At 67.5% G+C, this 48,789-nt stretch carries 49 protein-coding genes (1 of these 49 running past the window's edge); 17 read left to right on the top strand and 32 right to left on the bottom strand.

Going from position 1 to position 48,789, the window contains the following annotated elements; genetic code table 11:
• From ACFWPH_RS20115 to ACFWPH_RS20105, 3 genes are all read right to left on the bottom strand, one after another.
• The coding region (locus ACFWPH_RS20115) for a Dyp-type peroxidase (protein ID WP_378753106.1) at nt 1-688 on the bottom strand (688 nt) is incomplete at its 3' end.
• Between the two features lie 22 nt (nt 689-710).
• Nucleotides 711-1,256 carry a copper chaperone PCu(A)C gene (locus ACFWPH_RS20110; RefSeq protein WP_378753531.1) on the bottom strand — a complete coding sequence of 182 codons (546 nt, stop codon included), beginning with the start codon at nt 1,254-1,256 and terminating at the stop codon, nt 711-713.
• A gap of 449 nt (nt 1,257-1,705) precedes the next feature.
• On the bottom strand, nt 1,706-2,218 hold the full coding sequence (locus ACFWPH_RS20105; protein ID WP_378753104.1) for a hypothetical protein: 513 nt from the start codon (nt 2,216-2,218) through the stop codon (nt 1,706-1,708).
• 224 nt (nt 2,219-2,442) lie between these two features.
• Between ACFWPH_RS20105 and ACFWPH_RS20100 the strand changes: the two genes are divergently transcribed.
• Nucleotides 2,443-3,396 (top strand): LLM class flavin-dependent oxidoreductase, encoded by a 954-nt coding sequence (locus ACFWPH_RS20100; RefSeq protein WP_378753102.1) that lies wholly within the window; start codon nt 2,443-2,445, stop codon nt 3,394-3,396.
• A 7-nt stretch (nt 3,397-3,403) separates the two neighbouring features.
• On the opposite strand, the gene ACFWPH_RS20095 is transcribed toward ACFWPH_RS20100, so the two are convergent.
• The 5 genes from ACFWPH_RS20095 to aztA all read right to left on the bottom strand — a co-directional run bounded on the left by ACFWPH_RS20095 (nt 3,404) and on the right by aztA (nt 7,986).
• Nucleotides 3,404-4,180 carry a crotonase/enoyl-CoA hydratase family protein gene (locus ACFWPH_RS20095; RefSeq protein ID WP_378753100.1) on the bottom strand — a complete coding sequence of 259 codons (777 nt, stop codon included), beginning with the start codon at nt 4,178-4,180 and terminating at the stop codon, nt 3,404-3,406.
• A 61-nt stretch (nt 4,181-4,241) separates the two neighbouring features.
• The gene (locus ACFWPH_RS20090) at nt 4,242-5,525 is read right to left on the bottom strand and encodes an acyl-CoA dehydrogenase family protein (RefSeq protein WP_378753098.1); all 1,284 of its coding nucleotides are present in this window, start codon (nt 5,523-5,525) and stop codon (nt 4,242-4,244) included.
• An 8-nt stretch (nt 5,526-5,533) separates the two neighbouring features.
• On the bottom strand, nt 5,534-6,535 hold the full coding sequence (locus ACFWPH_RS20085) for a phosphotransferase family protein (RefSeq protein WP_378753096.1): 1,002 nt from the start codon (nt 6,533-6,535) through the stop codon (nt 5,534-5,536).
• Between the two features lie 52 nt (nt 6,536-6,587).
• Nucleotides 6,588-6,884: a DUF6285 domain-containing protein gene (locus tag ACFWPH_RS20080; RefSeq protein WP_378753094.1), complete on the bottom strand. Its 297-nt coding sequence runs from the start codon at nt 6,882-6,884 to the stop codon at nt 6,588-6,590.
• A gap of 430 nt (nt 6,885-7,314) precedes the next feature.
• A complete protein-coding gene (aztA, locus tag ACFWPH_RS20075) occupies nt 7,315-7,986 on the bottom strand; it encodes a zinc ABC transporter ATP-binding protein AztA (protein ID WP_378753092.1) in 672 nt (223 codons plus the stop codon).
• Nucleotides 7,987-8,045: 59 nt separating this feature from the next.
• Here aztA and aztB point away from each other — a divergent pair, with 59 nt between their 5' ends.
• The 6 genes from aztB to ACFWPH_RS20045 all read left to right on the top strand — a co-directional run bounded on the left by aztB (nt 8,046) and on the right by ACFWPH_RS20045 (nt 15,782).
• On the top strand, nt 8,046-10,385 hold the full coding sequence (gene aztB, locus ACFWPH_RS20070) for a zinc ABC transporter permease AztB (protein WP_378753090.1): 2,340 nt from the start codon (nt 8,046-8,048) through the stop codon (nt 10,383-10,385).
• Nucleotides 10,382-11,299 carry a zinc ABC transporter substrate-binding protein AztC gene (gene aztC / locus ACFWPH_RS20065; protein WP_378753088.1) on the top strand — a complete coding sequence of 306 codons (918 nt, stop codon included), beginning with the start codon at nt 10,382-10,384 and terminating at the stop codon, nt 11,297-11,299. Before aztB ends, aztC begins: the two co-directional genes overlap by 4 nt.
• Nucleotides 11,300-11,360: 61 nt before the next feature.
• The gene (gene aztD / locus ACFWPH_RS20060) at nt 11,361-12,515 is read left to right on the top strand and encodes a zinc metallochaperone AztD (protein WP_378753086.1); all 1,155 of its coding nucleotides are present in this window, start codon (nt 11,361-11,363) and stop codon (nt 12,513-12,515) included.
• Nucleotides 12,516-12,796: 281 nt separating this feature from the next.
• Entirely contained in the window at nt 12,797-14,263 is a 1,467-nt protein-coding gene (locus ACFWPH_RS20055; RefSeq protein WP_378753084.1) for a TerD family protein, read from the top strand.
• 86 nt (nt 14,264-14,349) lie between these two features.
• Entirely contained in the window at nt 14,350-14,877 is a 528-nt protein-coding gene (locus tag ACFWPH_RS20050) for a DUF1990 family protein (RefSeq protein ID WP_378753082.1), read from the top strand.
• Nucleotides 14,878-14,975: 98 nt separating this feature from the next.
• Nucleotides 14,976-15,782, top strand: a complete 807-nt coding sequence (locus tag ACFWPH_RS20045; protein WP_378753080.1) for a FadR/GntR family transcriptional regulator — start codon at nt 14,976-14,978, stop codon at nt 15,780-15,782.
• Nucleotide 15,783: 1 nt separating this feature from the next.
• Here ACFWPH_RS20045 and ACFWPH_RS20040 read toward each other — a convergent pair whose 3' ends face one another.
• The 15 genes from ACFWPH_RS20040 to ACFWPH_RS19970 all read right to left on the bottom strand — a co-directional run bounded on the left by ACFWPH_RS20040 (nt 15,784) and on the right by ACFWPH_RS19970 (nt 31,799).
• Nucleotides 15,784-16,677 (bottom strand): acyl-CoA thioesterase, encoded by an 894-nt coding sequence (locus ACFWPH_RS20040; RefSeq protein ID WP_378753078.1) that lies wholly within the window; start codon nt 16,675-16,677, stop codon nt 15,784-15,786.
• A complete protein-coding gene (locus ACFWPH_RS20035; protein WP_378753076.1) occupies nt 16,674-17,078 on the bottom strand; it encodes a DUF427 domain-containing protein in 405 nt (134 codons plus the stop codon). Before ACFWPH_RS20035 ends, ACFWPH_RS20040 begins: the two co-directional genes overlap by 4 nt.
• Before the next feature lie 54 nt (nt 17,079-17,132).
• Entirely contained in the window at nt 17,133-17,747 is a 615-nt protein-coding gene (locus ACFWPH_RS20030; protein WP_378753074.1) for a carboxymuconolactone decarboxylase family protein, read from the bottom strand.
• A gap of 41 nt (nt 17,748-17,788) precedes the next feature.
• Entirely contained in the window at nt 17,789-18,616 is an 828-nt protein-coding gene (locus tag ACFWPH_RS20025) for a TauD/TfdA dioxygenase family protein (protein WP_378753072.1), read from the bottom strand.
• A gap of 22 nt (nt 18,617-18,638) precedes the next feature.
• Nucleotides 18,639-19,193 carry a nuclear transport factor 2 family protein gene (locus tag ACFWPH_RS20020; RefSeq protein ID WP_378753070.1) on the bottom strand — a complete coding sequence of 185 codons (555 nt, stop codon included), beginning with the start codon at nt 19,191-19,193 and terminating at the stop codon, nt 18,639-18,641.
• Nucleotides 19,194-19,224: 31 nt separating this feature from the next.
• Entirely contained in the window at nt 19,225-20,100 is an 876-nt protein-coding gene (locus ACFWPH_RS20015) for an SDR family NAD(P)-dependent oxidoreductase (RefSeq protein ID WP_378753068.1), read from the bottom strand.
• A gap of 12 nt (nt 20,101-20,112) precedes the next feature.
• Nucleotides 20,113-21,549, bottom strand: a complete 1,437-nt coding sequence (locus ACFWPH_RS20010) for an aldehyde dehydrogenase family protein (RefSeq protein ID WP_378753066.1) — start codon at nt 21,547-21,549, stop codon at nt 20,113-20,115.
• Nucleotides 21,549-23,255 (bottom strand): thiamine pyrophosphate-binding protein, encoded by a 1,707-nt coding sequence (locus ACFWPH_RS20005; protein WP_378753064.1) that lies wholly within the window; start codon nt 23,253-23,255, stop codon nt 21,549-21,551. The genes ACFWPH_RS20010 and ACFWPH_RS20005 overlap by 1 nt, the downstream gene beginning before the upstream one ends.
• 2 nt (nt 23,256-23,257) lie before the next feature.
• Nucleotides 23,258-24,184: an SDR family NAD(P)-dependent oxidoreductase gene (locus ACFWPH_RS20000; RefSeq protein ID WP_378753062.1), complete on the bottom strand. Its 927-nt coding sequence runs from the start codon at nt 24,182-24,184 to the stop codon at nt 23,258-23,260.
• Entirely contained in the window at nt 24,181-26,004 is a 1,824-nt protein-coding gene (locus ACFWPH_RS19995) for a flavin-containing monooxygenase (RefSeq protein ID WP_378753060.1), read from the bottom strand. Before ACFWPH_RS19995 ends, ACFWPH_RS20000 begins: the two co-directional genes overlap by 4 nt.
• A gap of 39 nt (nt 26,005-26,043) precedes the next feature.
• Nucleotides 26,044-27,417 carry an SRPBCC family protein gene (locus ACFWPH_RS19990; protein WP_378753058.1) on the bottom strand — a complete coding sequence of 458 codons (1,374 nt, stop codon included), beginning with the start codon at nt 27,415-27,417 and terminating at the stop codon, nt 26,044-26,046.
• Between the two features lie 58 nt (nt 27,418-27,475).
• Nucleotides 27,476-28,321 (bottom strand): SDR family NAD(P)-dependent oxidoreductase, encoded by an 846-nt coding sequence (locus ACFWPH_RS19985; RefSeq protein WP_378753056.1) that lies wholly within the window; start codon nt 28,319-28,321, stop codon nt 27,476-27,478.
• Nucleotides 28,322-28,328: 7 nt separating this feature from the next.
• Nucleotides 28,329-29,936 (bottom strand): SMP-30/gluconolactonase/LRE family protein, encoded by a 1,608-nt coding sequence (locus ACFWPH_RS19980; protein WP_378753054.1) that lies wholly within the window; start codon nt 29,934-29,936, stop codon nt 28,329-28,331.
• Between the two features lie 731 nt (nt 29,937-30,667).
• Nucleotides 30,668-31,135 (bottom strand): RDD family protein, encoded by a 468-nt coding sequence (locus ACFWPH_RS19975; RefSeq protein ID WP_378753052.1) that lies wholly within the window; start codon nt 31,133-31,135, stop codon nt 30,668-30,670.
• Between the two features lie 88 nt (nt 31,136-31,223).
• Complete coding sequence (locus ACFWPH_RS19970; protein WP_378753051.1) at nt 31,224-31,799, bottom strand: TerD family protein; 576 nt, start codon at nt 31,797-31,799, stop codon at nt 31,224-31,226.
• A gap of 97 nt (nt 31,800-31,896) precedes the next feature.
• Between ACFWPH_RS19970 and ACFWPH_RS19965 the strand changes: the two genes are divergently transcribed.
• Together ACFWPH_RS19965 and ACFWPH_RS19960 are read left to right on the top strand one after the other, a co-directional pair.
• Nucleotides 31,897-32,571: a response regulator transcription factor gene (locus tag ACFWPH_RS19965; RefSeq protein WP_378753049.1), complete on the top strand. Its 675-nt coding sequence runs from the start codon at nt 31,897-31,899 to the stop codon at nt 32,569-32,571.
• On the top strand, nt 32,564-33,904 hold the full coding sequence (locus tag ACFWPH_RS19960; RefSeq protein ID WP_378753047.1) for a sensor histidine kinase: 1,341 nt from the start codon (nt 32,564-32,566) through the stop codon (nt 33,902-33,904). Before ACFWPH_RS19965 ends, ACFWPH_RS19960 begins: the two co-directional genes overlap by 8 nt.
• A gap of 40 nt (nt 33,905-33,944) precedes the next feature.
• Here the strand turns inward: ACFWPH_RS19960 and ACFWPH_RS19955 are convergent, their stop codons facing one another.
• Nucleotides 33,945-34,544 (bottom strand): TetR/AcrR family transcriptional regulator, encoded by a 600-nt coding sequence (locus ACFWPH_RS19955; RefSeq protein ID WP_378753045.1) that lies wholly within the window; start codon nt 34,542-34,544, stop codon nt 33,945-33,947.
• 51 nt (nt 34,545-34,595) lie between these two features.
• Here ACFWPH_RS19955 and ACFWPH_RS19950 point away from each other — a divergent pair, with 51 nt between their 5' ends.
• From ACFWPH_RS19950 to ACFWPH_RS19925, 6 genes are all read left to right on the top strand, one after another.
• The gene (locus ACFWPH_RS19950) at nt 34,596-34,676 is read left to right on the top strand and encodes a putative leader peptide (RefSeq protein ID WP_378753529.1); all 81 of its coding nucleotides are present in this window, start codon (nt 34,596-34,598) and stop codon (nt 34,674-34,676) included.
• Between the two features lie 105 nt (nt 34,677-34,781).
• Nucleotides 34,782-35,303, top strand: a complete 522-nt coding sequence (locus tag ACFWPH_RS19945) for a DUF4242 domain-containing protein (protein ID WP_378753043.1) — start codon at nt 34,782-34,784, stop codon at nt 35,301-35,303.
• Nucleotides 35,300-36,331, top strand: a complete 1,032-nt coding sequence (locus ACFWPH_RS19940) for an acyl-CoA dehydrogenase (RefSeq protein ID WP_378753041.1) — start codon at nt 35,300-35,302, stop codon at nt 36,329-36,331. Before ACFWPH_RS19945 ends, ACFWPH_RS19940 begins: the two co-directional genes overlap by 4 nt.
• Nucleotides 36,307-37,038, top strand: coding sequence for an ABC transporter ATP-binding protein (locus tag ACFWPH_RS19935; RefSeq protein WP_378753039.1), 732 nt, complete (start codon nt 36,307-36,309; stop codon nt 37,036-37,038). The genes ACFWPH_RS19940 and ACFWPH_RS19935 overlap by 25 nt, the downstream gene beginning before the upstream one ends.
• Entirely contained in the window at nt 37,035-38,189 is a 1,155-nt protein-coding gene (locus ACFWPH_RS19930) for an ABC transporter substrate-binding protein (RefSeq protein WP_378753037.1), read from the top strand. The genes ACFWPH_RS19935 and ACFWPH_RS19930 overlap by 4 nt, the downstream gene beginning before the upstream one ends.
• Nucleotides 38,186-38,947 carry an ABC transporter permease gene (locus ACFWPH_RS19925; RefSeq protein ID WP_378753035.1) on the top strand — a complete coding sequence of 254 codons (762 nt, stop codon included), beginning with the start codon at nt 38,186-38,188 and terminating at the stop codon, nt 38,945-38,947. Before ACFWPH_RS19930 ends, ACFWPH_RS19925 begins: the two co-directional genes overlap by 4 nt.
• A gap of 11 nt (nt 38,948-38,958) precedes the next feature.
• Here the strand turns inward: ACFWPH_RS19925 and ACFWPH_RS19920 are convergent, their stop codons facing one another.
• A complete protein-coding gene (locus tag ACFWPH_RS19920; protein ID WP_378753033.1) occupies nt 38,959-39,504 on the bottom strand; it encodes a YceI family protein in 546 nt (181 codons plus the stop codon).
• A 100-nt stretch (nt 39,505-39,604) separates the two neighbouring features.
• On the opposite strand from ACFWPH_RS19920, the gene ACFWPH_RS19915 reads away from it, so the two are divergent.
• On the top strand, nt 39,605-40,441 hold the full coding sequence (locus ACFWPH_RS19915) for a helix-turn-helix transcriptional regulator (protein WP_378753032.1): 837 nt from the start codon (nt 39,605-39,607) through the stop codon (nt 40,439-40,441).
• Between the two features lie 139 nt (nt 40,442-40,580).
• On the opposite strand, the gene ACFWPH_RS19910 is transcribed toward ACFWPH_RS19915, so the two are convergent.
• The gene (locus ACFWPH_RS19910; protein WP_378753031.1) at nt 40,581-41,249 is read right to left on the bottom strand and encodes a hypothetical protein; all 669 of its coding nucleotides are present in this window, start codon (nt 41,247-41,249) and stop codon (nt 40,581-40,583) included.
• 208 nt (nt 41,250-41,457) lie between these two features.
• Here ACFWPH_RS19910 and ACFWPH_RS19905 point away from each other — a divergent pair, with 208 nt between their 5' ends.
• The gene (locus tag ACFWPH_RS19905) at nt 41,458-41,820 is read left to right on the top strand and encodes an SLATT domain-containing protein (protein ID WP_378753029.1); all 363 of its coding nucleotides are present in this window, start codon (nt 41,458-41,460) and stop codon (nt 41,818-41,820) included.
• Here the strand turns inward: ACFWPH_RS19905 and ACFWPH_RS19900 are convergent.
• The 6 genes from ACFWPH_RS19900 to ACFWPH_RS19875 form a co-directional block, all read right to left on the bottom strand.
• On the bottom strand, nt 41,765-43,114 hold the full coding sequence (locus tag ACFWPH_RS19900; RefSeq protein WP_378753027.1) for an alpha/beta hydrolase-fold protein: 1,350 nt from the start codon (nt 43,112-43,114) through the stop codon (nt 41,765-41,767). The genes ACFWPH_RS19905 and ACFWPH_RS19900 overlap by 56 nt on opposite strands.
• A 113-nt stretch (nt 43,115-43,227) precedes the next feature.
• Nucleotides 43,228-44,499, bottom strand: a complete 1,272-nt coding sequence (locus tag ACFWPH_RS19895) for an acyl-CoA dehydrogenase family protein (protein ID WP_378753025.1) — start codon at nt 44,497-44,499, stop codon at nt 43,228-43,230.
• Entirely contained in the window at nt 44,496-46,202 is a 1,707-nt protein-coding gene (locus ACFWPH_RS19890) for a dipeptide ABC transporter ATP-binding protein (RefSeq protein ID WP_378753023.1), read from the bottom strand. Before ACFWPH_RS19890 ends, ACFWPH_RS19895 begins: the two co-directional genes overlap by 4 nt.
• Entirely contained in the window at nt 46,199-47,056 is an 858-nt protein-coding gene (locus ACFWPH_RS19885; RefSeq protein ID WP_378753021.1) for an ABC transporter permease, read from the bottom strand. The genes ACFWPH_RS19890 and ACFWPH_RS19885 overlap by 4 nt, the downstream gene beginning before the upstream one ends.
• Nucleotides 47,053-48,054, bottom strand: coding sequence for an ABC transporter permease (locus tag ACFWPH_RS19880; protein ID WP_378753019.1), 1,002 nt, complete (start codon nt 48,052-48,054; stop codon nt 47,053-47,055). Before ACFWPH_RS19880 ends, ACFWPH_RS19885 begins: the two co-directional genes overlap by 4 nt.
• A protein-coding gene (locus ACFWPH_RS19875; RefSeq protein ID WP_378753017.1) for an ABC transporter substrate-binding protein crosses the window boundary here: on the bottom strand, nt 48,051-48,789 show its 3' portion. The gene runs 899 nt beyond the window's last position; only the last 739 of its 1,638 coding nucleotides appear in the window; its start codon lies off the right edge, out of view — the gene reads right to left on this strand; it ends in the stop codon at nt 48,051-48,053. The genes ACFWPH_RS19880 and ACFWPH_RS19875 overlap by 4 nt, the downstream gene beginning before the upstream one ends.

Raw genomic sequence — 48,789 nt, 5'->3', positions numbered from 1 at the left:
AAGGGGGGGGGGGGGGGGGGGTGGTGGGGGGGTTGGGTGGGTGTGTTTTCCCCCCTCCCTGGGGGGTGTGTGTTTTGTTTTGTCCGGTTTTTCCGCCCCCCCGCCCACGACGGAACCCACGCTGCGTCCACCGCACGGTGACCAATGACCTGACGTTCTTCAACAGAACCCGCACCGCGTGCGCGACGGTGACCGGATCGTCGGCGCAGACCTGCAGGGCCAGATCCGCACCGGTGTAGGCCAGGTCGAGGCGGTCGATGGTAAACGCGGGCAGCGGCGCCAGCCACGGCGGCGCGGCCTCCGGCCGGCCGAGCGCCACGAAGACACCGGGACCGTATCCGACGGTCACGGTGAGCCGCGCCGGCGCGGCGGCCAATTCGGGTTCGGTATCCGCCAGCGCGGGGCGGCCCTGCGTGAGCCTGGCGATATCGGCCGTCCAGACCTTCATGATGCCGATCAGCTCGGTGGGCCCCACCTTCGGCAACAGGTCGAGTCCGACGAATATCGCGTGCGCTTGCGGCGGGGTGGTCGCGATCCCGGCTTGGCGCGGGCCGTCCCAGGCGGCGGTATCGGTTCCGGTGGCGGCCTCCGCCCGCTCGGCACCTTCGGCGACACCGTAGATTCCCGCACCGGCTCCCGCGGCGCCGACGGCGGCGGCGCTCGCACCGAGCAGCCGCCGACGGCTCATCGCTCGCCGCTGCGGGGCCCGCTCACCCACCGTGCGCGGGGGTCGAAAGGGCGGCCGGGGCATCGGCGGAATCACCGCCCGGCTGGTAATTCTCCTGAGCGCCCGCGAAATCGCGGACCTGCGCGGTGAAGGTCTTGGTGGACCGGTCCGCGAATTCGAGGGTGATCTCGGTTTCCGCACCGGGTGTCAGCGGGGCGAGCAGATCCATGAGCATGAGGTGGTCTCCGCCGGCAGCGAGTGTGTAGGTGCCGCCGGCGGGGATGACGAAACCTCCGGCTTTCGGTCGCATCACCGGCGCACCGGTATCCCCCGGCGCGATTTCGTGGAGTTCGGCCCATCCGGCCGCAGGTGAGGACGCGGCGACCACACGGACCTCGGTATCGGCAGAATTGCGAAATTCGGCGAAGGCCGACGTCATCCCGGAATCGGCGGCCTTCACCCACTGTTCGTGGACGACCACGGAATCGGCCTGACGGTGGGCGGATTCCGCCTCCTCGCTGGAACAGGCCCCCGCGAATGCGGCGGCGAAGGACAGCGCCGTCACGAAGGCGCTGCGTCGGATCGACATTTTCATTTGTGATCACTTTCGGATCGGAAGTCGGCGAGCATGCACTGTTCCCACCTCACGGCTCGGCGCACGCGGCTCGCGGCTCGCGCATGCAGTTCGTTCACACGGCACACGGCACACGGCACACGGCACACGGCACACGGCACACGGCACACGGCACACGGCACACGGCACACGGCACACGGATATGCGGATCGCGCTCACCGATATGAGCAACGAGACAGCCCGAGGGGGCGGGGCAGCTCCGGTCGGGACGAGACCTCGTCGATGTCTCGTCCTGTCGTCAGGTGAAATCGTTCCGCCCTACCGCCTCGCGACCTCGAGCACGGACTGATCGAGACCGCGCAGGCGGTCACCGATCTGCCGGAGGAGGCCGGTGGCGCTGCCGGGCCGCGCACGGCAACCCGCCGCTCGACAGCTCTACCCGTTCTGCCGGGTGGTGGGGCGGATCAGGTGGCGGCCGGAGGGCCGCGGGTGCCGGTGCCGGAGAGGTCGACGAGTTGCGGTGTGCGGGTGACCCGATAGACCGTCACCGGCACGCGCACCGTCCGGTCGATGGGCACGGGCCCCGGGCCGGGCACTACGCGCCGGAGTGTGGAAACCGCCCACCGGGAACCGCGCTCGGCGGCATCGATGAGATACGCCCCCGCGACGACCGCCACCAGATGCGCCCAGAGCATGCGGTTGTCGACTGTCGCGCTGTGCGGGTGTCCGGCCATCGCCGACAGGGCGAGATGGCCGAGCGCCTGCGCGGCCGCGAGCGCCCCCATCAGGCGGGTTCGCGATATTCCGCGCATCGATGCTGCGGCACAGCCGATGGCCGTGCATACGACGACGAGCAGTAAGGCGCCCGCTTCGGATGGAAGCGCCCCGCCCCCGGCGCCGTGCGCCGCGGCCGTGACGATCGCCGACAGCGCGCCGACGGATGCACCACGCAATACGCGGTTCGCATCCGAGGCCATAACGGAAGTCTAGCTTCTACTACACGGTGTAGTTAACCGAGGGTGGGGCGGGGGAAACTGCACACCACGCCATTCGATATGCGCCGCCGGCGCATCACATCGAATGCCGCGCCACGAGTCTCGGGGACGCCATACCAGAAAGCAGGCCCGCGAATCCCTCGCACAGCCGGTGAGAATATCGTGGACTCCCATCGCGTCCCCCGGGGCCGGAAACGGCTCTCATCGTGGCTGTTACTGCTACCTTCGGTGCTGTGGAGCTCGGCATCTATGTACCGCAGATAGTTTCGGAGTACCCGCCACTGCTGGAGCTCGCAAGAACGGCCGAACGCACCGGATTCACCAATTTCTGGCTCTTCGACCATCTCTGGTCGCCCGGGCTGCCCGAACATCCCGCCCTGGAAGCATGGACCGCGGCGACCGCACTGCTCGCCGGCACCACGACATTGCGGGTGGGCGCCCTGGTGTTGTGCAACAACTTCCGGCACCCGGTCGTCCTCGGCCGGATGGCGACCTCGCTGGACGTGATCTCCGGTGGGCGGCTCGAATTCGGACTCGGCAGCGGTTCGATTCCCGGCGAACACCAGCAGGCCGGATTGCCCTGGGGCCCGGCGCGCGAACGGGCCGAACGGCTGGGCGAAGCGCTCGAGATCATCACCTCGATGTTCGCCCGCGAGCGAACCTCGTTCGAAGGTAGGCACTACCAGGTCAGCGATATCGCCAATGTGCCCGGCCCGATTCAGCGCCCGCGCCCGCCGATCCATATCGGAGGTACGGGCCCGAAGTACACGTTGCCGCTGGTCGCGCGCTACGCCGATGTCTGGAATGTGCCCACCTACGGACTGCGCGACCACCGCCGGTCGGCCGAACTGCTGGACGCCGAATGCGGCCGCATCGATCGCGACCCCGCGTCGATCCGCCGCTCCCACCAGGCGATACTGGCGATCGCCGAGAACGAACGTGAACTCCCCGAGGTCCAGGCCCGGGCGCGCCGGCATTACGGGGCCGAAGCGTTCGCCCTCGACGAAGGCTACGTCGGTACACCGGCCATGCTGGTGGACCGGCTGGCCGGACGCGCGGAGCAGGGAATCGATTCGGTGATCTTCATGACCGGCGCGAAACAGGCGGCCACGACCATGGAGTTGTTCGCGGCCGAGGTCATGCCACACCTGCCTGGTTGAGGGTCCGTCAGCCCAAGTCGGCGAAAGACCCGCCGCGGCCTGCGCCGTCGGCGAAGCGCCGGGCGCCCGCGACGGCGTCGGTGACGGAGATCCGGCCGTGTTCCCATTCGTTGGCCAGGGCTTCCTGCTCGGTCATCCCTTCCTGTTCGAGCACGGAGAGCCGGTCCTGGCGGGCACAGGTCTGCGGGAAGCGAGCGATCTCGGCGGCCAGTTCCTCGGCGGCCGCGCGTTCCTCACCGACGGGCACGACCCTGTTCACCAGCCCCATGGACAGGGCTTCCGTCGCATCGACCGGCCGGCCGGTGAGTACCAGATCCATGGCCCGCCCGGTGCCGATCAGCCGGGGCAGGCGCACGGTGCCGCCGTCGATGAGCGGAACTCCCCAGCGGCGGCAGAACACACCGAATACCGCGTCCTCGGCCGCGACCCGCAGATCGCACCAGATCGCCAACTCCAGACCGCCGGCGACGGCGTGCCCGGCGACCGCGGCGATCACGGGTTTACCGAGCCGCATCCGGCTCGGTCCCATCGGGCCGGGGCCGTCGGCGGCCAGCCGGTTACCCCGCTCGGTGCCCACGGATTTGAGATCGGCACCGGCACAAAAGATTCCGCCCTCACCCCACAGCACGGCCACCGACGCCGACTCGTCGTTGTCGAAAGCGGTGAACGCCTCGTACAGCGCCGCGCCGGTCGGGCCGTCCACGGCATTGCGGGCTTCGGGGCGCGACAGGATCACCGTGAAAACCGGGCCGTTGCGTTCAATTCGTACTGCCGGATGAGTCATGGAAGCTCCTTGCCTGTAGGGATCGCTACGTTACGAGGCATTCGGCGGGAGCGGCCGAAGGCTACCCCTGGCCGGTGGTGCCGCCGACGCCTTTCACCGCGGCACGATCCATGAATCCGAACAGGTATCCCGCCACCCGGCGCATCTGGATCTCCTCGGCGCCCTCGGTGATCCGGTAGCGGCGGTGGTGGCGGTAGATGTGCTCGAACGGGGTGTAGCGGGAGTAGCCGAGCCCCCCGTGCACCTGCATGGCCCGGTCGGCGGCTTCACAGCAGAGGCGGTTGGCCCAGTAGTTGCACATCGATACCTGCTCGGACACCGCGAACGTGCCGTACTTATCCATCGACCAGGCGGTTTTGTGCACCAGGGCACGCAACATCTCGCACTGGGTGTGCAGTTCGACCAGCTGGAACTGGATGGCCTGATTCGACGACAGCGGTTTACCGAACGGTTTGCGCTCATTGGCGTAGGCGACGGCCCGGTCGACGCAGTACTGTGCGGCGCCGAGACTGGAGGCGGCCTGCCGGATGCGGTTCTCGTTGAAGAAATGCTGGACCACGGCCAGCCCCCGGCCCTCCTGCCCGAAGATCGCCGAATCCGGGACCCGGACGTCGGTGAGCGAAACCCGCGCGTGATCGGTGGGCATATTGAAGGTCCACAGGTATTCCTCGACCTCGAACCCCGGCGCGTCGGTGGGGACCAGGAAGGCCGTGATGCCCCGGCCGTCGCCGGCGTTGCCGGAGGTGCGGGCGAAGATGAGGTCGGCGTCGGCGATATGGACGCCGGTGTTCCAGGTTTTGGTCCCGTTGATCACCCAGTCGTCACCGTCGCGGACGGCGGTGGTCTCCATATGGGTGGCGTCGGAACCGTGTTCGGGTTCGGTGATACCGAAGGCGAAGAACCGGGTGCCGGCCGCCAGACCGTCCACCCAGCGCTCTTTCTGCGCCGGTGAACCGTATTCCAGCATCAGCAGCAGGCCGACATTGTTGGCGACGATGGCGTGCTCGTTCTGCAGATCGCAGTGCAGGCCCAGTCCGCGGTGCGCGAGATGCTCGCGGATCACGGCCATGCCGAGATTGGTCCCGTCGCGGCCGCCGAACTCGTTCGGGAAGGCGTAACGGTAGTGGCCGGCGGCGTCGGCGCGGCGCCGGGATTCGGCGAGCAGTTCCTCCCATTCGGCACTCGGCAGGCCGCCGCGGTCCCAATCGGTGCGGGCGTCCTCGCGGCGGTGGTCGAAGAACCGGATGTTGTCGCCGGTCTGTTCGAGGGGTTCGATCTCGCGTTCGATGAACTCGTCGAGTTCGGTCAGATAGGCGCGCAGGTCGGCGGGCAGTTCGAAATCCACGATGACTCCTAAGCTTTCGCGGCGGGGCGGATCTGCATGAGCAGATCCCATTCGATCTCCGAGACACGGCGCCCGCTGGCGGCCATGACGATATCGCGGACGGTGCCGTCCAGGTGGGCGGCCGCCTGCTGGGCCAGACCGGCGCCCCAGTACAGGGTGCCCATCACCTTCCACCAGCGGTAGCGGTCCGGATCGAAACTCCCGCCGGCTTCCTCGTATCCGCGCACGAAGGTGTCGCGGTCGGCGAAACCACCGAATTCCTCGGCGTCCTCCCGGAACCGCCACATACGCAGCGCGGGCCAGGCCACATCGCGCATGGGGTCACCGAACCGTTGCGTACCCTCCCAGTCGAGGACGGCCCGCAACCCGTCCGCGCCGATGATCAGGTTGCCGTTGCGCATATCGGTGTGCACGAGTGCGGGCCGCGGCGGCGGGCCGGGCAGCCGCTTTTCCAGCCAGCGCAGGGCGAGCGAGAACACGGGCCGGTCGGCCAGGAGCTCGCCCACCACCGCAGCCACCTCGGCGAGATGTTCGGCGGCAGGGTCGGTACCGGCCGCCGGAACGGATTCTGGGGCCTGGGCCGGGTCGATGCTGTGCAGCCTGGCCATGGCCGCGCCCCACTGCCGGGCCGTGTGCTGCGCGGTCCCGGCGGCGGCGAGGGTGCGCAGCACCCGGCGCGGCACGGTGTCGCCGTCGATATGTTCGGAGATCAGGAACGGTTCGCCGACGTAGGAGGTGTCGGTGCAGGTCGCGACGACTTCCGGAACAGGAACGCCGTGTGCGCGTGCCAACTCCCGGACACCGGCTTCCGCTTCGACGGGCATGAGTTCGACGGCCGGCGGCACCACTGTCGCGACCACACGGCGCGGGGTGTCCCCGACGGTAGCGGTGAAGGCGATATTGCGGCGTCGCGCGCCGGCCGAGAGGAACCGGAAATCGGAGAGGGTGACCTGATCACCGAGTTCTCCGGTGAGGAAATCCGCGAGGCCACGGGCGGGGTCGGTACTCATACCGCCTCCACTGCACGAGGCCCCGGGTGATCACGCTTCGCCACTGCCACGCTCACTCACCCTCCCAGCTGTCGTAGCCCGGTTTGGCGATAGCGAGATCGGCCCGTACCACCTCGGCCAGAGCCTGCCAGAGCGCTTCTTCGTCACCGGCCGGAACGGCCTCGAGCAGTTCCTGCTCCCGGGCGGCCGCCGCGGGGCCGAGCTCGACCTCGCGGCCCAGGATGCGCGCCAGATTGGCGCCGACCCGCGCACGATGCTGCAGATCGGCGGGTAGCGCCGGCAGCAAGGTGTCCTCCAGCAGTTCGGCGAGTGATTCCAGCAGCTCGGCTGCCGTGGGTCTGTTCTGCACTACGGCTCCCCTCGACGGATTCCGGCGCTCACCGATTCGGTGGCCGGTGCCGCGGCACGCTCGCTGGAGTCCACGATCCGACCTCCTTGTCGTCGCTTATGGGCGCGGGTGAGACAAACAGTAGAGGATCTTCTCACCGTCGCACCAGGGTTCACTTTCCCGCCATCGCTTGGCAGCAACCCACCTGGGCGCTCTGCTGTCGCGCGAGAGGTTCACGACGGCGGTGCGCATCAACCGGCACAGAATCCGGTAGGAAGCACGCGGCGGCGCCCGGGTCGGCCTCGGCGCCACCGGGATTATCGGCCGTGCCGAACGCCCGGCGCGTTCGGCACGTTCCCCGACGATCACCTCGAATATCAGCCGGGCACTGCGGACCCCGCGAAGACGAGACCGCGTACTCGCCTGCACACCGGTTTACGCCGAGCGAGGTCTACGCCGCGATGGCGAGGACGGCCTCGGGTTCACCCGTTCCCACGACGCGGCCGCCACGCAGTAGTACGCAGTGGTCGGCGTGCCGGACATCGGCGAGATCGTGGGTAGCGTGCACGACCGTGACCCCGGCTGCCGCGGCCTCCCGGACCGCGGCACCGATTGCTTCCTGGGCCGAGGCATCCAATCCCGTGCTCGGTTCATCCAGGAGCAGCAGGTCCGATTGCTGCGCCAGCGCGCGGGCCAGCAGGACACGCTGGCGCTGACCGCCGGACAGGGTGTCCAGGCGGCGGCCGGCGAGAGCGGCGATATCCATGCGCGCCAGGCAGTCCGCGACCACTGCCCGGTCGGCGCGGGTGAGCCGGCGCCAGAGACCGCGCTGCGCCCAGCGCCCCATCGCGACGGTTTCGGCGACCGTGATCGGCAGGGTCGGCGGGACCGACTGTTGCTGGACGACCAGTGCCGGGCGTCGGGTGCCGGGCCGGTCGACCGTGCCGGATGCCGGAGTCAGGATGCCGGCGAGCACCGCGAGCAGGGTGGATTTCCCGGAGCCGTTGGGACCCATCAGTGCGGTCACCCGGCCGCCCGGCAGGGTCGCCGTGACGTCGTGCAATACCGGGTTGTCCCGGTATCCCGCCGACAGGCCGGTGATTTCGATATCCGCCGTGCACATACTGTGACTCCCGCAACCAACTTGTAATGACAATCGTTATCAGTTTACAGTCTACGATCATGGATTGGCTGATCGCCCCGTTCGAGGTTTCATTCGTGCAACGGGCTCTGTGGGGCGGACTGCTGGTCTCGTGCCTGTGCGCCCTCGCGGGTACGTGGGTTGTGGTGCGGGGCATGGCTTTTCTCGGCGAGGCCTTGGCGCACGGGATGCTGCCCGGGGTAGCGGTGGCCGCGCTGCTCGGCGGAAACCTGCTCCTCGGTGCGCTGGTGAGCGCGTCGGCCATGGCGGCGGGCGTATCGGTGCTCAGCCGCAACCGCCGGCTGTCCACCGATACCGGGATCGGGCTGCTGTTCGTGGCGATGCTGGCCACCGCGGTGATCCTGATATCACGGTCGCAATCGTTCGCGGTCGACCTGACCGGATTCCTGTTCGGTGACGTCCTCGCCACGCGACCGGGCGACCTACTCTTCCTGCTCGCGGCGCTGGTCATCGCACTGGTGATCACCGGGACGGGGCATCGCGCCTTCGTCGCCCTCAGCTTCGACCCGCGCACCGCCCACACCCTCGGGCTGCGGCCGCGCGCCGCCCAGATCGCCCTGCTGGCGTTGCTCACGCTGGCGATCGCGGCGTCGTTCCATATCGTGGGCACCCTGCTGGTCCTGGGTCTACTCGTCGCCCCTCCGGCCGCGGCGACCTATTTCACGCACCGCATCCCGCGAATCATGGTGCTGGCAGCCGGGATCGGCGCGTTGTCCACCGTGCTGGGGCTCCTGATCTCCTGGCATGCGGGCACCGCGGCCGGGGCGACCATCGCGCTGACCGCGGTCATGATCTTCTTCCTCTCCGCCCTGGTAGCGCGAGTGCGCAGCGCGGTGCGGACACGCACCGGATCCGGCGGTTCCGGGGCAAGCGGTGAAGGCGGGCTCGAACCGGCCGACAACCATGCCGGAAGTCCCGTTGCGGGCAGCGCAGGCAGGGGCGAATCCGCACCGGTGGGAGACAGCACGGGTACGGAAACGCTGGAACCGGCCGGAACAAGCGCCGCCGGCCCGCGTACTACCGGGGGTGGAAGGCCCGAGACCCGCACTGCGCACTACTCCGAATCAGATGGTCACGGTGTGGATGCTGCCGGCTCACCGCCCGTAGCGGACCGCACGCCTGGGGTACCTGATTCGGGCCCCGGCGCGATCGACGGCTCCCCGCCGGGTAAGAAGCGGCGGTTCCGGCCGGCCGTACGACCGCTGAGCATGCAAACCCTTGCGCGAGTGGCGTTGTCCGGGCTGCTGGTGGTGCCGGTCGCCGCCTGCGGTAGCGAGGAGCCGGCCGAATCGGTGCCGCACGGATATGTGGAGGGCGCCGAGGAGAGTGCGAGCGCGCAGCCTCGGCTGGTGATCGCCGACCGGGATTCGGGTGCGGTCCGGCTGCTCGATGTGGTGACCGAGGAGATCGCGGACCTGGAGCCGGTACCGGGCGTCACCGGCATCGCGGGCGACGGTCGTTACGCCTATCTCGCCGCGGGCGACGCGACCACCGTGGTGGACAGCGGTAGCTGGGTCGTCGACCACGGTGATCATGTGCACTATTACCGCGCGCAGCCGCGCCCGGTGGGCGTCGTCGACGGATCCGTCCGGTCCGCGCACAGCGATCCCGTGGTGTCCGCCGCGGTGCTCGACACCGGATCCACCGTGCCGGCCGATCGCGCAGCTCTCGATGAGGGGGAGCTGCGCACCGGCCCGGTGGTGAAGGGCGTGGCGGTTCCCTACGGTGGACACCTGCTCGTCGCGTCCCCCGGTTCGGCGCAGATCGAGGTCCGCACTCGCGAGAACGAGCCCGTCGAGACGTTGACACCGCAATGCCCGAATCCGGGCGGAACCACGGTGACCCGGCGCGGCGCGGTGTTCTCCTGCGGTGACGGAGCATTGCTGGTGACCGAGCGGGACGATCGGTTCGCGGCCGAAAAGCTACCGTATCCCGCCGGGACGACCGGCAGCGTCGCCGAGTTCCACCACCGGCCGAGCAGTGACGTGCTGGTGGCGGTCCGGGAGTCGCGGGTTCTGGTACTCGATATCGCCCGGCGCACCTGGCGGCCGATCGAGACCGGACCGGTGACCGCCGCGACCACGGCGGGCGCGGGGACCGCGATTCTCGCCCTCACCCCCGACGGCGTACTGCACGCCTACGATCCGGGCACCGGCGCCGAAACCGCCCACCACCGTGCGCTTTCCGCACCTGTGGATCCGGCCGCGGTGCCGGTGCTGCTGGTCGATTCCGAACGGGCCTACCTCAACGATCCAGCCCGCCGTGAGGTCCACGAAATCGACTATGCCGACGATCTGCGCGTCGCCCGCACCTTCTCTTTCGATATCGACCCCGACCTGATGGTGGAGACCGGCCGATGACCAGGATCACCCGTATCTGCGCCGCCCTCGTCGCCGGCGTACTCGCGCTGAGCGGCTGCGGTATCAGCGATTCCGGGGGCGGCGGGGTCGTCGTGACCACCGATATCCTCGGCGATATCACCCGCGCCGTGATCGGTGATACGGCGCCGGTCACGGTGCTGATGCCGCCCGGATCCGATCCGCATTCCTTCGCACTCTCGGCGCAGGACGCCGCGGTGCTCGACCAGGCCGATCTCGTCGTCGAGAACGGTTTGGGCCTGGAAGAAGGCCTGGCCCGGCATGTCACGGCGGCCACCGAGGCCGGGGTGCCGACATTGTCGGTGGGTGACCGGATCGACCCGCTCCCCTACCGGTCCGGCGACTCCGCGGGCACACTCGACCCGCATTTCTGGACCGACCCGCAGCGGGTGCACCGGGCGGTCGAGGCGATCCGCGACGAGGTGATCGCCTCGGTCCCCGATATCGATACCGCGGCCGTGCGGGCGAACGCCGACCGCTATCTCACCGAACTCGACGCGCTACAACGGTGGATGACCGAACGCTTCGCCACCGTGGCACCCGAACGCCGCAAACTGGTCACCAACCATCACGTATTCGGCTATCTGGCAGACCGTTTCGATTTGGAGGTGGTGGGTGCCGTGATCCCCGGCGGCACCACCCTGGCCTCCCCGAGCGCCGCCGATCTCGCCGACCTGGCCGGCGCGATCCGCACCACCGGGGTGCCCGCGATATTCGTGGATTCCGCCCGGCCCGACCGGCTGGCGCAGGCATTGGCCGAACAGGCCGGTGTCCAGGTGCGGATCGTCGGCTTGTATTCCGAATCCCTGACCGAACCCGGTGCGGGCGCCGCCACCTACCTGGAGATGATGCGCGCCAACACCACCGCGATGGTGACGGGTCTCGCACCCGCCTGACCCCCGCAATACCCGTGGTGAATCGCCGCCGCGGGCAGCACGAAGAAGATGAGGGAACACAATGCACAATCGATCCGGCACCCGAAGAGCGGTCGCACTGTCCGGCCTGCTCACCGCGGTGGTCGCGTTGAGCGGCTGCGGCAATGCCGATTCCGGCGACCAGACCGCGATTGCCGAACCGCTGGCCGTCACCTACGACGGCGGTATCCATCTGCTGGACGGCACCACCTTGGAGCGCGGCGGCGGGGTGGAACTCAGCGGATTCAACCGGATCAATCCCGCCGGCGACGATCGGCATGTGATCGTGTCCACCACGGACGGTTTCGAAGTGCTGGACGCGGCCGGAGCACGCTTCACCGATATCGAATTCCCCGGCCCGAAACCGGGGCATGTCGTCCGCCATGCCGGTCGCACGGTGCTTTTCTCGGACGGCACCGGAAAAGTGATCTCCTTCGATCCCGCCGATCTCGCCGAGGGTGCCCCGGAAACCACCGAGTACCAGGCCGCCGAACCGCATCACGGTGTGGCTGTGGAGCTGGAGAGCGGTGAACTCGCCGTCACCCTCGGTAACGAGGAGGAGCGGACCGGGATGATGATCCTGGACGCCGACCGCAAGGAAGTCGCCCGCAACGAGAAGTGCCCAGGGGTGCACGGTGAGGCGACCGCTGCCGGTGACACCCTGGTCGTCGGGTGTGAGGACGGTGTTCTGGTGTACCGGGACGGCAAACTCACCAAGGTCGACAGTCCGGACTCCTATGGCCGGATCGGTAACCAGGCGGGCAGCGAGGTCTCCCCGATCGTGCTCGGCGACTACAAAACCGACGAGTTCGCCGAACTCGAACGCCCGGAGCGTATCTCGCTGATCGATACCGAAAAGGGCACGCTGCGGCTGGTGGACCTGGGCACCAGCTACACCTTCCGTTCGCTGGCCCGCGGCCCGCACGGTGAGGCGCTGGTGCTGGGCACCGACGGCGCCATCCACGTGATCGACCCGGTCGCCGGTACGGTCACCCGGACCATCGATGTCATCGGCTCGTGGCAGGAGCCGATCGATTGGCAGCAGCCGCGGCCCGCGCTGTTCGTCCGCGAAGGTATCGCCTACGTCTCCGATCCGGCCACCAAGCAGATCCACCGGATCGATCTGGCCGCCGGCACGGTGACCGGGTCGGCGACCCTGCCGGATGTGCCGAACGAACTCAGCGGTGTGAGTTCCTGACCGATAGCTGCGCGGCCCGTTGACAGGGCCCTCCGCGCGGTGCGGACCCGGACCCCGCCGGGCCCGCACCGCGCGCAGCACGGCTCCACGGTGTGCCTCGGACCCGAATCCGCTGCTACTCGGCTCCCGACCGGCATCAGCACCACCTCCCAGGCAGGCGGCCATTACTCGCTGCCCCGACCGGAGTAGCCCGACCTGCTGGACTCACCGCTCCCCTCCGGCTCAGTCGTTCCGGCCCTACCCTGGTCGAGAACGCCACGAACGACAGGGGTGCGGTGCAGATGTCCGAGATGATCGGTAAGGGCGCGAATACCGCGTTACGAGGTGGACAGGTGCGGATATCGGCGGCCCCGGCCGGGATCGACCTCACCGTCCTGTGCCTGCGGGAAAATGGGAAGGTCGGTAGCGATGCCGATTTCGTGTTCTACAACCAGCCGGTATCCCCCGACTCGTCGGTGCGGTTGGTGGCCGGTGAGATCACGATCGACCTGGCGGCAGCGTCCGGCGGCACCCACCGGATGGTGGTCGCGGCGTCGGTGGACACCGGAACCTTCGGCACGATTCCGCTCACCGTGCGGATCACCGAAGCCGGCGCCGGTGACTACGAACTGCCCATTACCGGCCTGACCTCCGAGACGACAGTGCTGCTCGCCGAGGTGTACCGGCGGGCAGGTGGCTGGAAACTCCGCAATATCGGCCAAGGGTACGCCACCGGGTTGGCCGGCCTGGCCACCGATTTCGGCATCACCGTCGACGACGAACCCACCCCGCCACCACCTCCCCCACCGGCACCGGGCACATCGACGCCGCCGCCGGCGGAGGGTTATCCGGCGCAACCGGCGGCCGGGCACCACGCACCGGCGTATCCGCCGCCCGTATCCGCGGCGTACCCGCCGTCGCCCGCTCCGGGATATCCCCCACCGAACGCACCCGGGTATTCGCCGGCCCCTGTCGGCCATCCGCCCGCGGCACCAGGCAACCCGCCGATCGGTCCCGCGGCTACGCCCGGCCATCCGGCTGCCCCCGCAGCTCCCGGCAGCCCGCCACCCGGTTTCGTTGCGGCGCCCGGCCATACGCCCGCGGACTCCGCAGGGATCGGGCAGTCTCAATCTCCACCGCCCGGTGTGAATTTCAGTAAGGGCGCCGTCACGCTCACCAAAGGCGCAGGGCCGGTGTTGCTGGAGAAGGCGCCGCTGGTCCGGCTGCGGGTCGCGTGGGCCAGTGGTGCCGACTACGAGGCCTATGCGCTGGTCGTGCTGTCCGACGGGAAAGTCGTGCATGTCTCCACTTTTCCGGCCGCGGGTATTCCGGCGGCCCCGCAGTACGGTGATCTGGTGCGCCATCTCGGTGACCGCGGCCGCGGGGATGTGCAGCGTGGCGGCGGCCAGACCGAGGAGATCATCGAGGTGCGGTTGGCGCCGGAGATCGTCGCGGTGGTGCCGGTGGCGTATTCGGCGATCAACAACGGGACCGGTTCGTTCCACAAATACCGCGTCACGCTGTCCATCGAGAGCGGCGCGGATTCCGTGCGCATCCCGGCCGACCAGGCTAAGAAGTCCAGCTGGATCTTCACCTGCGTTCCGGGCATCGTCTACAACCGCCCCGAGGGTGTGCTCATCGAACGTCTCGAGCTGTACAGCCGGCGTTTCTCCGAACATCGCCCCGCGGTGACCTTGCAGCCCGACGGGCAAGTCGAGGTGCGGATGGACAAGGGCCCGGTGAACCAGTTCAAAGCCGACCACACCTGACCGTCTGGTCGCCGCCGGCCGGTCGGCGCGGAGGCGGCGGTCGCCCTGCGCACGGTCGACAGCCGGCTGCGAGAGACAATCGAGCCGTGACGAGTTCCGCCGACAGTCCGGCCTTCACCTATTCCGACGTGGGCGCTACCCGCGGCTCGATGCCCGCCGGATATCACCGCCTGGAGGTCCGCCGCCGGCTCGGCCGCGGCCCCGACGATTTCCGGCGTTTCGGGGACGCCGTCCTGTCCTACCGGATGCAGCGTGGTCTGGGCCTGCTGGCCGAGGCGCAGACGCCGCGGGCCGAACCAGGGGCGCGTGTGACGGTCCGGCTCGGGATCGGGCGAGTGGGTGTACTCGCGCCGTGCCGGGTGGTGTATGTCCTGGACGAGGAGGATCGCCGCGGGTTCGCCTACGGCACGCTGCCGGGCCATCCCGCGTCGGGTGAGGAGCTGTTCGCGGTCGAATACGACCGCGCGACGGCGACGGTGTACGGGGTGGTCGCAGCATTCTCGCGCCCCGCGGCCTGGTACACCCGTCTCGGCGGGCCGGTGACCCGGGCTGCGCAACGCCTGGCCGCAGAGGCGTATCTCGTGACATTGCGCCGGACGCCGTCCTTGCCGTAATGCCCGCTGTCCTCTCAAGTATTGCAATCATTGATGAACTAACCGTTTCGCTATAAACTCGCGGCTATGGTGCACTTTTCCGGCCGTGAGCGACTGTCGTGACGGCCCCCCGGCGTGGACGGGTCACCCAGCACCGGGTGGCGCAGACGGTGGCGGACGAGTTGCGTACGCGCATCCTCAACGGCACCGACGATTACCGGCTGCCCACCCAGGATCAGCTGGTGCAGGAATTCGGTGTCTCCTATCCCTCGATCCGCGAGGCGATCCGCATTCTCGAAACCGAAGGCCTGGTCACCGTGCGCCGCGGTAATGTCGGCGGCGCCGAGGTGCACCGGCCCGACGAGACGTCGGCGGCATACCACCTCGGTCTCGCCCTGCAGGGCGGCCGGGTGACCTTGCGTGATCTGGCGTCCGGGCTGCAGATGCTGGAACCGATGTGCGCGGCCGAATGCGCCCGCCGGGAAGACCGCCTCGAGGTGGTGGTGCCGGTGCTCACCGAGAACATCGAGAAATCGAAGGGGCTGGTGGACGACGGAGTCGCCTTCACGCAGACCGCGCGCGAATTCCACGATCTGGTGGTCTCGTTCACGCCGAACGCGACCGTCCGCTATGTGGTGAGCAGCCTGGTGGCGCTGTGGTCGGCACAGGAGGAGGCGTGGGCCGAGGCGCTCACCGGGCGCGGGGAATATCCGTCGCGGGAGCAGGCGCGGGCCGCGGTGCGCACCCATCAGAAGATCGTCGACGATATCGCCTCCGGGCAGGCCTCCGCGGCCGAGCATATGGCGTGCGCGCATCTCGCGGCGACGCAGGCGCTGCTGCTGGACCGGTTCGACGACGGCATCGTGAACGCGTCCTCGACGATGGCCCAGCAGGCGATCCGCGGCGCCCAGAGCCTGCGCCGCTGACCTACAGCCGGGCCGCGCTCGGGATATCGGTGACGGGTCCCCGTTCGAACGCGCGGATCATCGCGTCCTGGGTGAACGAGGCGATCAACCGGCCACTGCCGGTGCTGATCTGGCCACGGATATGTGCGGAACCGGCCCCCACGAAGGTGGCCTCGTGGTGGTAGCGCAACCAGCCGTCCCATTTCACCGGGTCGTGGAAGGTCACCGCGATTCCCATCGGTGCCGTCGACAGGGTGTGGTGGGCTTGTGCGGTGCCGAGTCCGGGATGCGGGCGCAGCGCCGTGGAGATCCCGAGATGTCCGGTGAAATGCGCGAGTACGGCACGGTGCAGCTCGTCGCGGGCCGGGACCTCGTCGTAGCGCAGCCAGGCGTCCACCACCGGGGGGCCGATGTCGTCGGGGTCGTTGATATCGGCGCAGCCGACGATACGGACCTCGCGTCCGGGCAGCGGCAAGCTTTCGGCCGGGAGGGCTTCGTCCGGGCCGGGCACGGGGGCTCCTGCCGGTTCGTCGCGGCGGACGAGGTCGGGTTGCGGCGTGTCCAGCAGCACCGTGCAACTCGTGCGGACCTTCAATTCCTGCCGCGCGGTGACGGTCGCGCTCGCGAAACTACGACCGGCCCTGATCGGGGTGACGGTGAAATCCAGCGGAATATCGGGATCGGCGGCGGAGACGAACAGTGCGTGCGCGTTACGTACGGTGCGACCGGGCAGCGCCTTGGTGGCCGCGACAATGCTCTGCCCGAGGATCTGGCTACCGTCGACCACCCGCCGGGTTCCGCCGTCACTGTCGCCGAGATACCGCGCCGGAACCACCGGGTCGGGCCGGACGTCGAAGATCTCCAGCATCCGTGCCATCGACGATTCGGGGATGCCGCCCGGAGGTTGCGTGTTCACGAGCGCACCCCCGTGTACCGGCCGGCACCGATCGTCACCTGCACCACGGACTGGTCGAACGCGATATAGCCGGCCAGTTGCGTCACCTGTGGGTGCGGGTGCGGGTAACACCACGCGACCCAGGGACGGTCGCTGCCCGGCAGGGTCCAGTACGAAGCCTCACCCTTGAAGGGGCATACCGTATGCAATTCGACGGATTCGAGCAGCTCCGAGTTCACCGCCTGCGGCGGAAAGTACACCACCAGGCCGTGATCCTGTTCGTCCACCAGCAGGCATTCGTCGCTCACGGCCAATTGCTGCCCGTCGAGGGTGGCGGTCATCGTATTGGTGCGGGCCAGCAGATCGACCCGGTAGTCGGGGTGGCGCTGATACCCGGAAGGTACGGCTGCTTCGCTCATCATTGCTCCGAATCTCGATCGGACGGGCCCTCACCACGTGCCCGGCGGTTCCCGATTTCACTGTCGCACAGGCAGGTACGGTTCGAGGTCCGGTTCGGGCCGGACCCCGAACGACCGCATCGCCATGGCCAGCATCGCGTACGCACCCACCGTGAAGACGATATCCATCAGCTGCTGTTCGTCGAATTCCGCCGCGAGCGCCTGCCAGGCGGTATCCCCGACCGCACCCGATTCGCGCAGTTCGTCGGCCGCCCGCAGCAGGGCGGCGTCCACCGGTGTCCAGCCCGGGGCATCCGGCCCCTCGGCAATCCGGCGGATCTCCTCTTCGGTCAATCCCGCATTGCCGCCGAGAACCGCGTGCTGGGCCCATTCGTAGTCGCTGTCCCAGAGGTGGGCGACCCGCAGGATCAGCAGTTCACGCTGCCGGTCCGACAGTGCGGTGGCGTACAGCAGATGCCCGTTGAAGGGCAGGAAGGCCATGGTGAACGCGGGATGCCGGGCCAGCGTACCGAGCAGGTTCGTTCCCGAGCGCGTATTCGCCGGTGCGGGCCCGCCGTGGTGCACCCGGGTGCGGAAGTCGGCGAAGAATGCGCGCAGTTCCGGCGACCACTCCGAGGGCTTCAGCGGGGCTATCCGCTCCATCTCCATCTCCTTGTCCATGAGGGGTTTCACCGGCCCGCACCGGGCAGACCGGTGCCGGTCGGGGATCCGCGTCATGCGATCGGTTCCGAACCGAGCACCGTCGACCGTGCCATGCGGCGGGGTTCGGACCGATCGAATTCGCAGGCCCGGTGCATCAGGCCGGTGTTGTCCCACAGCACCATGTCCCCCACCGACCAGGTGTGGGTGTAGACGCGGTCGGGCGTGGTCGCGCGGTGTTCGAGGTCGTCGAGCAGCTGCCGGCCGTTCGCCGGGTCGCTGCCGTCGATATATGCGGCGGTGGCACCGAAAACCAGGGACCGCCGGCCGGATTCGTGCTGCCACACCAGCGGATGCACGCGGGCGGGCAGGCGCTCCCAATCCGCGATCTGCTCGGGTGTGGGATCGGGGTGGCTCAATCGCTGCACCCGCGCCATCTTGTGGACCACCCGGATATCGGCGAGTTCTTCCTTCTCCCGCTCGCTCAGTTCGTCGTAGGCGACATAGGTACTGGCGAAGGCGGTTTCGCCACCGTGGGCAGCGGTCACCCGGGCACTCATGATCGAGGTTTTGGCGATCATCCGGTCCAGGCAGCCGTCGATATGCCAGTAATCGTTGCTCGGGAAATACGGAGCCAGCGGGTTCGCGGGGTCGAAACTGATCTCCATGACGTGCTTGTTCGTGAACTGCGGAAATATCGCCAGCTCGCCGAGTTTCGCGCCGAATTCGACCTGGGCCGCATCGGTCGCGTGCAGCTCCCGGAACAACACCACCCCGTATCGTTCGAGCAGGTCGTGACAGATGTGCGGGAGGTCCGGGTCCGCGGTGAGCCGTTCGGCATCGACGTCGAGAACCTCGACTCCCACTTTCTCACTCAATTCCCGGGTGGCCACTGCCGGCATGATGGGCTCCTCACTTCCGCGATCATCTCGGAATATTCGGCCGCCGCGTATTGCGTAACGGCCGCGTATAGGAAGGGTCCTGTGGGGTGCGCGACGGAATACCGTCGGCGTGGATTTCGGGGATATCGCCGAACGGGATGGGCATGGTCGGCGCGGTTCCGGACCATTCGATGGCATTGGTGCGCAGTATGATCCGCCACTGTCCGTCGCGCCGTTCGAGCCGGTCGAGATAGCGACCACCGGCGAGCCAATTACTGTCGTCGCGGTTACGGGCCGCAAAAAGGTAATAGGTTTCGGTATGGGCGGTATCGCCGTCGATATCGCAGGTGTGGTTGAGCAGATTGTGGTGCGTCGCGTACTGCCCGCTCTCGTGCATTGCCGAAGCCCAGTCGTAGAGATCCTCCGGACCACCCACGAATGCACCGGCCGCGATCTCGGCGTCCGGATGGAAGGCCGACAGGAACAGTGTGCGGTCGAATCGGTCCATTCCCCGGCTGAAGCGGGTCAGGCAGTCGAGAATATCCTGGCGGTCCAGGAGGGCGGCGAGTCTGGCCTGCTGGTCGGAAGCGGTGCTCATGGTGTCCTCGAATATCTTTGCCACGCAGTGGTTATGGAATGGGCGACCAGATCGGTGCGCCGCGGGTTTCGCGCAGCGACGGGATCGCGCGGCCGTCGATATCGGTGATGCCGTAATCGCGGCCGAGTTCCGCGGTGATGAAGGTGCCACCGGTGCGCCGCATCAGGCCGGGATCCACGGAAAGGGCCGCGATGACCCGCCCCGGGTATTCGGGAGAACATCCGTGTGCCGGGGTCGTGGCTGCCTGCCCCGAAAGACCCGGAACTGTCGCAAGATTGCGTTCGGCGCGTTCGGTCATGGTCAGCCCCTGCCACAGCGATACCAAAGCGACTCCGAACGGTTTCAGTTCCACCGCCATATCGCGGGCCATCCGGTCCACCGCGGATTTGGCGGTACCGAACACCACACCGTAGGTGTAGGCGACCCCGGTGTAGCCGGAGATCGCGACGATGAGACCGGACTCTTTCGGCACCATCAGTGCGGCGGCGTACCGGGCGGCCACGAAATTCGACCGGACCCCGATATCGATCATTTCCCAATTCGACAGCGGCTTCTCCCAGAACGGCTCCGGATCGGTCAGATCCTCGGGTAGGGAGAATGCATTGTTGACCAGGATGTCGAGGCGGCCTTGCTCGGCGGCGACCCGGTCGAACAGTGCGGCCACCTCGTCGTCACGGCCGTGGTCGACGCGCACCGCGATCCCCTGCCCGCCGCGGCGCGTGCATTCCGCGGCGGTCGCGCCGATCGTGCCGGGCAGCGCATGCCCGCCCTGGACGACGGTGCGGCCGGTGACGTACACGGTCGCCCCTTGCTCCGCCAGCGCCAGCGCGATCCCTTTACCGATCCCGCGGCTGGCGCCGGTGACCACCGCGACCCGCCCGGATAGTGCACCGGCGACCTCGTCCATGTCGGGGCGCCTCTAAGCCTCTGCCGCTTCGGGGGCGTAACCGAGGATGCCCTTGACTTCGAGGTATTCCTCGAAACCGGCTTCACCCCATTCGCGGCCGTTACCGCTTTTCTTGTAACCGCCGAACGGCGCCGCGAAATCGAAACCGCCGTTGATCCCGATCGACCCCGCACGCAGGCGCCGGGCGACAGCGCGAGCCTGATCCAGGTCACGACCGGCGACGAAACCGGCGAGACCGTACTCGGTGTCGTTGGCGATGGCGACGGCATCGTCGATGCCGTCGTAGCCGATGATCACCAGCACGGGACCGAAAATCTCTTCGCGGGCAATGGTCATATCGTTGGTGACATCGGCGAATACTGTGGGTTTGACGTAGTAGCCCTTCTCCAGTCCGTCCGGTCGCCCCAAACCACCGGCCACGAGAGTGGCGCCCTCGTCGATCCCCTTCTGGATGAGGGATTGGATCTTCTCGAACTGCGAGGCGGCAACCACGGGACCGACAGCGACGTCACCGGTGGGGTCGCCGACGGTGATTCCCTCGGCAGCGGTACGCGCGGCCTCGATTGCCTCTGCCATCCGGGTGGTGGGGACCAGCATGCGCGCAGGCGAGCTGCAGGTCTGCCCGGAGTTGCCCATCATATTTCCGACGCCCGCGCCGACATTGGTGGCGAAATCCGCGTCGTCGAGGACGATATTGGGGCCTTTACCGCCCAGTTCCTGGGTCACACGTTTCACGGTGGGTGCGGCGTTGCGGGCGATTTCGACGCCGGCGCGGGTGGATCCGGTGAACGAGATCATATCGATCTCGGGATGCGATGACAGCGGGACGCCGACGCCTGGGCCGTCGCCCTGCACCAGGTTGAACACACCGGCCGGCACGCCGGCGGCGGCGAGGATCTCGGTGAAGATCTGCCCCGTGAACGGTGACCGTTCCGACGGTTTCAGCACCATCGTGCAACCGGTGGCCAGCGCGGGGAAAACCTTCACCGCGATCTGGTTCATCGGCCAGTTCCACGGGGTGATCAGCCCGCAGACCCCGATCGGTTCCTTCACGATCAACGTCGCGCCGCGCTGTTCCTCGAACCGGTAGTTCTCCAGCACTTCGATCGCTTGCTGTAGATGCCCCGCCGCCAGATCCACCTGGAATCCGTTCGCCAGTCCGGCCGGTGCGCCCATCTCCTCGGTGAGTGCCGCAGCCAGATCGGCGGTGCGTTTCTGATATTCCGCACCGATGGCACGGAACAGGTCCAGCCGTTCGGCGACCGTACTCGCGGCCCAGACCGGGAATGCCACGCGGGCCGCGGTGGCGGCCGCGTCGACATCGGCGGCCGATCCGGCCGCGACCTTCCCGGCCACCTCCTCGGTGGCGGGGTTCACCACGTCGAAGGTCTGGTTTCCGGTCGGCTCGACCCATTCCCCACCGATATAGAACTTCAGGTATTCGCGCATCACTGCATCCCTTCCGCGTACCAGGTGCGGAACTCGTCGTAGCTCGGCATTTCCTCGGAGTTCGCCTTCGGGTCCACCGCCACATGAATGACGCCCGGTTTCCCGCTGGCGAAGGCGCGTTTGATGGCGGGCGCGATCTCGGCGTCGGTATCGACGTATTCGCCGTAGCAGCCGAAACCCTCGGCGACCTTGTCGAGCCGGGTCTCTTTACTCCAGTGCACCGCGGTTTCCCGGGAGCCCTGACCGAATGTGCGTTTGTAGACGCCGACCTCGAGACCCCACGCGTAGTCGACCGCGACCACGGTGACGAGCGGAAGATTGAGCCGGGCGGCTGTTTCCAGTTCCGCGATCTGGAATTGGAACGAGGAATCGCCGGTGATCAGCAGGACCGGTCGTTTACCGCCGTCGGCGACCGAGGCGCCCACCGCGTACGGCAGGCCGGTACCGAGGTGCCCGAAGTTCTGGTTCCAGACCACATCGTGTGGTTTGCACTGCGTGTAGGTCCAGCCGAAGATCGTGGTGGCGCCGCCGTCGCGGACCAGGATCCCGTCGGCGGGGAAATCCTTGGTGGCTTCCACGACCAGCCGGGCGGGATGCACCGGCGACATACCGGACGGCGCGGATTCGGCCAGTTCGGCCAGCCGGGCGGCGTCCTGTTCGATCCAGCGGGCCAGTTCCGGGGTGGCGGTGCGCGGAGTGTTCTTCAGGGCGGCGGAGAGCTGGGGGACGACGGCCCGCAGATCACCGACCAGTGGTACGTCGATGGGGCGGTTGACCCCGATGGCGGTGGGGTCCTGTTCGATCAGCACCCATTTCCGGACGGCTTCGTTCTCCAGCCAGTGCCGGCCCCGGCCGTAGTGCACCGGTTCACCGAGTTCGGTGCCGATGGCCAGGCACAGATCGGATTTCACCACGGCCTCCACCGCGGACGGCGAGAAACCGTACGGGAAGGTGCGGTCTTCCAGGCCTTCGATGAAGGAGGTGCCGCCCGAGGTCTGCACGACCGGGCAGGCCATGAGATCGGCGAGCTCTTTCACCGCGGCGCCGGCCCGGGAGGTGTGCACTCCGTGCCCGACCAGCAGAACCGGCTGCTTCGCCTGACGGATGAGTTCGGCGGCCTCGTCGATTTTGTCCTGACCTGCCGTCTGGCCGACCAGGCGGTAGCGGTGCGGCGGCAGCGGCTCGGGGACGTCGAGCTCCTCCTGGATGACATGCGACGGGTATTCGATGTACACCGGGCCGGGTACCCCGGTCAGCGCCTTGCGCAGGCCTTCGCGGATGATCTCGTCGGTCTGGTCGGCGTACTCGATACTCGCCGCATACTTCACCGACGGTTCCAGCAGACCGGACTGTTTCACGAACTGGATCCGCCCGCGGCGCACCCGCTGTTCGGTGATCCGCGCGCGCTGCCCGCCCAGGAAGATCACCGGCGAATTCTCCACCTTGGCGCACATCATCGCACCGGCCATATTCGCCATCCCGGGCCCGAGGGTGCCGATACAGACGGCGGCCTTACCGGTCATGCGGGATACCGCCTCGGCCATGAAGCCGGCCGATTCCTCGTGGTGCGGGGACACCACATTCCAGCCGCGTTCGTCGGCCAGATGGAACAGGTGCACGAAATTCGGGTCGGGGATGCCGAAAATCGTATTGATACCTTCGGCCTCGAAGAGGTCCAGAATTCGTTCGTAAACCTTGACCGCCATATTCACTGTCCTCCCATGGCCATTGCGAAACTCCGGCCGATATGGTCGCTGTGCGCCGACGGCACCACCGGCAGTAACCACGAATCGTCGGTATCGCGTATGTCGTCGATCTGTTCGCCGACGTCCTCGATCGACCACTGCGGCCGGTAGACGCCGGGGGTTTCCGCTATATAAGCCCGTGCCACGCGGCCTGCCAGTGCGACCAGCATCTCGCCGCTGATCGTGCAGGATTCGTGGGCCAGCCAGCCCACGGCGGGCGCGACCAGCTCGGGTTCCATCGGCGGATATTTCGAGGTGTCCAGGCCGTCGGCCAGCCGGGTCACCGCCGCGGGCACGATCACATTGGATTTCACCCCGTGCTCGGCACCCTCGAGCGCGACCACATTCGACAATCCGATCACGCCGGCTTTGGAGACGGCGTAGTTCGCGACGTTCTGGTTGCCGTACAGTCCGCCGATCGAGGACGTCAGGACCACTCGGCCGTAGCCGGCTTCGCGCATCACCGGGAAAGCCGCGCGGACCATATGGAAAGCGCCCCGCAGATGCACATCGAGAACGGAATCGAAATCCTCGTAGGTCATTTCGGTCAACGGTGCGTAGCGGACGTTGCCGGCATTGTGGATGAGGATATCGACGCGTCCATAGGTTTTCAGGGCCGCATCGATGATCGCGCGACCGCCTTCCGGGTTCGCCACGGAATCGGCATTCGAGACCGCTTCCCCACCGGCATCCCGGATTTCGGCGGCCACACCACCGGCCACCCCGGCATCGGTATCACCACCCGGGATACCACCACCGATATCATTGACCACTACTTTCGCACCACGCGCGCCGAGCAGCAGGGCGTAGGCGCGCCCCAGACCGCGACCGGCGCCGGTCACGACGGCCACCCGGCCGTCGAACCGTTTTTCCGGGCCTGATTCGTTCATTCGCCCAATACCAGACCGTCGAGGCGGCCGGTACCGCGCCATTCCTGCAGCAATTCCTCCAGGGCGTAGAAACCCGGCCAGTACGGCTCGCCGAGATGGGACCGGATGTTCTGCTCGCCCTCGTTGTTGTAATAACCAGGCGTGCACTCACGCTGGAAATTGCTGTTGTCGACGGCGGTTTCCTTGATGGTGGCACACCATCCTTCGACAGCCTCCGGGGTCGGTTCCACCACCTTCGCGTCCCGATTCAGCGCTTCACCGATGATGTAGGCGGCATGGGTGGTCTGCTGATCGAACATATCGGTCGTGCTCGCGGTCACGCCGCCCTGTACGAATCCGGTGAAGAAGATATTCGGGAAACCGTTACTGGTGAGGCCGTGCAAGGTGCGGTAGCCGTTCGCCCAATGTTCGTAGAGAGACAGCCCGTCCCGGCCGGTGAACGGGTGGATCCCGTAGCGGCGATCCAGGTCGGTGGTGATCTCGAATCCGCTGGCGAAGATGATGCAATCCACCTCGTGTTCCACACCGTCGGCCACGATGCCGGCTGCGGTGATCCGCTCGACGCCCTTGGTCTTCGATACGTCGACCAGGGTGACATTCGAGCGGTTGTAGGTCGGCAGGTATTCGTCATTGAAACAGGGGCGCTTGCACAGGAATCGGTAATACGGTTTGAGCGCGTCCGCGGTCGCCTGATCCGCGACGAGTTCGTCCACCCGCTGCCGGACCCGCTCCATGGCCCGGTAGTCCTGGTTCTCCCGGATCTCCATGAACTTCTCCGGGGTCACCTCGGCCCAGCTGTTCGTTTCGTCCAGGTAGGCCTGCACATTCCGGCTGACCTCGGTCCAGCCGTCGCACACCAGATCCGGCTGGCCGGGCGCGAACGCCTCGAACGCGGCGGTGTGGAAGTTGCGGCGGCGTTCCAGCTGCCAGCCCGGCTGCAGCGATTTCGCCCATTCCGGATCGGTCGGGACGTTGCCGCGTTCGTTGATATAGGACGGGGTCCGCTGGAAAACATACAGATGCTCGGCCGACCGGGCGATATGCGGAATGATCTGGATCCCGCTGGCGCCGGTGCCGATCACCGCGACCTTCTTGTCCTCCAAACCGGTCAGGCCACCGCGCATATCACCGCCGGTGTAGTCGTAATCCCAGCGGGCCGAATGGAATGTGTGCCCGGTGAAATCGTTGATACCCGGGATCCCCGGCAGCTTCGGCTTGTTGAAGGGGCCCTGCGCCATCACGACGAACCGGGCAAGGATCCGGTCGTCGCGATTGGTGCCGATCCGCCAGCGCCGCAGCGCCTCATCCCATTCCAGCGATTTCGTCATCGTCGAGAAGATCGCCTTCTCGTACAGCCCGAAATGTTTCCCGATACGCTGGGCGTGCTCGAAACATTCGTCGCCGAAGGCGTACTTCTGCGTCGGGATGTACCCGGTTTCCTCGAGCAGCGGCAGATAGCAGTAGGCGTCGGAATCGCATTGGATCCCGGGATAGCGGTTCCAGTACCAGGCGCCACCGAAATCACCGGCCAGTTCGATGATCCGGAAATCCTCGACACCGGCCTGGGTGAGCCGCGCGCCCGCGGTCAAACCGGCCCAGCCCCCGCCGAGGACCACCACATCGACTTCCTCGGTGATGGGTTCGCGCGGGGTCACCGGGGTGTAGGGGTCGCCTTCGAAGACCTCGGCGAATCCGTCCTCACTGGCGACGTACTGCTGTTGCCCTTCCGATCGCAGCCGCTTATCGCGTTCGGCCAGATATTTGGCTCGTAACGCGGCATGGTCGATATCGGGGGTCTGCGTGGGTGCGCAGTTGTTCATCGGTAATCCTCGGTGGTGGATCGGGCCGGCTGCGCCGGGTCAGGTGAGGTCACGCGGTGCGCCGGTGCCCATGTATTTCGCGAGATTGTGATGCAGGTTGACGACACTGCGTTCGCGATACGGATTCGGTTTCGGGCCGGAGAAACCGGCGGATTTCATCCCCTGCTGGACGGCGGCCATATTGTCGAAATCCTGGGGCAGTACGGTGCGCCAGCCCGGATCGTCCTGCGGGGTGTGGATCCATTCCGTTTCCGGCGCTTCGCCTTCCGGGAACAGTTCGTAGACCGCGGCCTCGAAAATGCATTTGTCTGGGTCGTAGCCGTAGGGTCGCGCGCTGTAGCAGAGCATATTGTTCACTGCCTGCCCGATCTGGAAGTTCGGGAAGATCTGCCACGCGGTACCGGCGGCCGCGACATCGGCCGGAGTGACGGTCGGCCAGATGACCCCGCGCGCCTCGTCGGTGGCGCGCGCCGAGGCCAGCCAATGCTGCATGACTTCCGGTGCCGGGGTACCTTCCGGTAGTTCCTCGGTGAGCCGCCGCGCCGCCTCCACCATGGTCCAGGTGGTGTTGGTGTTGGCGTTCTCCCAGGTGAAATTCTGCAGTTCGATCGTCGATTTGCGGGCGTCGGGGCCGTGGCCGAGCCGGATCTTGCCCTGGCTCTCCTCTTGGCCCTTCGGGGCGTCGTAGCCGATATTGCTGTGTTTGCCCTGTGCCCGCGCCCAGCCCAGGAACATGCCGAAGTTCATGAACTCCGGATGCGTGTAGGGCACGTGGTAGGTCTCCATGAAGGCTTCCAGCGCGACCTTCCAGTTGCAGTCGAACACCAGCCACCGCCGCCACCGGTAGCGCATGTTCTGCAACTGGAACGGGTCGAGCAGGCTCGCGGCCGGCTCCAGGTATTCCAGCAGGGTTTCCGACGGATTCGGGTCCGGGTTGACGAAGATCCAGCCGCCCCAGGTATCGACATGCACATCGACCAGACCGTCGTTGCGTTCGGTCAGCCCGCAGGGCCAGTCCTCGCGTTCGGGGACGAAGGTGTTGCGACCCTCGAGGTCGTACCGCCAGCCGTGGAATCCGCAGACGAACTGTTTCTTCTGGCCCTTGGCATTGCGCTCGCCGGGCGGGGTGTCGACCAGTTTGCGGCCGCGGTGCGCGCACACATTGTGGTACGCGCGGATCTTGTCCGGTGCGGTACGCACGATGATGATCGAATCGTCGAGGATTTCGTAGGTGAGGTAATCGCCCACGCGTGGGATCTCCTCGACCCGGCCCACCTGCTGCCAGACCTTGCGCCACAACTTGTCGCGTTCGTCTTTCACGTATTCGGGACTGAGGTAGGCCTCCACCCCGATCGTCATCGGCGCGGACAGCGGTTCGGTGTTGGTGGCGATATCGTCGACGGTCTCGCTCATCGTGTTCTCCCACCCCGGGTCCGGGGACAGTCGGTGTCGGTGCAATACATTTCGGTGGTCAGCTGGTGATGGCGGCGCGGAAACCCTCGTCCTTCAGGAACAGGGAGGTGTTGTCGGCGCCCAGATGGGTCCATTTCAAATTGAGCCCGCCGTCGACCAGAATCGTCTGCCCGGTGATATAGGACGACAGCTGGGAGAGCAGGAACAGCACGGCGCCCGCCTGCTCCTCGGGCCGGCCGCGGCGGCCCATGGCGATCGCGGTCCGATCGCGTTCGACGTCCTCGTCGACATAGGTTCCCGAGGCCGGGGTTTCGGTGACACCGGGCGCGATCGCGTTCACTCGGATATCGCTGAGCGCCAGTTCGGCCGCCAGCGTCCGGGTCGCGGCGACGAGGGCGGCTTTCGCGGTGCCGTAGGCGATATGGAACGGGGCGGTGTTCATCCCGCTGATCGACGACAGCGACACGATCGAACCCGGCCGGCCTGCCGCTTTGATCTCCGCGGCCACGGCCTGGCTCATGAAGAACATCGATTCGAGGTTCTGCGCGAACAGGGCCCGCCAGTCGTCACGCGTCACCCGGGTGGCCGGCATCCAGGTGGCGGGGGCGGCACCGCCGGCGATATTGACCAGGCCGTAGAGGTCCCCGTCGGCCTGCCGCGCGGCCTCGAGCACGGTGGCCACACCTTCGTCGGTGGCGGCATCGGCCTGCACCGGCACGACCTTCAGTCCCTCGTTCGCAAGGGGTTCCACATGTTTCGCCAGGTTCTCCGCGCCTCGGCTGACCCCGAGCACGGTCGCCCCGGCCTGCGCGACCAGCCGCGTCACGGCGGTACCGATCCCGCCGCCGCCCGCACCGGACACGATCACCACGCGCCCGTCGAGTCCGAAGAATTCACCTGTCATGGTTGTTTCACCCGTCCTTCCGGAATGCGAGCACACTGCCCTCGGCGTCGGCGGCGATATACAGGGTTCCGTCCGGGCCGGACGCGATACCCGCGAACGGGCCCTGCGGCCCGGAGAACGGCGGCATACCCAGCAGCGGTTTCGGCGTCACCCCGGGCGGCGCGCCCACCGGGAGATTCCAGGCGAGCACCTCGCGCGCCTTGGTCTCCAGATCGACCGAGACGAGGTTCTTGGCACCGGAATCGACGATCAGCAGCTGCGATCCGCGGATCAGCAGGCCCTGCGGGGTGTCGAGACCGTCCACCACGGTGTCCACTCCCCCGGCCGTCACCGAGACCACGCGGCCGGCACCGGATTCGGCGACCAGGCAGCTGCCGGCGGCGGTGAACGCGATACCGATCGGCTTGTCCAGCCCGGCGGCCAGCACCTCGACCCCACCGTCACCGCGCACCCCGAGCACCCGGCCGGTGCCGAATTCGGTGGTCACGATCTTTCCGCCGGGCCCGGCTTCGATCCCGTACAACTGGTCGAGCGGCGCTTCGGCGCCGGCAAGGAATTCGCTCTCCCCGCTCGCGGGCCGCCACCGGGCGACCTGACCACCCGCGGTTGCGACGAGGAATTCCCCCGGTCCTCCGGCTGTCACACCGCGTACGAAGCCCGGATAGCCGGGGCTGAACAGCATGCCCAGGGTTTCGAGCCCGTCGGGACCGACCGCGTAGAAGTAGGTGCCGTCGGCGACGAACAGTGTGCCGTCGGGACCGACGGTCAGATCCAGCGGCCAGTTCAGCCCGCCCGGCAGCGTGGTGCGGGTGGTGCCGTCGGGGCGGATTTCGGTGATCTCACCGGTGAAGTTGGAGACGAACAGCCGGCCGTCCACCAGCGTGCAGTTGTCCAGTCCCGGGTTGAGCTGGGCGAGGACGGTTTTCTCGCCGTTGCGCGGATTGATCCGCAGCACCTGCCCAGAGGCGACCTGGGTGGACACGATGCACCCGTCCGCATCGAACTTCACCGAATCGGGGACGCCGAGATCTCCGGCGACCCGCTCGGGTTCGCCGCCGTCGGGATGGATGCGCCAGATCTCGTTGAGCCCCATCACCGGGTAATAGAGCAACCCGTCCGGACCCACCTCCATGGCGTTCGGCTGTTCCAGATTCTCCAGCAGGATCCGGGGCGTGCCACCGTCGAGCGGCAGTTCCATGAGCCGGCCGCCGGGCCGGCATTCGTTGACGAACAACCGGCCCTGATACACCGTGATGCCGTTGGCGCTGGGCAGATCCGCGCGCAGCAAGCGGGTGGTGCCATCGGCATTGCGGGCGCTTACTCGGCCGTCCATCACCTCGGTGGCGTACAGGTTGCCGTCCGCGTCGAACGCGCAATCGTCGGGCGCGACGATATCGCCGCCCTTGGCGCTGATGGTTTCGATCGCGCCGGTATCGATATCGAGGGCGCTGATCTGGCTCCCGGTCACCTGGGCGATATAGATCCGCCCGTCCGGCCCGGTCCGTAGTCCGTTGGCCCCGAACAGCCGGCTGGGCGGGGTGATCCGCCGTTGACTCCAGCCCGCCGCGACCCCGATCGATTGGCCGCCCCGGTAGCGGGCCTCTTGCTGCAACATTCCGACTGACTCCCAACCGACCCGGCCACTAGCGCTGATCCGCCTCGATGTCGAGGACTTTGTAAGGAATCTAACGCTCCATCCAGGCAAGCGCAATAAGTATTGCAATCTTTGTAAGGATAGGTGCGAGCATGCGGTATCCGCGTGGCCACCAGAGCTTTCGGTGTCACCCGAACGGGACCCGTCGGCACTTCACCTACACGCTGGAGAATAACATTCTCCATTTGGGAAATGTCGGACTCCGCCGAGATAGGCGGATGCGCTCGTCGCAGGTCAGACCGGAGGCGCGCCCCCCGGAGCAAGAGGCGGGGCCACCGGCCACCGCCGACAGAAAAGCGCTGAACCGGCGCCCTACGGACGCCGGTTCAGCCGGTCCGGCCGGTCCAGCGGATGCGGGACCAAACCTCTACTCTCGTTCGCGGCGCGAGCCGGTGGCCGCCGGGAAGATGCGATACCCGCTGGACCCGGACGGTTCATCCGACAACGCGGTGCCGGGAATAGTTCGCGCAGAACGAGTGAACCTGCACCGCGACCAACATATCGGCGCCGACCGCGACCCCGACCGCTCCGTCACCCGGCCCTGATGGTGACCGCCGGCGCTGCGGTGGCCGACCGACCCGCGACCCCCACTGTGGCGTACTCAGCAAGGACAGAGGTTCTGCCCGCAGGCTCGTGGGCCGGGTTCCGGCCACGAGGCGGGAACCCGGCCGAGCGCCGAATACAGCGACTCGTCAGGGCGCTTCGACGACCTGTGTGCCGTCGGCGAAACGGTCGTGCCAGCCCTGTTTGGTGGCGCTGGAACTCACGGTGACTGCGATTCCGAGGGCGGCGACGAACCAGAGCACACCGCCGATGCAGGGAATCAGGTTCAGCAACATGTAGGCATTGCGGAACGCGGACTCCTTCACGCTGGGCCTGGGCTCTCCACCGGCCCCATTGACGTGCAGGCCGAGCAGTTTCTTGCCGGGCGTGGAGCCGGTGGTGACCTCGAATCCGAGGAAGTACAGGAAGCCGAAACCGGCGCCGGGCAGGACGGAAACCCATCCGGGAACGTGGGCGGATTTGTTCAACAGCCAGAAGAGGATTGCCCCGACGAGAGCGGCGACGATCCAGTCGACGAAGCGGGCGGCGGCGCGTTTGCCCAGGCCCCCCGGGGTTACCGTGGTTCCGGAATAAGGGTCGTATCCGGCCGTACTCATCGTGCTCCTGTTCGTAACGGTGAGGGCACCGGCCAAGAGCAGGCTCGCTGCAGGTGGGACGGAGGTGCCGGCTCGATCGCGGTCGCCGTCAGATGTTCACGCCGTAGTCGCGGGCAATTCCGGCCAGCCCGGAGGCGTACCCCTGGCCGATCGCGCGGAACTTCCACTCCGCACCGTGGCGGTAGAGCTCGCCGAAGACCATGGCGGTCTCGGTCGAGGCGTCCTCGGTCAGGTCGTAACGAGCCAGTTCCGAACCCGTCGCCCGATCGACGACCCGGATGAACGCATTGCGGACCTGCCCGAACGACTGCTGCCGAGTGTTCGCGTCGTGGATCGAGACGGGAAAGAAGATGCTGGTGATCGTGGGGGGCGTGGCCGCCAGATCGACATTGATGACCTCGTCGTCTCCCTCGCCTTCACCGGTGAGGTTGTCGCCGGTGTGCTCGATGCTGCCCTCGGGGGAACGCAGATTGTTGTAGAACACGAAATGCCGGTCCGAGACGACCTTCTGATCCGGTCCGGTCGCCAGGGCACTGGCATCCAGGTCGAATTCGGCACCCGTGGTCGACCGCACATCCCAGCCCAGGCCGACCGCCACCGCCGTCAGGTTCGGTGCCTGTTTCGACAGCGATACATTGCCACCCTTGGCGAGGGTCACGCCCATCCCGCAATACTCCTTCTCTCATGTGAACGGCCGCGGCCATGGTGCCTGGCCGATGCTTAAGCCAGCATTAACGACGGGTCGGCTCATACTGGGCGGCGTGCGAATATTGGTGGTCGACGACGAGGTCCGTTTTGCCGACGGGCTCAGGCGCGGGCTGCAGGCCGAGGGCTTCGCTGTCGATCTGGCCTACAACGCGACCGACGGCTTGTGGCGGGCACGTGAGGTCCGTTATGACGCGCTGGTGCTGGACGTGATGATGCCGGGCATGAGCGGATACGCGGTGTGCCGGACCCTGCGGGACGAGGGGAATTGGACACCGATTCTCATGCTCACCGCCAAGGACGGTGAATGGGACCAGGTGGAAGGCCTCGACACCGGCGCCGACGACTACGTGATCAAACCCGCCGATTTCCCGGTACTGGTAGCCCGGCTCCGGGCCCTGATCCGCCGCGGACGACCGGAACGCCCGACCTCGCTGCAAGTGGGTAGTCTGCGTCTCGACCCGGCCACCCGAGAGGTCCGGCGCGGCGATACCCCGGTGCGGTTGACGGCCCGGGAATTCGCGATCCTGGCGTTCTTCGCCCGCGAGCCGGGTGTGATCCGGTCCAAGAGCGATATTCTGGCCGGCGTCTGGCACGGAGAGTTCGACGGTGATTCCAATATCGTCGAGGTATACATCGCGCATCTGCGAGCCAAGATCGACAAACCGTTCGGCGTCGACACCATCCGCACGATCCGCGGCGCGGGATACCGGCTGATGCCCGATGCCTGACCTGGGGCTGCCCTCGCTACGGGTACGGATCACGGTGACGACCACAGCTGTCGTTCTGGCGGTCCTGGCAGCCGGTGCGGTGAGTTTTCTGATGCTGTTCCGCCACACGCTGGTCGCAGCACATTCGAAGGCGGCCGATATCCAGGCCGCCCAGATCGCCGCGGACGCACAGCACCGGCTCCGCGACACCGCCGACACGGTGTTGTTACCCGTCTCGGAAGTCGACGATGTGATAGTCCAGCTCCAGCAGGACGGGCGCGTGATCACCGCCGCCGAGGGCGATTCCGCCCACGGCCCCGTCCTGCCGGTACCGTCCGCGGAACGCTTCCCCTTCGACGGAGTCGACTATGTCGTGCATTCGGCGCCGATCACGCCGGCATCGGGCGCGGTTCAGTCCGTGGTCGTCGCACGGTCACTCGAGGACGCCGATGACGCGGTGCGATCGGCGGCCCTGCTGCTGGCCGTCGCGGTGCCTGCCATCAGCGCGTTCGTCGCGGCACTGATGTGGGCGGTGGTCGGCCGCTCGCTCCGGCCGGTCGAGCGCATCCGGCTCGACGTCGAATCCCTCGGCGAGGACCTCTCCCGGCGAGTGGATCCGCCCGCCGGGAACGACGAGGTCGCACGGCTGGCCGCGACAATGAACCGGATGCTCGGCCGCCTCGAGGCCGCACACCGAGCTCAGCAGCGGTTCGTCTCCGACGCCTCGCACGAACTGCGCTCGCCGGTGGCCGCCATCCGCCAGCACGCCCAGGTCGCGCTGCACCATCCCGGCGCGACCGATCTCGCGTCGCTGGCCGAGGTCGTCGACAGCGAGGCAGCCCGGCTACACGGCCTGGTGGACGATCTGCTCCTGCTCGCCCGTCTGGATGAAGGCACCGGCCGCAACTGCGGCGAAGTCGATCTCGACGATATCGTCCTCGCCGAAGCCGGCCGGCTACGCCAACTCGGTGTCACCACCGACACCGCAGCCGTGGGGCCGGCCCGGGTTTTCGCCGACGAAGGACTCCTCGCCAGGGCGGTACGCAACGCCGCCGACAACGCACGCCGCCACGCTCGCAGTCGCGTCGATTTCACGCTGCGCTGCGCCGGCGGACAGGTCGTGCTGTGGGTCGACGACGACGGCGACGGTGTCCCCGAGCACGACCGGGACCGGCTGTTCCGCCGATTCGAACGCCGCGACGACAACCGCAGCCGCCCGCACGGCGGCGCCGGGCTGGGCCTGGCCATCATCGCCGAAGCCGTCCGCAACGCCGCCGGCAGCGCACGGCTGTCGAGCTCGCCCCGCGGCGGGGCCCGGCTCGAAATGATCCTGCCCGAGCACGCCGACAACTGATCCCGCCGCATAGCGCGCTGTCACCGCCCAGAGGCGCCATCTACCCGGAGAGGAGTTCGGCAGCGATCATCCGGCCCGTACGTAGCGGCTCGGCCGCGTGTTCGAGTTTGGAGCCGGCCAGCGCACCGTCGTAGACCAGCTGGATACGGCGGGCAAGGGTGGCCGGGTCGGCTGCTCGGCAGGCCCGCAGCAGATCGGTGAGGGTGTCCAGCATCCAGCGGCGGTGCGCGACCACGGGCGCGAGGGCCTGGTCCGGGAATTCGGTGGCAGCGTTGGCGTATTGGCAACCCCGGAAACCCCGGCCCGGTGCAGAGGCGAGGGCGAGATCGAAGAAGGTGAGGATCCGGTCGGCCGGGTCGGCGACCCCGGCGACAGCCTCGTCCCAGCGGGCACGGTCGCGGCGGTCGAGATGTTCGAGGTAGGCGATGACCAGGGCGTCTTTCGATCCGTAACTCGAGTACAGGCTGGCCCGCGCCACCCCGGCCTCGGCCAGTACGCGGTCGATACCGACTGCGCGGATGCCGTATCGGGCGAACAAGGTGGTCGCGGTGTCCAGCAGCCGCTGCGCCGGCGTGGGTTTGCCGCGGCGGTCGGCCGAGGACACCGCGGACTCCGTTGTTGTGGCCACGTACCCCACCATAACCATTTCCACGTATAGACAGATCAGTCTGTCTATGGCTAGGCTCGAACCGTGACCCGCAGCAACCTCACCCGCCGCCTGCACGTGGACCTCGTGCGCGTGGCCACCGCTGCCTGTCTTCACCAGCGCTGATCCCGCCCGGCCTCGCCCGAGCATTCTTATTGCGCATTCCCGGCCTCGGCCGCCGTAGGCGGTCGCGTCCATTCGTAGATTCCACTGTGGGAAGGCTGACTGCCCATGTCCTTGTACCTGTACGAACTCGTGCCCACCGGCCCCGCGAGCCGGACCATCGAAGAATTCGGCGCCCGGGCCGAGAAAGAAGGCGGTGCCCTGCTCGAGGCCCAGGTCACCGGCGGTGCCTCACGGATCTTCGCGATCACCGAATTCGCCGACTGCCGCGCCCCGGCGCTGCCCGCCGACGAGGTACTCGCGACCGCCGTCGACGGCCCGCACCAGGTCCGATTGGTGGGCGCCGACCTGGCGGCGATCAAGGCCGCCCGCCCCACCGCCGGGTACCTCGTCGAATGGGATATTCCCGCCGAGATCGATATGGACACCTACCTCGCCCGGAAGAAGGCCAACGCACCCAAATACGCCGACGTACCCGAAGTGAGCTTCCTGCGCACCTACGTCCGCGAGGACATGGACAAATGCCTGTGCTTCTACGACGCGCCCGACGAGGCGGCGGTGCGCCGGGCGCGGGACGCGGTGAACACGCCGGTGGACCGGTTGCACGAACTGGCGGATCCGCAGATATGACCGCCACTGTCACCGCGTTGACCGCCCTCACCGGCTTCGTCCGCGACCGTGCCGCCGACCTCGACCTCGGCCACACCGATATCCGTGCCGATATCGGCGAAATCGGCAGTTCCGGACTGCTTTCGGCGGGATTGGGCGGTTCGGATATCCGCGAGATCACCGAGGTGGTGGAGAAGGTCGCAGGCGAAAGCCTGGCCGCGGGTTTCTCACTCTGGGCACAGCGAATGTCACTCGAATACCTCTGCCGGGCACCGGGGCCGGTCCGGGATCGGTATCTCGACGAGCTGGCCTCGGGCCGGCTCATCGGGGTGACGGCCATGGCCGCCGCGCTCAAGCACCTCGCCGGTCTGGGCGAGCTGCCGCTGGAGGCGGACGGAACCGCAGGTGGCCGGGTCTCCGGCCCGATCGCGTGGGCCTCCAATGTTTTCGACGACTCGGTGATCGTCTTCCCATTCCGCGGCAGCGACGGTCGCGGTCGCGTAGGGGTGGTGGGAGCCGATGCCGCAGGCGTCCATATCCGCCCGGCACCGGAGCTGCTCGCCCTGAGCGCCACCGCCTCGACCGGACTGACCTTCGAACAGGTCGAGGTCGGTGCGGACCAGCTGGTCACCGCGGACCTGCCCGGCTTCTGCGGTGCGATCCGTCCGGTGTTCCTGCTGCTGCAGTCCGCGTTCTGCACCGGTATCGCGGGTACCGCGGTCCAGGAGTCGGGTACCCGCCTCGACGGACTCGGCGCCCAGTTCCGCGACGAATACCGGCTACTCGCCGACCGGTACACCACCGCCCGGCAGGCCTTGTACGACCATGCCGCCGACGCCCACGCGACACCACCGGCCGACCTGCTGCGGCTGCGGCTGGAGGCCGCGCGGCTGGCGGTGGAAGCGACCCGCCTGGAATCCACGCTGTGCGGCGGCGCGGGCTACGCGCTGCGCTGTGGCACCAACCGGCGGTTCCGGGAAGCCGCCTTCCTCCCTGTTCAATCTCCTTCGGAAGGCCAGTTGCGGTGGGAACTGTCGCAGTACAACTAGCGGATGCCCGCAAGGTTTATCCCGGCCGCACCGAACCCGTGCTCGACGGGGTGGATCTGCGGATCAGCACGGGCGAGTTGCTCGTGATACTCGGCGCCAGCGGCAGCGGCAAATCGACGCTGCTGCGGGTGATCGCGGGACTGGATCGGCTCGACGGCGGCGAAATCGACTGGGATACGGACAGTTCCGAGAGCCCGGCAACCGGCATGGTATTCCAGCAACCCTTGCTGATGCCGTGGCTGTCGGTGCGCGACAACGTCCGGTTCGGTGCGCGCTTCGCCCGGCACCGCGCGAGTTTCGACCCGCAATACGCCGACGACCTGCTGGGCCGGTTCGGGCTCGACGGGCTCGCCGAACGCCGTGTCGGCGAGCTCTCCGGCGGGCAGGCGCAGCGGGTCGCGGTAATCCGGGCGGTGGCAGTGCGGCCGCAATTGCTGCTGCTGGACGAACCGTTCAGCGCCCTCGACCCGGCCGTCCGCGCGGACCTGCAGAACTGGCTGGCCGGACTGGTGCGGGAAATAGGGTGCACCACGGTGCTGGTCACCCACGATATCGACGAAGCGCTGCGGCTCGGCGACCGGATCGTGCTCATCGGTGCGGGCGGCACGGTTCGCGAGGAGTTCACCGACCTCGGCCGCGCTTCGCAACCCGACCTGCTGCGGCAGCGGATCATCGACCGCTACCGGGATTCGGCGGTGACGGTATGAGCGTGCCCTCGATATCGCGGCGCGGCCTGCTCTGCGGCTGCGCCGGACTGGCCGCGGCGGGAGGCATCGCCGGAATGGCCGATCTCGGCCGTGCCGCGGCGCAACGGCGCGGCAGCGGCGGGGACCGCCTCCGCATCGGCTATCTGCCGATTACCGACGCGGCACCGCTGCTCATCGCCGAACGCGCCGGAACAGCAGTGGAGTTCGCCGAACCGGTCCTGTTCCGCAGCTGGGCGGCGCTGGCCGAAGCGTTCCTCACCCGGCAGGTCGATATCGCCCATCTGCTGATGCCGATGGCGGTGCAGCTGAAGTTCGGGCTCGGTGCGCCGGCGCGGATCCTCGGATGGAACCACACCAACGGATCGGCCCTCACGGTCGCGCCAGGGGTCACCGACCTCGGACAGCTCGCCGGGACGCAGGTCGCGATCCCGTTCTGGTGGTCCATCCACAACATCGTCATCCAGCAGCTACTACGCGCGCACGGATTACGGCCGGTGATCCGTGGTTCGGCGTCACGGTCGGCGGGCACGGTGGAACTGGTGGTGATGAGCCCGTCGGATATGGTTCCCGCGCTGGCCAACGGTTCGATCAGCGCGTTCACCGTGGCCGACCCGTTCAACGCCGCCGCCGAACTGCGCGGGGTCGGCCGGATCCACCGATTCCTCGGGGATCTGTGGCGCGACCACGCATGCTGCGCCCTGGTGGTCCATCAGGATCTGGTGGACCGGCGTCCCGCCGCGGCCCAGGCGGTCGCCGATGTGGTGGTCACCGCCCAGCAGCGGATTGCCACCGACCGGCCCGCGGCCGCGAAACAACTGGCGGGCACATATCTGCCGCAGCCGCTGCCCGCGATCACCAAGGCCCTCACCTACTCCGATGAGCTACCGGTCCGCCATCCCGACTGGCGTCCGCAGCGTATCGGCTTCCAGCCCTTCCCTTTTCCCAGCTTCACCACCGCGCTGGTGACCGCCATGCACGACACCGTGGTCGACGGCGACACCCACTTCCTGTCCGCCCTCGACCCCGACCGGGTGCACGAACAGCTCGTGGACGACCGCTTCGTCCGCGCCGCACTCGACCACGCGGGCGGCCCGGCCGCGTTCGGGCTACCGGAGCGGCTCACCCGCATCGAGGAGATCGACCCGTCGTGAACACCGTCGTCACCCGGCCCCGGACCCCCACCTGGCTCCCCCGGCCGGCCGCCGTCGCCCTCGCAGTACTGCTGTGGTGGGTACTCACCGACCTGGTGGCCGGGCCGGGCTCGCTGCTACGCGAATTCGGGCCGCAGCATGTCCCCGGCGCAGCCGCACAACTGTTCGACCGCGGCGTACTGCTCCCAGATATCGCAGTCAGTATGTGGCGACTACTGGTGGGACTGCTGATCGCGGTCACCGTCGGCGTACCACTCGGGCTGTTACTCGGGCTGCACGCCGCCACCGAGCACGCTGTCGCCCCCGTAGTGCAGTTCCTGCGAATGATTTCCCCGCTGTCCTGGGCACCGATCGCGGTCGCGCTGTTCGGGATAGGCAATCAACCGGTGATCTTCCTCGTCGCCGCGGCCTCGGTCTGGCCGATCGTGCTCAACACCGCGGCCGGAGTGCGGGCGATCGACCCCGGGCTGCTCCTGGTGGCCCGCTCGTTCGGGGCCACCAAGCGTGAACAACTGACGGCCGTGGTCCTGCCCGCAATCCGGGGCCAAGTGCAAACCGGTTTCCGCGTGGCCCTGGGGATCGCGTGGGTGGTGCTGGTACCGGCGGAAATGCTGGGTGTTCGCTCCGGGCTGGGCTACCAGATCCTCAACGCCCGCGACCAACTGGCCTACGACCAGGTGATGGCTGTGATCGTGGTGATCGGCATCATCGGTTATGTGCTCGATTCGCTGTCCCGGATAATTCTCGACCGGCGGTGACCTGCCGCCGCTCAGCGCGGTTGGATCAGCTGGATCTCCAGCTCGATCTGCACCGCATCGCTCAACAGCCCCGGCATAGCACCGCCGACAGCGAAATCGGAGCGTTTGATGGTTCCGGTCGCCGAAAACCCTGCATGCCGTTCGCCGTCGGGACCGAAATCGCCGATACCGCCCCATTCGACCGTCAGCGTGACCGGCGCGGTGACAGACCCCAGCGTGGCCTCTCCGGCGACGGTGAACCGGTCGGCGATCCGCACCGGTTCGGTGGCGCGGAAGGTGAGGGTCGGGCGGTTGGCGACATCCAGGAAGTCGGCGGTACGGATATGCGCGTCACGGTCGGGATTACCGGTGTCGAACGAATCGAGGTCGATACTCGCGCCGACCGTGGCCGCTCCGGTCTCGTCGACCTCGAACCGGGTGTCGAAGCGGGTGAACCCGCCGCGCACCTTGGCGATGCCGAGGTGGCGGATGCTGAACGCGACCGAGGAGTGCGCGGGGTCGAGCGTCCACGAGCCGGCGCGCAGGGTCGTGGGGGTGGTGTTCGGTGTTGTCGTCATGACCTCACGATCTCCGGACCGCACCCCGCCGGCCAGACCCTGGTTATCCCCGCACTGACAGGGCGCGGCTAACCACGCCGCGACACGGCACCATGGTGAGGTGACCCGCAATGCCTTCGCGGACTACCTGGTCAGACGCCGCGCCGAACTGCGACCCGCCGATATCGGCCTGCCCGGCGGCGGCCGGCGGCGGACACCGGGCCTGCGGCGCGAGGAGGTGGCCGTCCGGGCCGGGATGAGCGCCGACTATCTGGCCCGGCTCGAGCAGGGGCGCGATACCAATCCCTCGATCGCGGTGATCGAGGCGCTGGCCGAGGCCCTCTTGCTCGACGACGGCGAGCGCAGCATATTCGGCTGGCTGGCGATGACCAGCGGCCACGAGGCCCGCTGCCCCGAACCGGCGCCGGCCCGGGAGCAGGTCTCGGAGACGATGGAGACGGTACTACGCGCATTGGCGCCCACCCCGGCGTTCGTCCTCGGCCTGCGGCTCGATGTGCTGGGCTGGAACACGGCGTGGGAGAATTTCGCTCTCCCGCTGGGACTGCTGGACCAGCGGGAGAATGTGAACCTGGCCCGGTACGTCTACGCCCATCCGCAGGCCCGGCGGGTGCTGCGCAACTGGGCCCCCGCCGCCGATACGTCGGCCGAACTGCTGCGCCGCGCCACCCTGCGCCGCCCCGGCGATGCGGTCCTGCGCGACACCATCACCACACTGCGCAGAAATCCCGATTTCGCGGCGCGCTGGCGACCACAGGGCGCGGGGCTTCCCATATCCAAGGTCCTGCGGTTCGATCATCCCGAACTCGGCGCCGTCGACGTCCCTGTCGAAATGCTGGAGGGCGACGCGGAACAGAATCTCGTGATCTGGCTCGCCGACCGATCGGCCGCCGCCGGCCCCGGTCTGCGCCTCGTACCGCCGCAGGCCTCCGGCGAGTGATGGGCGACAGCCGCGCGTAGCAGCCACGCGGCATGCTCTTCCGCACGGACAAGGGGTAGTTCCTGGAGTTTTCAGGAAGACCAGGGACTCGATCCACCGTTTGCGGTCCCGTATCCGCGACAAAGTCCAGGAGGAATTGTCATCGGTCTCCGGGAACGCCCATTCCTCGGTCCCCGAGAAGCCGCCCTCCGGAGGCGAACACACCAATCCGCGGAAATCGGGATCGGAAGTCTCGACGCACTCCTGGTCGGGCGATGTCGACCAGCCCGAAGAGGTGTCCTCGCCGGTCATCTCCGGGGTTGCTGTCGACAGCGACAGCGAGCGGCCCTCCGGACCACACCCGCCACATCCACAGAAATACCACAACGGCCAGCAGCACGAGATTCATGAGCACGGCCAGGACAACGAGCCCGGATATATCTCCCAAGATCTCCGCGAGAATGTTGTCCTGCCGGGACAGAGTCACTTGGATGATCGCGAAGACCACAGCGAAGAACACCAGCGGAGCGATGAGTACCTGCAGGATCAACACCACGCTCAGCTCGACCGCACGCGGGCGTGGCACCGTGGGCGTTACGCGCACCGGAAGGCCCGCCCGGACGAAAACCGGTTTCAGGCAACGACGTAGCGTTCGCAGCGTTCGACGCGCGAAGCCGATCACCGGCAATCGACCGGCCAGTACCCGGGAATGGGGCGTCCAGTGGTCGTCGAACCAGATCACGGCACGAACCGAACGAGCTTTCAACAATCGTTGCCGCAGACTCGCGGCCGGGTAGTCCGGCAATCCCTTCGGGAACAGCGAGCCCATCGACCACCGGAATCGCGCGGAGGCCCGAACGGTGCGAGAGCACCGGCGATCTGCTGCTCTTCGGTGCGGATGTCGGCAGCGGTGGTCGGCCAAGCCCACAGCACGGACGACAGTCCGCGCCACCGTTTCGCCGCAGATCCAGGCACCCCGGCGAGGGCTCACGGCGCACGTTCGGCCGCTACCGGCGGTGCGCGATACCGCGTCGTATATGAACGAGCGTGTTCGCGGTCAGGTGGATCGGTACTATCGGCCTCGTGCTGCCGAGATGAATCGGCGGCAACGCCGACTCCACAAGGTACAGCTGGCGTTTACCGCCGCCGCAGTGGTGCTCGGCGCGATATCGAGTGTCTTCCAGGCCGGGTGGGCGTCCGCATGGGTGGCGACGGTGACCACGATGACCGCAGCGGTGACCGCAGATATCGCGGCGACCCGGTACGCCTATCAAGAGTTGGAATTCTCTCGAACGGCCGCGGAGCTGGAAACCCCGGCAGCCCGCACCGCATCGCACCCGAGGGCTACACGGAAGCCGCTGGTCGCAGCCTGGAGATTATGCCGTCGAGGTCGATGGTGAACATTTCCGGCCGGAAGACGTGACCGCCGGGCACCTCGTGTGCTTCATGCGGAATACCCGCGTCGCCGAGGCGTGCGCGGAACTCTCGCTGACCGGCGAGCACCTCGGACTCGTTCACGCTGTCGAACCAGTCGACCGGGCTGGGACTGGTGCCGGCGACCAAGAAGATCCTTCTGTTCCGGTAGCTGTCGACGCGCTGTACCGGGTTGTCGGCGGTGACCCTGGCCTGGTTCCAGAACGGCGCGCCGTACACCGTGCCGCCGCCCAATTCCACGGCCGCCGAAGACAGGTTGGCCCAGTGTACGACCAGGCCGAAATCGCGGCGTAGGCTCGCCGGGCCGGAATGACTGCTGACCGAGGCGAAGTGGCCGGAGTATTTGGCTGTGTACTTCAGCGCGCCGAAGCCGCCCATCGAGAATCCGGAGACGGCGCGCCCGTCGTATTCGGCGAATGTCCGGAAATTCGCGTCCATCCAGGGAAGTAGCTGGGCGATGTGGAACGTCTCCCAGTTGCGCGGGCCGACGAACGAGTTGACCGGGTTGGAGTACCAGCCCGCGTGTCCGCCGTCGGGCATGACGACGATGATCGGTTTTCCGGCCGTCAGGTCGCGGATGCCCAGAAAGTCGAATGCGCGGAAGTCCTGGTCGACACCGCCGCCGTGGAATAGGTAGAGGACGGGATAGCTCAGCCCGCTGGTGCGGTAGCCGTCGGGAAGCAGGACATTGACTCTGGGGTTCCAGCCGATCGCCTGAGTCTGGAACCGGTAATACCACATGCGAGGGTCGTCCTCGTTGCTGTCTACGATCGTCAGTCCGAATCCGTCACTACGCCCGACGAATATGGTCAGCATGGTCCCGGCGTCGACTATATCGGGGTCGGCGATGCCATTGACGGTGGCGATCAGCGGCGAAAACGACACGTCACCGTAGAAGCGTGATGCCAAGCCGGACAACGTGTCCCCGGCGCGAACCGTGTATCTCGTAAGATCGGGGACTATCAGATGCTGTTCGACATCGACAGCTTCGAGTTCGGTCATCCCGCTGGCGGTGGCGATCAGTGGGGACAGCGAGGGGTCATCGTAGAAGCGTGACGCCAGGCCGGGCAACGTGTCCCCGGCGCGGACCGTGTATCTCGTGAAGTCGGGGACTATCAGTTGTTGCCCGACTCTGATGGCGTCGGGGTCGGTGATCCCGCTGGCGGTGGCGATCAGTCGGTGTAGTTCCGCATCGGCGTAGAAGCGCAACGCCAAGGCAGACAACGTTTCCCCGGCAGCAACGGTGTGGGTTCCGACCATTCGATTCACCCCATCGATAGCAGATGGCTCTAGTGTCCAACGCTGGGAAGTCGTTGTCCAGTACGCCGGCCGCAATCGACCAACCGCCGGCCATGCGCAGAGGTCGGCAATGCTCAGCGGGCCCCGGGTGACCCCGGTGCGCCTGCTAGCGGCGCGGGCTTCTCCGCTGACGCATCGGCTGTCGGAAGGTTCTTCGTCAACGGCGACGCCGGTAGCCGGTTGTTGACCGCATGGTCGCCGACGACGCGGGATTTGTAGATCGACGGATTGTGCGAGGAGATGGTGCGGGCGTTGCGCCAGTGCCGATCCAGGGCCAGATCGGCGTCCACCGCGGAGGCACTTGCGGCGTCGAAGAGTAACCAGGTGGCTTCGCTCACCAACCGGGAGTTGAGAACCTGCACCGCCGCCGATTCGACGACGACGTCCGCGAGCAAGCCGGGGCGCTGCCCGGGCGGGGCCGCGTGGAAACGGTCGAAGGTGGTGGCCAGGGCAGTGACGTCGGCGCGGGCGGCGTAACCGCGTGCGACCACCTCGCCGACCACACCGAGGACCTGCGGATCTGTGCGAGGTGTCGGGGCGGCGGCCAGCGGGTAGGTCCGGGTGCGGCCGCGCACGATCTCGGCGAGGTCCTCCCCTGCGCGGCGGGTGATTCCGGCCTGGGTCGCCGAGTGTACGAACTGGTAGAAGGCGTTGAGATAGGCGTCCGAGTCCGGGTCCGTGCGGGGGAAGATGTGTTCCGGCCGGACCGGCACATCATCGAACACCGCTGTGCCGCTGGCGGTGTGGCGTTGTCCGAAACCATTCCAGTCGTCGGTAACGGTGACGCCGGGGTCGTCGGTTCGGATCACGGCTTCGGCATAGCCGTTTTCGACGGGGACGAGAACATTGATCCACTCGGCGTACAGGCTGCCGGTGGTGTAGTACTTGGTGCCGGACAGGCGCACAGCGTCGCCTGCGGTCGTGATCCGGGTGTCACCGTCGACGAGTGAGGTGGCGCCGTCGGCCGGTTCGGCGGGGGCCCGGACCGAGGCTGCCGGTCCGAACAGTTCTCCGCGGCCGGCGGCCGCCAGAAGTTCGTCACGGCCGGCGCCGGGTGGCTGTGCGCGCAGCGATTCGACGAATCCGAGGTGCCCGCGCACGATCTGCGTCAGGTTGGAATCGGCGGCGGCGACCTCGACGAGCAGTGCGGCCAGATCGGTGACGGTGCCGCCGGCGCCGCCGAACTCGACCGGAACACGCAAGGCTCCGAGACCGGCGTGGGCGAGGCGGCGTACCTGGTCCGCGGGTGAGCTGCGCTGCCGTTCGCGGTGCGCGGCTTCGGCGCGGGCGTCGGTGGCCACCGCGGCGACAGCCTCGCGGATCGTGGCGGTACTGCGGGTACTCATGCGCCGATGCTCTCCTGATTACTGGTTCGGGTGGTGTGCAGTCGTGCGTATTCCAGGCGCGGCAGCGAAGCGAGCAGCTGCCGGGTGTAGGGCTCGCGGGGCTCGGTGAAGATCTGGTCGGCGTCGCCCTGTTCGACGGCGCGGCCGCCCTGCATGACCAGGACGCGGTCGCTTATATGGTGGATGACGCCCAGGTCGTGGGAGATGAACAGATAGCTCAGGCCCAGTTGCTCCTGGAGGTCGGTGAGCAGGTCGAGCACCTGGGCCTGTACCGAGACGTCGAGTGCGGAAACCGCTTCGTCGAGAACGATGATCTCCGGGTCGGTGGCCAGGGCGCGGGCGATGGCGACGCGCTGGCGTTGCCCGCCGGACATGGTGGCGGGCCGGGTATCGATCTGGGCACCGGTGAGACCGACGACGTCGAGCAGGGTCAGGGCACGGTCACGCGCCCGGCGCGCCGCGTGTGGGTCACCGAGCCGGACGGCGTCGGTGAGGATCCGTTCCACGGTCCAGCGCGGGTCGAAGGAACTGAGAGGATCCTGGTAGACGACGGCGATCTTGCGCCGAATGCGGCGTTGTTCTGCGGTATCCGTCGACGGTCGCACGGTGCCGCGGTAGCGGATCTCGCCGCTGTCGGGGGCGACCAGGGACAGCGCGATCCGGGCGAGGGTGCTCTTACCGGAACCGGATTCACCGACGATGCCCAGCGTTTCCCCGCGCGCCAGCCGGAAGGAGACATCGTCGACGACCGTCCGGGTGACACGGTCGGGTCCGCGATAGGACTTCACGATCCGGCGTGCTTCGAGCAGGGTTTCGTTCGGATCGGCTTCCGGGCCGGGCCTGTCCGGAAAAAGAGTGGCGGCGGTATACGTTGCCGGGCCACGGGTCAGGCGGGCGCCCTTGGTGTGTTCGCCGGGGATCGCATCGATCAGCTGCCGGGTGTAGGGGTGGCGAGGCGTGGTGAGAACTTTTTCGGCGGTACCGGATTCGACGATCCGGCCGCCCCGCATGACCAGGATGTCGTCGGCGAGCCGGGCGACGACCGCAAGGTCGTGGCTGATCAGCACCACGCCGGTACCGCCGGCGAGCATCTCTTCGAGGACGGCGAGAATTTGCGCTTGAACGGTGACATCGAGTGCGGTGGTGGGTTCGTCGGCGATGACGATCTCGGGCCCGAGCGCGATGGCGGAGGCGATGAGCGCGCGCTGGCGCAGACCGCCGGATAGTTCGCCGGGGCGTTGACGTGCCCGCAGCCGCGGTTCGGGAACTCCGACCCGTTCGAGCAGTTCCAGGACACGATCGCGGCGGCGAGCGCGGCCGATCCGGCGGTGCAGGCTGATGCTCTCCCCTATCTCGGCGCCGACAGGGCGCAGGGGGTCCAGGGAGACCAGGGCGTCCTGGAGGATGACCCCGATCCGGGTGCCGCGGATTCGCCGCCAGCGGCGCTCGGTGGCGGTCAGCAGATCTTCTCCGTCCAGGGAGAGGGTGGTGGCGTCGACGATCGCGGTGGCGCCGGTGAGTCCGAGCAGTGTGCGGGCGGTGACGCTCTTCCCGGACCCTGATTCACCGACGAGGGCGACACAACGGCCGGGCTGTACTCCGAAGGAGATATCGCGTACGACGGGAACGATTTCGCCGGCCGGTGTGCGGAAGGAGACGTTCAAATGTTCGACGCGGACCCCGCGCTCGGGTTCGGTGGTCATCGGGCGGCGCTCCCTTCGGCACGGTCTTGCAGATAGCGCCCGAGCTGGGTGACACCGAGCGCGACCAGCACGATCGCGATACCGGGGAACACCTCCAGCCACCAGGCGGACAGGATTTCGCTTTTGCCCTCGTTGAGCAGCACACCCCATTCGGCCGCGGGCGGCGCGACGCCGAGCCCGAGGAACGACAACCCGGAGGCCCAGACCACGCATTGCCCGATACCGAGGGTGAACAGCGCCAGCAACGGGCGCAACGCGTTCGGGAAGATGTGCTGGATGAATATGGTGCGCCGGGTATGCCCCATGGCGCGCGCCGATTCGACGTATCCCGAATTCTTCACGCCGAGCGCCTGTGCCCGGATCAGGCGCGCGTAACCCGGTGCGGTACCCACCCCCACAGCGATGACGAGACTCTGCGCGGAGGGCCCGAGCAATGTCACCAGCAGCAGCGCCAGCAGCAGGGTGGGGAATGCGAGCAGAATCTCCAGGACGCGATCGACCGGTGCGGCGACCGGGCGCGGCCCGATCCCGGCGGCGAAGCCCAGGACGAGGGCGATGGCCAGCGCGACAACGATCGCGCCGACCCCGATCGACAGGGATTCGCGGGTGCCCCACACGATGCGGCTGAAGAGGTCGCGTCCGGCGTTGTCGGTGCCCAGCAGATGGGTGAGCGACGGTGCGTCGAGCACATTGTCCAGATCGGTATGCCACGGTGAATGGGTGGCCACAACCCCCGGGACCAGCGCGGCAACGACGAAGAACAGGGTAATGCCCGCGCAGATCACGACGGTGAGCGGCGGCCGGGTGCGCCGGGCCGTCCGGCCGGGCGCCCTCAGGGTGGCGGGTGCGGTCATCGATGGGACTCCAGTCGCGGGTCGACGACGAGGTACACGGCGTCGATCACCAGGTTGATCAGGATGTAGGCGAAGCTGATCAGGATCACGATCCCGGAGACCACCGGGAAATCCTTGGACGTCACTGCGGTGACCAGGACATTGCCCAATCCGGGCCGGGCAAAGACGGTTTCGACCAGTACGGCCCCGGACAACAGGCTGCCCACGGCCCAACCGGTGAGAGTGATCCCGGGGATCAGGGAGTGGCGCAGCACGTGCCGGGCCCGGACACCGGCCAAACCCATTCCCCGGGCCCGTGCGGTGAGGACGAAGGGCTGGCGGCCGGCCCGGTCGAATTCGCCGCGGATGGCCTGCCCGAGGAACCCTGTCAGCGGTATCGCGAGTGTGACCAGCGGCAGAACCGTCCCGGCGGGGGTTGTTCCGCCGAGCACCGGGAACCAGCGCAGCTGGACCGCGAGCACGATGAGCAGCAGTATCCCGACCCAGTACTGCGGTAGCCCGGCCGTGATGGTTTCGGCCGCGGAACCGAGCGTTGCGGCGCGGCGGCCGCGGCCGGCGGTGAGCAGTGTCCAGGGGATGATGAGCACCCATGCCAGCACCAGCGCCCCGAGCGCCAGTGTGAGGGTGGGGGCGATCTGTTCGCCGATGATGTCGACGACGGGCCGCTGCAGTTGCAGTGATTCGCCGAAGTCACCGCGCAGCAGGCCGGTGAGATAGGTCCAGTACTGCGTGAGCACCGGTTGATCGAAGCCGTATTCGGCGTTGATCGGGGCGAGTTCTTCGGGTGTGCGTTCGATGGTCTGACCCGAACGGATGTTCAGCAGGATGGTGGCACGGTCCCCGGGCAGTACCGACAGTACGAGGAAGGTGCCGGTGGCCGTACCCCACAGCACGAAAACGGCCGAGGCGATCCGCGCGGCAGCGGACCGGGCGATCGCACCGGCGCGAGGCGCGGAAACCGGTGTGGCGGTGGCTTCGGCAACGGTGGCACCGGTCATGACGGCTCCACGAAATAGGCGTCGCTGAAGACGGGCAACCCGTTGCCGCTGTCCTGCCAGACGTCCTTCAGGTTGTCTGCGACAGTGAGGTTGTAGGTGTAGTTGTAGAGACCGACGGCGACGGCTTCGTTCTGGAACCAGGTCTGCAGGTCCGCGTATTTGCGGGTGCGTTCGGCGGGGTCCGGCTCCCGTTGCGCGTCGAGGATTTTCGCCTCTACCTCCGGATTGTCGAAGAACGCGGTGTTGTTGCCGTTGGGCGCATCGGCGGTGCCGGCCTTGTAGGTGATGTACATAATGCTCGGCGACGGCCACACCCAGTAACCGAAACTGATCTCCTTCTCGTGCTGTTTCGCGTAGGCGCCGCCGAACTGCTGGGTCGGGGTGAGCGGGATGAGGTCGAGTTCGATACCGACCCGGCGGACCTGATCCTGGATGATCTGGACGGCCGTGGAGCCGTCAGGCGTGATGATCGAACCGAGACCGTAGGGCAGCCGGGCTCGTAGCACCTTCCCGTCCCGCATCCGGTAGCCCTCGCTGTCGCGCTGGGTCCAGCCCGCGGCATCGAGCAGGCGGTCGGCCGCGGCGGGGTCGTAGGGCAAAGTGTCGTCGACGGCGAGGTAGCCGGGCGTGGTCTTGCTCAGTGATCCGTTGCCTTCGAACGGTACGGATCCTTTGAACACGGCAGCGGCGATCTTCGTCCGGTCGATGGCGTGGGTGAAAGCCTGACGGACACGG

Source organism: Nocardia sp. NPDC058499 (genome assembly GCF_042719915.1).
Lineage (GTDB): Bacteria > Actinomycetota > Actinomycetes > Mycobacteriales > Mycobacteriaceae > Nocardia.
Note: the sequence above shows the minus strand (reverse complement) of the source record. Positions and strands in the feature narration are given on the sequence as shown.

What these genes read in the sequence shown, in the direction of transcription:
- ACFWPH_RS20110 (WP_378753531.1), bottom strand. Translation starts at nt 1,256, where the DNA reads ATGTCGATCCGACGCAGCGCCTTCGTGACGGCGCTGTCCTTCGCCGCC.
- ACFWPH_RS20105 (WP_378753104.1), bottom strand. Translation starts at nt 2,218, where the DNA reads ATGGCCTCGGATGCGAACCGCGTATTGCGTGGTGCATCCGTCGGCGCG.
- ACFWPH_RS20095 (WP_378753100.1), bottom strand. Translation starts at nt 4,180, where the DNA reads ATGACTCATCCGGCAGTACGAATTGAACGCAACGGCCCGGTTTTCACG.
- ACFWPH_RS20085 (WP_378753096.1), bottom strand. Translation starts at nt 6,535, where the DNA reads ATGAGTACCGACCCCGCCCGTGGCCTCGCGGATTTCCTCACCGGAGAA.
- aztA (WP_378753092.1), bottom strand. Translation starts at nt 7,986, where the DNA reads ATGTGCACGGCGGATATCGAAATCACCGGCCTGTCGGCGGGATACCGG.
- aztB (WP_378753090.1), top strand. Translation starts at nt 8,046, where the DNA reads ATGGATTGGCTGATCGCCCCGTTCGAGGTTTCATTCGTGCAACGGGCT.
- aztC (WP_378753088.1), top strand. Translation starts at nt 10,382, where the DNA reads ATGACCAGGATCACCCGTATCTGCGCCGCCCTCGTCGCCGGCGTACTC.
- aztD (WP_378753086.1), top strand. Translation starts at nt 11,361, where the DNA reads ATGCACAATCGATCCGGCACCCGAAGAGCGGTCGCACTGTCCGGCCTG.
- ACFWPH_RS20055 (WP_378753084.1), top strand. Translation starts at nt 12,797, where the DNA reads ATGTCCGAGATGATCGGTAAGGGCGCGAATACCGCGTTACGAGGTGGA.
- ACFWPH_RS20035 (WP_378753076.1), bottom strand. Translation starts at nt 17,078, where the DNA reads ATGATGAGCGAAGCAGCCGTACCTTCCGGGTATCAGCGCCACCCCGAC.
- ACFWPH_RS20025 (WP_378753072.1), bottom strand. Translation starts at nt 18,616, where the DNA reads ATGCCGGCAGTGGCCACCCGGGAATTGAGTGAGAAAGTGGGAGTCGAG.
- ACFWPH_RS20020 (WP_378753070.1), bottom strand. Translation starts at nt 19,193, where the DNA reads ATGAGCACCGCTTCCGACCAGCAGGCCAGACTCGCCGCCCTCCTGGAC.
- ACFWPH_RS20015 (WP_378753068.1), bottom strand. Translation starts at nt 20,100, where the DNA reads ATGGACGAGGTCGCCGGTGCACTATCCGGGCGGGTCGCGGTGGTCACC.
- ACFWPH_RS20010 (WP_378753066.1), bottom strand. Translation starts at nt 21,549, where the DNA reads ATGCGCGAATACCTGAAGTTCTATATCGGTGGGGAATGGGTCGAGCCG.
- ACFWPH_RS20005 (WP_378753064.1), bottom strand. Translation starts at nt 23,255, where the DNA reads ATGGCGGTCAAGGTTTACGAACGAATTCTGGACCTCTTCGAGGCCGAA.
- ACFWPH_RS20000 (WP_378753062.1), bottom strand. Translation starts at nt 24,184, where the DNA reads ATGAACGAATCAGGCCCGGAAAAACGGTTCGACGGCCGGGTGGCCGTC.
- ACFWPH_RS19995 (WP_378753060.1), bottom strand. Translation starts at nt 26,004, where the DNA reads ATGAACAACTGCGCACCCACGCAGACCCCCGATATCGACCATGCCGCG.
- ACFWPH_RS19990 (WP_378753058.1), bottom strand. Translation starts at nt 27,417, where the DNA reads ATGAGCGAGACCGTCGACGATATCGCCACCAACACCGAACCGCTGTCC.
- ACFWPH_RS19985 (WP_378753056.1), bottom strand. Translation starts at nt 28,321, where the DNA reads ATGACAGGTGAATTCTTCGGACTCGACGGGCGCGTGGTGATCGTGTCC.
- ACFWPH_RS19980 (WP_378753054.1), bottom strand. Translation starts at nt 29,936, where the DNA reads ATGTTGCAGCAAGAGGCCCGCTACCGGGGCGGCCAATCGATCGGGGTC.
- ACFWPH_RS19975 (WP_378753052.1), bottom strand. Translation starts at nt 31,135, where the DNA reads ATGAGTACGGCCGGATACGACCCTTATTCCGGAACCACGGTAACCCCG.
- ACFWPH_RS19970 (WP_378753051.1), bottom strand. Translation starts at nt 31,799, where the DNA reads ATGGGCGTGACCCTCGCCAAGGGTGGCAATGTATCGCTGTCGAAACAG.
- ACFWPH_RS19960 (WP_378753047.1), top strand. Translation starts at nt 32,564, where the DNA reads ATGCCTGACCTGGGGCTGCCCTCGCTACGGGTACGGATCACGGTGACG.
- ACFWPH_RS19955 (WP_378753045.1), bottom strand. Translation starts at nt 34,544, where the DNA reads ATGGTGGGGTACGTGGCCACAACAACGGAGTCCGCGGTGTCCTCGGCC.
- ACFWPH_RS19945 (WP_378753043.1), top strand. Translation starts at nt 34,782, where the DNA reads ATGTCCTTGTACCTGTACGAACTCGTGCCCACCGGCCCCGCGAGCCGG.
- ACFWPH_RS19940 (WP_378753041.1), top strand. Translation starts at nt 35,300, where the DNA reads ATGACCGCCACTGTCACCGCGTTGACCGCCCTCACCGGCTTCGTCCGC.
- ACFWPH_RS19930 (WP_378753037.1), top strand. Translation starts at nt 37,035, where the DNA reads ATGAGCGTGCCCTCGATATCGCGGCGCGGCCTGCTCTGCGGCTGCGCC.
- ACFWPH_RS19920 (WP_378753033.1), bottom strand. Translation starts at nt 39,504, where the DNA reads ATGACGACAACACCGAACACCACCCCCACGACCCTGCGCGCCGGCTCG.
- ACFWPH_RS19910 (WP_378753031.1), bottom strand. Translation starts at nt 41,249, where the DNA reads ATGGGCTCGCTGTTCCCGAAGGGATTGCCGGACTACCCGGCCGCGAGT.
- ACFWPH_RS19905 (WP_378753029.1), top strand. Translation starts at nt 41,458, where the DNA reads ATGAACGAGCGTGTTCGCGGTCAGGTGGATCGGTACTATCGGCCTCGT.
- ACFWPH_RS19900 (WP_378753027.1), bottom strand. Translation starts at nt 43,114, where the DNA reads ATGGTCGGAACCCACACCGTTGCTGCCGGGGAAACGTTGTCTGCCTTG.
- ACFWPH_RS19895 (WP_378753025.1), bottom strand. Translation starts at nt 44,499, where the DNA reads ATGAGTACCCGCAGTACCGCCACGATCCGCGAGGCTGTCGCCGCGGTG.
- ACFWPH_RS19890 (WP_378753023.1), bottom strand. Translation starts at nt 46,202, where the DNA reads ATGACCACCGAACCCGAGCGCGGGGTCCGCGTCGAACATTTGAACGTC.
- ACFWPH_RS19885 (WP_378753021.1), bottom strand. Translation starts at nt 47,056, where the DNA reads ATGACCGCACCCGCCACCCTGAGGGCGCCCGGCCGGACGGCCCGGCGC.
- ACFWPH_RS19880 (WP_378753019.1), bottom strand. Translation starts at nt 48,054, where the DNA reads ATGACCGGTGCCACCGTTGCCGAAGCCACCGCCACACCGGTTTCCGCG.